Source organism: Streptomyces sp. NPDC042638 (assembly GCF_040647235.1).
GTDB lineage: Bacteria > Actinomycetota > Actinomycetes > Streptomycetales > Streptomycetaceae > Streptomyces > Streptomyces rameus.
Map to the genome: position 1 here is coordinate 1 of NZ_JBEZBT010000013.1, position 55,475 is coordinate 55,475.

Annotated in this window: 51 protein-coding genes and 3 pseudogenes (1 of these 54 running past the window's edge); 21 read left to right on the top strand and 33 right to left on the bottom strand. The window is 72.9% G+C overall.

From position 1 onward, the window contains the following. The first annotated feature begins 90 nt into the window (after window positions 1-90). From AB0B40_RS13430 to AB0B40_RS13440, 3 genes and pseudogenes are all read left to right on the top strand, one after another. Entirely contained in the window at window positions 91-516 is a 426-nt protein-coding gene (locus AB0B40_RS13430; protein WP_345048626.1) for an SsgA family sporulation/cell division regulator, read from the top strand. Window positions 517-520: 4 nt separating this feature from the next. After that, window positions 521-589, top strand: a pseudogene (locus tag AB0B40_RS13435) (DUF2238 domain-containing protein); the annotation flags it as partial. A 267-nt stretch (window positions 590-856) separates the two neighbouring features. After that, entirely contained in the window at window positions 857-1,270 is a 414-nt protein-coding gene (locus AB0B40_RS13440) for a VOC family protein (RefSeq protein WP_345048627.1), read from the top strand. A 27-nt stretch (window positions 1,271-1,297) separates the two neighbouring features. On the opposite strand, the gene AB0B40_RS13445 is transcribed toward AB0B40_RS13440, so the two are convergent. The 6 genes from AB0B40_RS13445 to AB0B40_RS13470 form a co-directional block, all read right to left on the bottom strand. Next, entirely contained in the window at window positions 1,298-1,792 is a 495-nt protein-coding gene (locus tag AB0B40_RS13445) for a DUF6328 family protein (RefSeq protein ID WP_345048629.1), read from the bottom strand. Between the two features lie 53 nt (window positions 1,793-1,845). Then, complete coding sequence (locus AB0B40_RS13450) at window positions 1,846-2,829, bottom strand: aldo/keto reductase (protein WP_345048631.1); 984 nt, start codon at window positions 2,827-2,829, stop codon at window positions 1,846-1,848. An 88-nt stretch (window positions 2,830-2,917) separates the two neighbouring features. Further along, window positions 2,918-3,523 (bottom strand): TetR family transcriptional regulator, encoded by a 606-nt coding sequence (locus AB0B40_RS13455; protein WP_362263946.1) that lies wholly within the window; start codon window positions 3,521-3,523, stop codon window positions 2,918-2,920. Between the two features lie 22 nt (window positions 3,524-3,545). Beyond that, window positions 3,546-5,039: an MFS transporter gene (locus AB0B40_RS13460; protein ID WP_362263947.1), complete on the bottom strand. Its 1,494-nt coding sequence runs from the start codon at window positions 5,037-5,039 to the stop codon at window positions 3,546-3,548. Window positions 5,040-5,136: 97 nt separating this feature from the next. Further along, the gene (locus AB0B40_RS13465) at window positions 5,137-5,958 is read right to left on the bottom strand and encodes a lipase family protein (RefSeq protein ID WP_345048635.1); all 822 of its coding nucleotides are present in this window, start codon (window positions 5,956-5,958) and stop codon (window positions 5,137-5,139) included. Between the two features lie 43 nt (window positions 5,959-6,001). Continuing rightward, complete coding sequence (locus AB0B40_RS13470; protein WP_345048637.1) at window positions 6,002-7,186, bottom strand: FAD-dependent monooxygenase; 1,185 nt, start codon at window positions 7,184-7,186, stop codon at window positions 6,002-6,004. 339 nt (window positions 7,187-7,525) lie between these two features. Here AB0B40_RS13470 and AB0B40_RS13475 point away from each other — a divergent pair, with 339 nt between their 5' ends. Both AB0B40_RS13475 and AB0B40_RS13480 read left to right on the top strand, forming a co-directional pair. After that, complete coding sequence (locus AB0B40_RS13475; protein WP_345048639.1) at window positions 7,526-7,903, top strand: tyrosinase cofactor; 378 nt, start codon at window positions 7,526-7,528, stop codon at window positions 7,901-7,903. Between the two features lie 35 nt (window positions 7,904-7,938). Further along, a complete protein-coding gene (locus AB0B40_RS13480; RefSeq protein WP_345048640.1) occupies window positions 7,939-8,760 on the top strand; it encodes a tyrosinase family protein in 822 nt (273 codons plus the stop codon). On the opposite strand, the gene AB0B40_RS13485 is transcribed toward AB0B40_RS13480, so the two are convergent. The 3 genes from AB0B40_RS13485 to AB0B40_RS13495 form a co-directional block, all read right to left on the bottom strand. Continuing rightward, the gene (locus tag AB0B40_RS13485; protein ID WP_345048642.1) at window positions 8,761-9,456 is read right to left on the bottom strand and encodes a ribonuclease H; all 696 of its coding nucleotides are present in this window, start codon (window positions 9,454-9,456) and stop codon (window positions 8,761-8,763) included. It lies immediately after the preceding gene. A gap of 121 nt (window positions 9,457-9,577) precedes the next feature. Next, a complete protein-coding gene (locus AB0B40_RS13490) occupies window positions 9,578-10,372 on the bottom strand; it encodes a VOC family protein (protein ID WP_345048643.1) in 795 nt (264 codons plus the stop codon). A 192-nt stretch (window positions 10,373-10,564) separates the two neighbouring features. Next, window positions 10,565-11,047: a VOC family protein gene (locus tag AB0B40_RS13495; RefSeq protein ID WP_345048815.1), complete on the bottom strand. Its 483-nt coding sequence runs from the start codon at window positions 11,045-11,047 to the stop codon at window positions 10,565-10,567. Window positions 11,048-11,415: 368 nt separating this feature from the next. Between AB0B40_RS13495 and AB0B40_RS13500 the strand changes: the two genes are divergently transcribed. Next, entirely contained in the window at window positions 11,416-12,306 is an 891-nt protein-coding gene (locus AB0B40_RS13500; RefSeq protein ID WP_345048645.1) for a SigB/SigF/SigG family RNA polymerase sigma factor, read from the top strand. Window positions 12,307-12,396: 90 nt separating this feature from the next. Here AB0B40_RS13500 and AB0B40_RS13505 read toward each other — a convergent pair whose 3' ends face one another. The 3 genes from AB0B40_RS13505 to AB0B40_RS13515 all read right to left on the bottom strand — a co-directional run bounded on the left by AB0B40_RS13505 (window position 12,397) and on the right by AB0B40_RS13515 (window position 14,716). Then, a complete protein-coding gene (locus AB0B40_RS13505) occupies window positions 12,397-12,861 on the bottom strand; it encodes an ATP-binding protein (protein ID WP_362263948.1) in 465 nt (154 codons plus the stop codon). A gap of 256 nt (window positions 12,862-13,117) precedes the next feature. Beyond that, window positions 13,118-13,528: a hypothetical protein gene (locus AB0B40_RS13510; protein WP_362263949.1), complete on the bottom strand. Its 411-nt coding sequence runs from the start codon at window positions 13,526-13,528 to the stop codon at window positions 13,118-13,120. Between the two features lie 234 nt (window positions 13,529-13,762). After that, a complete protein-coding gene (locus AB0B40_RS13515) occupies window positions 13,763-14,716 on the bottom strand; it encodes an AraC family transcriptional regulator (protein ID WP_362263950.1) in 954 nt (317 codons plus the stop codon). Between the two features lie 109 nt (window positions 14,717-14,825). Here AB0B40_RS13515 and AB0B40_RS13520 point away from each other — a divergent pair, with 109 nt between their 5' ends. Further along, window positions 14,826-15,818, top strand: a complete 993-nt coding sequence (locus AB0B40_RS13520; RefSeq protein ID WP_362263999.1) for an oxidoreductase — start codon at window positions 14,826-14,828, stop codon at window positions 15,816-15,818. Window positions 15,819-15,827: 9 nt separating this feature from the next. On the opposite strand, the gene mgrA is transcribed toward AB0B40_RS13520, so the two are convergent. Further along, window positions 15,828-16,820 carry an L-glyceraldehyde 3-phosphate reductase gene (gene mgrA, locus AB0B40_RS13525; RefSeq protein WP_345048652.1) on the bottom strand — a complete coding sequence of 331 codons (993 nt, stop codon included), beginning with the start codon at window positions 16,818-16,820 and terminating at the stop codon, window positions 15,828-15,830. Between the two features lie 111 nt (window positions 16,821-16,931). Between mgrA and AB0B40_RS13530 the strand changes: the two genes are divergently transcribed. From AB0B40_RS13530 to AB0B40_RS13540, 3 genes are all read left to right on the top strand, one after another. Beyond that, window positions 16,932-17,858 (top strand): LysR substrate-binding domain-containing protein, encoded by a 927-nt coding sequence (locus AB0B40_RS13530; protein ID WP_362263951.1) that lies wholly within the window; start codon window positions 16,932-16,934, stop codon window positions 17,856-17,858. A gap of 67 nt (window positions 17,859-17,925) precedes the next feature. Then, window positions 17,926-19,428: a carotenoid oxygenase family protein gene (locus AB0B40_RS13535; protein WP_362263952.1), complete on the top strand. Its 1,503-nt coding sequence runs from the start codon at window positions 17,926-17,928 to the stop codon at window positions 19,426-19,428. A gap of 28 nt (window positions 19,429-19,456) precedes the next feature. Further along, entirely contained in the window at window positions 19,457-19,972 is a 516-nt protein-coding gene (locus AB0B40_RS13540; protein WP_345048657.1) for a DinB family protein, read from the top strand. Here AB0B40_RS13540 and AB0B40_RS13545 read toward each other — a convergent pair. The 6 genes from AB0B40_RS13545 to AB0B40_RS13570 form a co-directional block, all read right to left on the bottom strand. Further along, window positions 19,954-21,033 (bottom strand): adenosine deaminase, encoded by a 1,080-nt coding sequence (locus tag AB0B40_RS13545; protein ID WP_345048659.1) that lies wholly within the window; start codon window positions 21,031-21,033, stop codon window positions 19,954-19,956. The genes AB0B40_RS13540 and AB0B40_RS13545 overlap by 19 nt on opposite strands. A gap of 47 nt (window positions 21,034-21,080) precedes the next feature. Then, entirely contained in the window at window positions 21,081-21,473 is a 393-nt protein-coding gene (locus AB0B40_RS13550) for a VOC family protein (protein WP_345048661.1), read from the bottom strand. A gap of 717 nt (window positions 21,474-22,190) precedes the next feature. Then, window positions 22,191-23,096 carry an aldo/keto reductase gene (locus tag AB0B40_RS13555; protein ID WP_345048663.1) on the bottom strand — a complete coding sequence of 302 codons (906 nt, stop codon included), beginning with the start codon at window positions 23,094-23,096 and terminating at the stop codon, window positions 22,191-22,193. 39 nt (window positions 23,097-23,135) lie between these two features. Beyond that, entirely contained in the window at window positions 23,136-24,458 is a 1,323-nt protein-coding gene (locus AB0B40_RS13560) for an aldehyde dehydrogenase family protein (protein WP_345048665.1), read from the bottom strand. Between the two features lie 148 nt (window positions 24,459-24,606). Next, entirely contained in the window at window positions 24,607-25,821 is a 1,215-nt protein-coding gene (locus tag AB0B40_RS13565; protein ID WP_345048666.1) for an RNA polymerase sigma factor, read from the bottom strand. Window positions 25,822-25,837: 16 nt separating this feature from the next. Then, window positions 25,838-26,188, bottom strand: a complete 351-nt coding sequence (locus AB0B40_RS13570; protein WP_345048667.1) for a YciI family protein — start codon at window positions 26,186-26,188, stop codon at window positions 25,838-25,840. A gap of 189 nt (window positions 26,189-26,377) precedes the next feature. Between AB0B40_RS13570 and AB0B40_RS13575 the strand changes: the two genes are divergently transcribed. Continuing rightward, window positions 26,378-27,526 carry a serine hydrolase domain-containing protein gene (locus AB0B40_RS13575; RefSeq protein ID WP_362263953.1) on the top strand — a complete coding sequence of 383 codons (1,149 nt, stop codon included), beginning with the start codon at window positions 26,378-26,380 and terminating at the stop codon, window positions 27,524-27,526. On the opposite strand, the gene AB0B40_RS13580 is transcribed toward AB0B40_RS13575, so the two are convergent. The 4 genes from AB0B40_RS13580 to AB0B40_RS13595 form a co-directional block, all read right to left on the bottom strand. Beyond that, a complete protein-coding gene (locus AB0B40_RS13580) occupies window positions 27,492-28,109 on the bottom strand; it encodes an HXXEE domain-containing protein (protein WP_362263954.1) in 618 nt (205 codons plus the stop codon). The two genes, AB0B40_RS13575 and AB0B40_RS13580, sit on opposite strands and share 35 nt — an antisense overlap. A 28-nt stretch (window positions 28,110-28,137) precedes the next feature. Next, window positions 28,138-29,280 carry an LLM class flavin-dependent oxidoreductase gene (locus AB0B40_RS13585; protein WP_362264000.1) on the bottom strand — a complete coding sequence of 381 codons (1,143 nt, stop codon included), beginning with the start codon at window positions 29,278-29,280 and terminating at the stop codon, window positions 28,138-28,140. A gap of 228 nt (window positions 29,281-29,508) precedes the next feature. Continuing rightward, the gene (locus AB0B40_RS13590; RefSeq protein WP_361374499.1) at window positions 29,509-29,592 is read right to left on the bottom strand and encodes a putative leader peptide; all 84 of its coding nucleotides are present in this window, start codon (window positions 29,590-29,592) and stop codon (window positions 29,509-29,511) included. A gap of 517 nt (window positions 29,593-30,109) precedes the next feature. Beyond that, window positions 30,110-30,286, bottom strand: a complete 177-nt coding sequence (locus AB0B40_RS13595) for a hypothetical protein (RefSeq protein ID WP_345048672.1) — start codon at window positions 30,284-30,286, stop codon at window positions 30,110-30,112. Between the two features lie 193 nt (window positions 30,287-30,479). Between AB0B40_RS13595 and AB0B40_RS13600 the strand changes: the two genes are divergently transcribed. Both AB0B40_RS13600 and AB0B40_RS13605 read left to right on the top strand, forming a co-directional pair. Then, entirely contained in the window at window positions 30,480-31,991 is a 1,512-nt protein-coding gene (locus AB0B40_RS13600) for an SDR family oxidoreductase (RefSeq protein ID WP_345048673.1), read from the top strand. Window positions 31,992-32,229: 238 nt separating this feature from the next. Next, a complete protein-coding gene (locus AB0B40_RS13605) occupies window positions 32,230-33,606 on the top strand; it encodes a deoxyribodipyrimidine photo-lyase (RefSeq protein WP_345048675.1) in 1,377 nt (458 codons plus the stop codon). 15 nt (window positions 33,607-33,621) lie between these two features. Here the strand turns inward: AB0B40_RS13605 and AB0B40_RS13610 are convergent. Next, window positions 33,622-34,302 (bottom strand): annotated as a pseudogene (locus tag AB0B40_RS13610) (cobalamin B12-binding domain-containing protein); the annotation flags it as partial. A gap of 525 nt (window positions 34,303-34,827) precedes the next feature. Then, a pseudogene (locus AB0B40_RS13615) lies at window positions 34,828-35,094 on the bottom strand (MerR family transcriptional regulator); the annotation flags it as partial. 343 nt (window positions 35,095-35,437) lie between these two features. On the opposite strand from AB0B40_RS13615, the gene AB0B40_RS13620 reads away from it, so the two are divergent. Then, complete coding sequence (locus tag AB0B40_RS13620) at window positions 35,438-35,977, top strand: sigma-70 family RNA polymerase sigma factor (RefSeq protein ID WP_362264001.1); 540 nt, start codon at window positions 35,438-35,440, stop codon at window positions 35,975-35,977. A gap of 89 nt (window positions 35,978-36,066) precedes the next feature. Then, window positions 36,067-36,501, top strand: a complete 435-nt coding sequence (locus AB0B40_RS13625; RefSeq protein ID WP_345048678.1) for an SPW repeat protein — start codon at window positions 36,067-36,069, stop codon at window positions 36,499-36,501. A gap of 112 nt (window positions 36,502-36,613) precedes the next feature. Here AB0B40_RS13625 and AB0B40_RS13630 read toward each other — a convergent pair whose 3' ends face one another. Then, window positions 36,614-38,077 carry an APC family permease gene (locus AB0B40_RS13630; protein WP_362263955.1) on the bottom strand — a complete coding sequence of 488 codons (1,464 nt, stop codon included), beginning with the start codon at window positions 38,075-38,077 and terminating at the stop codon, window positions 36,614-36,616. 114 nt (window positions 38,078-38,191) lie between these two features. Between AB0B40_RS13630 and AB0B40_RS13635 the strand changes: the two genes are divergently transcribed. Together AB0B40_RS13635 and AB0B40_RS13640 are read left to right on the top strand one after the other, a co-directional pair. Further along, window positions 38,192-39,376 carry an ROK family protein gene (locus tag AB0B40_RS13635; protein ID WP_362263956.1) on the top strand — a complete coding sequence of 395 codons (1,185 nt, stop codon included), beginning with the start codon at window positions 38,192-38,194 and terminating at the stop codon, window positions 39,374-39,376. A gap of 106 nt (window positions 39,377-39,482) precedes the next feature. Next, the gene (locus AB0B40_RS13640; protein ID WP_362263957.1) at window positions 39,483-42,203 is read left to right on the top strand and encodes an exo-beta-D-glucosaminidase; all 2,721 of its coding nucleotides are present in this window, start codon (window positions 39,483-39,485) and stop codon (window positions 42,201-42,203) included. Between the two features lie 59 nt (window positions 42,204-42,262). Here AB0B40_RS13640 and AB0B40_RS13645 read toward each other — a convergent pair whose 3' ends face one another. The 3 genes from AB0B40_RS13645 to AB0B40_RS13655 all read right to left on the bottom strand — a co-directional run bounded on the left by AB0B40_RS13645 (window position 42,263) and on the right by AB0B40_RS13655 (window position 45,082). Continuing rightward, window positions 42,263-43,705 carry a hydrolase gene (locus AB0B40_RS13645; RefSeq protein WP_362263958.1) on the bottom strand — a complete coding sequence of 481 codons (1,443 nt, stop codon included), beginning with the start codon at window positions 43,703-43,705 and terminating at the stop codon, window positions 42,263-42,265. A 163-nt stretch (window positions 43,706-43,868) separates the two neighbouring features. Beyond that, window positions 43,869-44,645, bottom strand: coding sequence for a GNAT family N-acetyltransferase (locus tag AB0B40_RS13650; RefSeq protein ID WP_345048685.1), 777 nt, complete (start codon window positions 44,643-44,645; stop codon window positions 43,869-43,871). Between the two features lie 65 nt (window positions 44,646-44,710). Continuing rightward, window positions 44,711-45,082: a MerR family transcriptional regulator gene (locus AB0B40_RS13655; protein ID WP_345048687.1), complete on the bottom strand. Its 372-nt coding sequence runs from the start codon at window positions 45,080-45,082 to the stop codon at window positions 44,711-44,713. Window positions 45,083-45,142: 60 nt separating this feature from the next. Between AB0B40_RS13655 and AB0B40_RS13660 the strand changes: the two genes are divergently transcribed. Next, window positions 45,143-46,429, top strand: coding sequence for an MFS transporter (locus AB0B40_RS13660; RefSeq protein ID WP_345048688.1), 1,287 nt, complete (start codon window positions 45,143-45,145; stop codon window positions 46,427-46,429). Window positions 46,430-46,657: 228 nt separating this feature from the next. On the opposite strand, the gene AB0B40_RS13665 is transcribed toward AB0B40_RS13660, so the two are convergent. Together AB0B40_RS13665 and AB0B40_RS13670 are read right to left on the bottom strand one after the other, a co-directional pair. Beyond that, complete coding sequence (locus AB0B40_RS13665; protein WP_345048689.1) at window positions 46,658-47,512, bottom strand: GNAT family N-acetyltransferase; 855 nt, start codon at window positions 47,510-47,512, stop codon at window positions 46,658-46,660. A gap of 445 nt (window positions 47,513-47,957) precedes the next feature. Then, window positions 47,958-48,656 (bottom strand): chaplin, encoded by a 699-nt coding sequence (locus tag AB0B40_RS13670; RefSeq protein ID WP_345048691.1) that lies wholly within the window; start codon window positions 48,654-48,656, stop codon window positions 47,958-47,960. Window positions 48,657-48,940: 284 nt separating this feature from the next. Between AB0B40_RS13670 and AB0B40_RS13675 the strand changes: the two genes are divergently transcribed. Together AB0B40_RS13675 and AB0B40_RS13680 are read left to right on the top strand one after the other, a co-directional pair. Next, entirely contained in the window at window positions 48,941-50,545 is a 1,605-nt protein-coding gene (locus AB0B40_RS13675; protein ID WP_362263959.1) for an alpha/beta hydrolase, read from the top strand. 150 nt (window positions 50,546-50,695) lie between these two features. Continuing rightward, a complete protein-coding gene (locus tag AB0B40_RS13680; RefSeq protein WP_362263960.1) occupies window positions 50,696-51,220 on the top strand; it encodes a DUF4232 domain-containing protein in 525 nt (174 codons plus the stop codon). A gap of 148 nt (window positions 51,221-51,368) precedes the next feature. Here AB0B40_RS13680 and asnB read toward each other — a convergent pair whose 3' ends face one another. Together asnB and AB0B40_RS13690 are read right to left on the bottom strand one after the other, a co-directional pair. Next, on the bottom strand, window positions 51,369-53,210 hold the full coding sequence (asnB, locus tag AB0B40_RS13685; RefSeq protein ID WP_345048696.1) for an asparagine synthase (glutamine-hydrolyzing): 1,842 nt from the start codon (window positions 53,208-53,210) through the stop codon (window positions 51,369-51,371). Between the two features lie 275 nt (window positions 53,211-53,485). Continuing rightward, window positions 53,486-54,265, bottom strand: a complete 780-nt coding sequence (locus tag AB0B40_RS13690) for an alpha/beta hydrolase (protein WP_345048697.1) — start codon at window positions 54,263-54,265, stop codon at window positions 53,486-53,488. A 171-nt stretch (window positions 54,266-54,436) separates the two neighbouring features. On the opposite strand from AB0B40_RS13690, the gene AB0B40_RS13695 reads away from it, so the two are divergent. Continuing rightward, a protein-coding gene (locus AB0B40_RS13695) for a chemotaxis protein (RefSeq protein WP_345048699.1) crosses the window boundary here: on the top strand, window positions 54,437-55,475 show its 5' portion. 56 nt of this gene lie beyond the right edge of the window; only the first 1,039 of its 1,095 coding nucleotides appear in the window; its start codon is at window positions 54,437-54,439; its stop codon lies beyond the right edge, outside the window.

Consider the following 55,475-nt stretch of genomic DNA (forward strand, 5'->3'; position numbering starts at 1 on the left):
CCTTCCAGACGGACCCGATTCGGAAAGGTTGATCACGACATCACACAGGCCCTAGAGGGCTCTATGCCGATTGTTCCCGGAGGCCCGCGGGTGAACTCGTTCGTGCACAAGACACTGGTGGTGCAGCTCCTCGCGCCCGGCACCGGACGCTGTCCGGTGCTGGTACATCTCGGCTACGACGCCGACGACCCGTTCGCCGTGACCGCCGTCTTCGCCCATGACGGCCATGTGCTGGCCTCCTGGCGGCTGGACCGGGAGATGCTCTTGGCCGGTCTGGCGGGACCGGTGGGCGTCGGTGACGTGCGGCTGCGGCCGGCCGCCACCGGTCTCTGGCACGAACTGCGCATGGAGTTCTTCGGGGACACCCGGCCGGACGGCAGCCGGCACCACGCCGTGGTGTTCGCCTGGGCGCCCGCCGTCGCCGCGTTCCTGCGCGCCACCCACCAGGTCGTCGCGCCGGGGCGGGAGCACATCCCGGTGGACGAGCTGCTGGCGGAGATCCTCTCCGCGGGCTGAGCAGCCGTACGACCGTTTCGGGCACCTGATGCAGGGCTTCGTCCCGGCCCTGCTGGTGCGCGAACTGCTCCGCTGATCGGCGCCGTGCCGCCGTGCCGCTGCTCAGCCGGGTGCACGACCGTCAGCTGCGCTCTCCGGCGGCGCGTTGCGGCCGTACTGAATGATCGGTAACCTTCTTCGGGTGACTGCCGGGTCGGCCATGGGCCATACACGAGTGAGGGTCCCGGCCTCGGCGTGACTCCGAGGCGGGCGAGAGGCCCGCCGCCGTTTCCGAGTTCCTGCCCGGCGCCATGAAGGCGCCCCTGTCCAGCGGATCTCAGACTCGGAGACACACCCACTCATGCAGAGCGTTCAGCAGCACGCCGCGACGACCGTCGTCCGTCTCGACCACACCGCGGTTCTCGCCCGGGACCGGCGGCTGTCGGCCGAATTCCTCGCCGCCGTACTGGGACTGGCCGTCGGTGCCCCGTTCGGACCGTTCCTGCCCGTCGACCTCGGCAACGGCGTGACACTCGACTACTACGAACAGCGCGAGGAGCCGATCCAGTCGCAGCACTACGCCTTCCTGGTGCCCGAGGAGCGGTTCGACTCGATGATCACCCGCCTGGAGGCGCTCGGCGTCACGTACTACGCCGACCCGCACCACAGCGAACCGGGCCGCGTGAACCGCCTGTTCGGGGGGCGCGGCGCGTACTTCGTGGACCCGTCCGGCCACAACATGGAGATCATGACCCGCCCCTACGTCCGCCCCTAGCGACGGCGGCGACGGCCACGGCGACCGCTAGTCCTCCGGCCGGGTCGTGTGCTTGCGGCGGGCCCACAGGGGCAGGCCGTACCAGCACGCGAGGTACCAGGCGACGACGCCGGCCACGAGGTACGGGACATAGCCGTCGTGCGTGGCCACCCGGAGGATCAGCAGCAGGGCCGACGTCATCGTGACCAGCAGCAGGACCAGGCCGACGAACGTCAGCCGGGAGGCCAGCCGCACCGCCTGCGGCTTGACCCGGCGGCCGGCGACCAGGCGGTGCAGGGACACCGGGCCGATGAGGGCGCCGGTGGCACAGGAGCCCAGGACGACGGTCACGATGTAGATCACCTGGTCCGGCGTCGCCAGGCGCTCGTACTTCGGCTGGAAGACGACGGTCAGCAGGAAGCCGAACAGGATCTGTACGCCCGTCTGGGCCACCCGGACTTCCTGGATGAGCTCGCCCCACATCCGGTCGGCGCGCTCTTCCTCGGTCTCGTCGCGCCCCCTGCGCCGCCCATCCTGCGTCATGCGGTGCGTGTAACCGCCCGGCCGTCCGTTCAAACGGCCGGGCGGTCACACGCTCACCAGCGGTGCTCGACCTGATCCCTGATCCGGCGGTCGTACAGCTCGCGGACGGCGGTGAACGTCTCCCGCGGCAGTGGCGGCAGCTTGGCGGCGGCGGCGTTGGCGCGGGCCTGCTCCGGGCTGCGGGCGCCGGGGATCACCGTGGTCACCCCGTCCTGCTCGATGATCCAGCGCAGCGCCAGCTGGGCCGGGGTGTACCCCTGCGGGGCGAGCGCGGCGAACTCGGCGGCGGCCTCGACTCCCGTGCCGTAGTCGACTCCGGAGAACGTCTCGCCCTGGTCGAACGCCTCGCCGTGCCGGTTGAAGGTGCGGTGGTCGTCGGCCGCGAACACGGTGTCCCGCGTGTACTTGCCGGACAGCAGCCCGGAGGCGAGCGGGACGCGCGCGATGATGCCGACGCCGGCCTCGCGGGCGGCGGGCAGCACCTCGTACAGCGGTTTCATCCGGAAGGGGTTGAGGATGATCTGCACGCTCGCCACGTTCGGCCGGGCGATCGCGGTGAGTGCCTGGGCGCAGGTCTCCACGCTCACCCCGTACGCCGCGACACGCTCCTCCTCGACCAGGGTGTCCAGGGCGTCGAACACCGCATCCGAGGAATAGACCGCGGTGGGCGGGCAGTGCAGCTGTACCAGGTCGATGCGGTCGACGCCGAGGTTGCGGCGTGAGCGGTCGTTCCACTCGCGGAAGTTGGCCAGGACGTAGTTCTCGGGGATCTGTTCCACCCGGCGGCCCATCTTGGTGGCCACGAGCACATGCAGATCCGGCCGGCCGCGCAGGAAGGAGGCGATGCTCTCCTCGCTGCGCCCGTCGCCGTACACGTCGGCCGTGTCGAAGAAGGTGACCCCGGCCTCGGCCGCCGCCTCCAGGACGGCCAGGGCCTCCTTTTCGTCCACGTCGCCCCAGTCGGCGCCCAGCTGCCATGTGCCGAGACCGACGACCGACGCCCACTGACCCGACCTGCCGATTACGCGTTCGTCCATGGCGTCAGTCTGTCATCCGGTACGGCGTCCCGCGGAGCCTGCCGTTCCGCCGGGACCGGTGCCTCACCGGGCCCGTTGTGACGCGGCGTCACCCGGTGGGCCGGCCGCCCGGCGTCAGCTGCGCCTGCACGGCGGGCGCGTAGCGGTCGACGACCGTTTCGGCGTCCGTGTCGCGCAGGTGCGGGCCGCGGGCGATGCCGTACATCACGCCGAGGCCGACGAGGGCGGCGACCGCGAGCTCGGCGCGCAGACCGGCGTCGGGGCCGGTGAGCCGGTCGGCGAGGCGTTCGGTCACCTGGGCGCGGAAGTTGGCGCGCAGCACGTCGCCGTGGTCGCCGTGCAGCGGGGCGAAGGCGATGCGCAGCAGTGGGTCGGCGCCCCGCTGGCGCTGGCTGGACAGCACGTGCCGGACCATGTGCCGGCCGAGGTCGTCCAGCGGGGCGTCCAGCAGGTCGTCGGCGTCGGTGTCGAAGGACATCACGCGGGCGAACAGGGCGTCCTTGTTGCCGAAGTACTTCAGGATCAGCGGCGGGCTGACGCCGGCCCGGTCGGCGACGGCCTTGAGGGTGATGTCCGCGTGCGCCTGCCGGGCCAGGAGGAAGCGGGCGGCCTTCAGGATGGCGGCCCTGGTGGCCTCGGCGTCCCGGCGTGCGGGGGCGGGAGCGTGATCGGGTGGCGTGCTCATGGCCCTCATGCCCCCTTCGGCGCCGGGGTGCTCACGCGCCCTCCAGCGCCTCGTCGCGGGCGCCCCGGGTGACGCCCCGGGCCCGCCGCGTGGGGCCGCTGCCGCCGTCGTCCGGGATGGACAGGGCCGCCGCGCAGGCCGCGAGGGCGACGACGCCCGCCACGGTGAAGGCGAGCTGGTAACCGTGCAGGGTGGGTACGGGGACGCCGCCGAGGGGGCTGCTGTGGTGGACGAGGACGGCGGCGACGGCCGCGCTGGAGACGGCCTGGCCGATGGTGCGCATGAGGACGTTGACGCCGTTGGCGGAGGCGGTCTGGGCGGCCGGAACGGCGCGCAGGATCAGGGTCGGCAGCGCGGAGTAGGCGAGGGTGGTGCCGGTCGCCACCACGGTGGCTGCCACGATGATCATCCACAGGTCGCGGCTGTCGGCGATGCGCAGCGCGTACCCGCAGGCGATGACGGCGGCGCCCAGCGCGAGCGTGGTCCGCGGTCCGCGCGCGGCCGAGATACGGGCGGACAGCGGTGAGAACAGCAGCATGGTGACGCCGCCGGGCAGGAGGCACAGCCCGGTGGCGACGATGGACAGGCCGAGGCCGTATCCGGTGGCCTTCGGCGCCTGTACCAGCTGGGCGGTGACCAGGGAGTTGGCGTAGAAGGCGAATCCGGTCAGCAGGGCGGCCACATGGGACAGGCCCACCCGCGGCCGGGTGACCAGCCGCAGATCGACCAGCGGCCGTGCGGTACGCAACTGCTGCCACCACCACAGGGCGAGGACGACGACGGCGCCGAGGAACAGCCCGAGGACGCGCGCGCTCCCCCAGCCCCAGGTGCCGCCCTGGGACACCCCGAGCAGCAGGCAGACCAGTCCGGCGGCGAGGCCGAGGGCGCCGAGGACGTCGAACCGCCCGGGCTCCCGCACCGGGGACTCCTTCACCGCCCACCAGGTCGCCGCGACGCCCGCCGCGCCGAGGGCGCTGGTCAGCCAGAACATGGTGTGCCAGTCGGCGTACTGCACGACCAGCGCGGCGAGCGGCAGGCCGAGCGCGGCACCGATGCCGACGGTGGAACTCATCAGCGCCACGGCCGAACCCCGGCGCTCGGGCGGGAGTTCGTCCCGCAGGATGCTGATGGAGAGCGGGACGACGGAGGCGGCGGCGCCCTGGAGCGCGCGGGCGGCGATGAGCACGCCGATGTCGGAGGAGAGCGCGCACAGCACGGACCCGACGGTCATGAGGGCGAGTGCGGCGATGAGCACCCGGCGCTTGCCGTACATGTCGCCGGCCCGGCCGAGCACGGGGGTGAGGACGGCGCCGGAGAGCAGGGTGGCGGTCACCGTCCAGGAGACGGCGGCGGCCGAGGCGCCGGTGAGCCGGGGCAGGTCGGGGAGCAGGGGGACGACGACGGTCTGCATGACCGCCATGAGGATGCCGCCCGACGCCAGCACCGGGATGGTGAACCGGTCGCGCAGTCGGGGCGCCGGTGTGCCGGTGCCCGGCGGCAGGGCTGTCGGGTCCGGCTGGTCCATCGGCGCTCCTGCGGCAGGCACGGGTTCACGGTGAATAACAATTCACTCTATCGAGTGAATGGCCATTCACCAACCCGGCCGGGAGCGCGGAGGACGCTCAGGCCAGGTTCCGCTCCAGGGCTGCCAGGTAGTTGCCCATGAAGTGGTCGCGGACGCTGTCGGAGGCGGGCGCGAAGGGGTCGGCGGTCAGGCCCCTGGCCCGGTCGCCCAGCGCCGACAGCGTCGGCATGGAGTCGTGCAGCCTGCCCCTGGAGTCGACGTAGCGCAGGGCCCTGACGTGGGTGAAGGCCGGCTCCGGCGGGAGCTGCGGTACGACGTCGTTGTTGTTGACGAAGCGGTACATGCGGCCGCCGAAGCCCTGGTGGAAGGCCTCGGCCAGCAGCCGGTCGCAGGTACGGGGCTGGCCGAAGGTGTAGACGCCGTCCGCGGCCAGGTGCGGCTCCTCCAGGTACAGGCGGGCGCCGGCCAGCATCGCCAGCGCCCCGCCGAGGCTGTGCCCGGTGAAGTAGACGGCCCGGCCGTCGGTGCGCAGTTCGGCGAGCGCGTCGTGGACGGCCGGGTGGATCGAGTCCAGGGCCTGGGCGAAGCCGTGGTGGACGTAGCCGTTGCCGCCGGGGCCGGGGCAGGGCGGGGTGGTGGTGTCGGAGAGCCAGTCCTTGATCTGGGCGGGCTCGGTGCCGCGGAACGCGGTGACGATCATCCGGTCGCTCGCCATGGTGTAGGCCTGGGTGTCCTGCAGCGGGAAGGGCGGAGTGAAGCGGGTGTGGTGGTGCCGCACCTCCCCGAAGCCCCACCGGGCGGCCTGGTCCTCGATGGCGGCCCGGTCCTCGTAGGCCAGTTGGGCGGCACGGGCCAGCCAGTAGGCGCGTTCGAGGCTGTAGCCGGTCGAGGTGTGGTCGAACTGGACGGGTACGGCCATGGAGGTCTCCTTGCTGCGGCCGGCGGGAATCGTCAGACAGGCCCTAGCGTCGGCGGGCCTGCAGGGCGCGGGCCGCGCGGGGGCCGAGCCAGCGCTTGAGCCTGCGCAGGGGCTCCAGTTGTCCGGCCGCCTTGTCGAGGCCGTAGTACAGCTGCGGCGGGACGTATGGCAGCAGCGGCGAGTGACGCTGGCCGAGCAGGGCGAACATCCGGTGCGGCGGCAGGTGGATGTAGCGGGGCAGGTTCTCGTACCACTGGGAGCTGTAGCGGGCCGCGCTCTGGACGGACAGCAGCTCGGCCTGGCGGCGTCGCTCGTATGCGGCGAGGGCCTCGGGCAGGCCGGCGTGTTCGCGCAGCGCGCCGGCGAGGCACATGGCGTCCTCCAGGGCGAGGGTGGTGCCGGCGCCGACGGAGTAGTGGGTGGTGTGGGCCGCGTCGCCGAGCAGGACCAGGTTGCCGTGGTGCCAGGTGCGGTTGGTGAGGGTGCGGAAGTTCTGCCAGCAGGCTCCGGGGCGGGCGATGAGGGGGTGGCCGTCGAGGGCGCCGGCGAAGAGCTTCTCCAGCAGGGCCAGGCCCTCGTCCGTGTCGGCCCGGTCCAGGCCGAGGCCGGTGAAGGTCTGCGGGGAGCACTCGACGACGCAGGTGCTGTGGTCGCCGCTGTAGCCGTAGCCGTAGGCCCAGATCCAGCCGTGGCCGGTCTCGGTGAAGGCGAAGGTGAAGGCGTCGAAGACTTTGGTGGTGCCGAGCCAGATGTAGTGGTTGCGGCCGGAGACGACCCGGGTGCCGAAGTGGCCGGCCCGGTGGGTGCGCAGGGCGCTGTGCACGCCGTCGGCGGCGACGACGAGGTCGGCGTCGGCGGGTGGTTCGGTCAGCTCGCTGCCGAACTCCACGCGGACGCCGAGGGCGCGTGCCCGGTCGGCGAGCAGGCCCAGCAGCCGGTGCCGGCCGATGCCGAAGCCCTCGTCGCCGCGGTGCCGGGTGGTCAGGTCGTTCACCTGGGCGACGCCCTCGCTCCAGCGCACGGAGTGGGCCTCGATGGCGCGCGCGGAGTCGGGGTCGTGCGCCTGGAGCTTGTCGAGGAGGCCGCGCCAGTACGTCACGCCCCAGCCGTAGGTGGAGCCCTCCGGGTCGCGTTCGTGGACGGTGACGTCGTGGGACGGGTCCTGCCGCTTGAGCAGGATGGCGAGGCAGAGGCCGGCGGGCCCGCCTCCGACGCAGACGATCTTCACGCGTACACCCCTGACAGTCACCCGACGTGGTTGATCGGAACCGGAGGGTAGCAGGGGTGGGAGTCCTCCCGATCGCGTCAGTCTGTCGTGGTGACCCGCGCCACCCGGCCGGACGGCAGCCGGGAAGGATCGGCGCGATCCCGAGCGCCCCGGCAAGGAATTCCCCGTTCCGGAGCGGACCGACCCAGAGACACAGCAAGATCATCTTGGTTCAACTCTGTACGACATGTAAGTAATTGTCCGGATCGTAGCCAACCGGTTCCGGCCGATTTCTTCCGCTCCACAAGATCCCGGTAGGCATGCGTGGTCACCACCGGACCACTCTTCAGGAGGACCCGCATGCCCGACATCACCCGGCGCCGCGCGCTCACCACGGCAGCCGCCGTCGCCGCGACGGCCTCGGCCGTCGCCCTCGCCGCACCCGCCGCGACGGCCGCCGCCCGGCACGACCACACCGCGCCCGATTCCTTCGACGAGGTCTACAAGGGCCGCCGAATACAGGGCGGCCCGGCGAGCGGCGGCGGACACCACCACGAACACGGCGGCGGATACGCGGTGTTCGTCGACGGCGTGCAGCTGCACGTGATGCAGAACGCCGACGGCACCTGGATCAGCGTCGTCAGCCACTACGCCCCGGTGGCGACCCCGCGCGCCGCCGCCCGCGCCGCGGTGGACGAGCTGCAGGGCGCGCCGCTGCTGCCGTTCCCGACCAACTGACCGCCCCCGCAAGGACTTACGGAGCACCGCGCACCATGACCGTACGCAAGAACCAGGCCGCCCTGACCGCCGACGAGAAGCGGCGGTTCGTCGCCGCCGTCCTCGAACTCAAGCGCAACGGACGCTACGACGAGTTCGTCCGCACGCACAACGAGTTCATCATGTCGGACACCGACAGCGGCGAGCGGACCGGCCACCGCTCCCCCTCCTTCCTGCCCTGGCACCGCAGATTCCTGCTCGACTTCGAACAGGCGCTGCAGTCCGTGGACTCCTCCGTCGCACTGCCCTACTGGGACTGGAGCACCGACCGGACGGTGCGTGCCTCGCTGTGGGCGCCGGACTTCCTGGGAGGCACCGGACGCAGCTCCGACGGCCGGGTGATGGACGGCCCGTTCGCCGCGTCCACGGGCAACTGGCCGGTCAACGTCCGCGTCGACGGCCGCACGTTCCTGCGCCGCTCGCTCGGCACCGGCGTGCGCGAACTCCCGACGCGCGCCGAGGTCGACTCCGTGCTGTCGATGGCGACGTACGACATGGCGCCGTACAACAGCGCCTCGGACGGCTTCCGCAACCACCTGGAGGGCTGGCGCGGGGTCAACCTGCACAACCGGGTGCACGTCTGGGTCGGCGGGCAGATGGCCACCGGCGTGTCCCCCAACGACCCGGTGTTCTGGCTGCACCACGCCTACATAGACAAGCTGTGGGCGGAGTGGCAGCGTCGGCACCCGGGCGCCGGCTACGTGCCGACGGGCGGCACGCCGGACGTGGTGGACCTGAACGACACGATGAAGCCGTGGAACGACGTGCGCCCGGCGGACCTGCTCGACCACACCGCGCACTACACGTTCGACGTCTGATCAGGCCTCGGCGGTACGGCACTCCGGGTGGCCCCAGCCCTGCGCGTTCTTGGCGATCTTCTCGCCGGCCGCGTAGGACCGGCCGCACAGGCAACGGCCGGGGAACTTCGCGCTGATGGTGCGGGAGGAGGCGGTGCCGCCGGTGCGCGGTGCCTTGCGGCGGGGCGCCCCGGCCGTCTTCGGGGTGTCCGGCGACGGCGGGGGCTGCGCCGAGCCGAGCGCGCTGCCGGCCGGTTCCTGGACGGAGGCCGCCTGGCTGGCCGCGCGGTCGGCGAAGTCGTTCAGCGGGTCGCCGTCGACCTGGTGGGCGGGAACGTACCGGAACTCCACCGACCGGCCGTCGAGGAGTTCGTCGATGCGGACCACCAGGTCCTGGTTGGCTACGGGCTTGCCGGCGGCCGTCTTCCAGCCGTTGCGCTTCCAGCCGGGCAGCCAGGTGGTGACGGCCTTCATCGCGTACTGGGAGTCCATCCGGATCTCCAGCGGCACATCCGGGTCGACGGCCGTGAGCAGTCGTTCCAGGGCCGTCAGTTCGGCCACGTTGTTGGTGGCCCGGCCGAGCGGGCCCGCCTCCCAGCGGGCAGGGGTCCGCTCGTCGTCGTCCGAGACCACCCACGCCCATCCGGCCGGCCCGGGGTTTCCCTTCGAAGCCCCGTCGCACGCGGCCACCACACGTTCACGCATGGGCCCGATCATGCCATGACGGCCGGGAGGGCTCCGTTCCGGGACCGGTCGGGCATCCGTGGCCGTCACACGTCCTGGACGCTCACCCGCCCTCGACGCTCACCCGTCCTCGACCGTCACACTTCCTCGACCGTCACACTTCCTTGATCGTGGGCATGTCGCCCTCGGTGGTCGCGATGTCGATCACCGAGAAGTTCGCGCCCTGCGGGTCGCTGAGCGCCGCGAACCGGCCGAAGGGGCTGCTCATCGGCCCGAAGCGGAGGATCCCGCCGAGCTTGGTCGCCCGGTCCACGGCCGCGTCGCAGTCGTCGACGGTGAAGTAGACGTTGACGTACGACGGCACCTCGGGCGGGAAGTCGTCGGTCATCCGCATCCGGCCGAGGACCGTGTCCTCACCGATGTCGAACATCCGGAAGTCCACCGCGTCGTCGTCGATCTCCTTCATCCGGTACGGGAAGACGGCGGTGAGGAACGCGTCCGTTCGCTCGGGCTCACGGGTGAAGATTTCGGCCCAGCAGTAGGCACCGGGCGTGGCCGCCGCCTCGAAGCCCTCGTGGGTGCCTGCCTGCCACACCCCGAACACCGCCCCGCCGGGCTCCCGGGCCAGGCACATCGTGCCGAAGTCACCGACCTGCATCGGATCCATGAGCACCTCACCGCCGTGCTCGCGGATCCTCTCCCCGGTGGCGGCGGCGTCCGGCGAGGCGAGGTACAGGCACCACTGCGACTGGCCCTCCTGGCCGGGCATGGGCGGGACGACCGCCGCGACGGCCTTGCCGTCCACGTAGGCCTGGGTGTAGTTGCCGTAGGCGGACGACGACTCGCCGAAGGTCCAGCCGAGGACGTCGCCGTAGAACCTCTTCGCTCCCTCGACGTCGCTGAACATCGCATCGGCCCAACAGGGCGTTCCCTCGGGTTGCACGGCCATGGCGGAGCCCTCTCGGTGAGCCGGATCCTCCCGCTCCCTCACGCTATCCACCCCGCGGACCGCCCGCGCGCCGAACGCCGGGGGCCGGAAAACCCGGTCCCGCAGTCGACGAAGGCGGGCCGTCGGCGCCGACGACGCCGAGTGCGCGCGCGGACGGGCACCCCCTGCCTCACGTCTCGGCCACCACCTGGCTCACGCGCCGGCGTACGCCTGCTCCAGCGCGGCGGCGTCCAGCTTGCCCATGGCCATCATGGCCCGGGTGGCGCGCGCGGCCTTCTCCGGGTCGGGGTCGGCGATCATGTCGATGAGCGGCGCGTACACGACCTGCCAGGAGACGCCGTACTTGTCCTTGAGCCAGCCGCAGGGTCCGCCCTCGCCGCCGTTCTCGGTGAGCTTGGTCCAGTAGTGGTCGATCTCCTGCTGGTCGGAGCAGAGGATCTGGAAGGAGACCGCCTCGTTGAACGTGAACTCGGGGCCGCCGTTCAGCGCGACGAACCGCTGGCCGTTGGCCGTGAAGTCCACGGTCAGCACGGAACCGGCCGGACCGGGCCCGGACTCGGTCCACCGGACGACGCGCCCGATGCTGGAGTTCTTGAAGACCGACACGTAGTGATGCGCGGCCTCCTCCGCCTGGCCGTCGAACCAGAGACACGTGGTGAATCCGTCGGTGGTCATGTACGCCTCCCGGGCGTGGAACGGGGCGTGGAACACGGTCATGTGTGTCGACCGCTCCCCGGCGCGAAACTCATCGGCCCCCACGCCGGATCATCCGAACGGGTGAGACGGCTTCCGCCCGGCATCCGGGTCGTGCTGCCCCCCACCCGGGACTCCGCCGGGGTACCCCGGCCGCCCGACCGGCTGTTTCGCGCCATTACCGCGCGGCGGCCGCATGCGCGGCGTCACCGCGGGTACCCGCGCGGTGAGCGCTCCGAGGGGCATAACCCACCGGTTACCGGGTACCCGGAGGAGACGTTACATGCACAGAACTCGGACACTGAAGCCGTTGAGGCACACGTCGTACCGTGACTTCGTGGGGAGAGGCAATGAACACCGCCGTCGGGATCCGGTCGGAAGCAGAGGTCGCCGAACAGACCGAGCGGGACAGGACGGGCGAGGAGTCACTGCCTGGCATCGCGGACCCGACGTCGGTCGCCCCGCGTGACGCGCGGGAGCTGTCCCGTCAGTTCTTCCGCCGGCTCGCCGAGCTGGAAGAGGGCACGGGCGAGTACCAGTACGCACGTAACACGCTTATCGAGATGAACATGTCGCTCGTGCGGTTCGCGGCCGGACGGTTCCGGGGCCGCGGCGACGACATGGAGGACATCGTCCAGACCGGCATGATCGGCCTGATCAAGGCGATCGACCGGTTCGAACTCGCGCGCGAGGTCGAGTTCACCTCCTTCGCGCTGCCGTACATCGTCGGCGAGATCAAGCGGTTCTTCCGGGACACCACCTGGGCCGTGCACGTGCCGCGCAGGCTCCAGGAGCTGCGGGTGGAGCTGGCCAAGGCGCGCGAGGAGCTGTCCAGCCGACTGGACCGCGACCCGTCGGTCGCCGAGCTGGCCACCCTGATGAACATCTCCGAGTCCCAGGTGGTCGAGGCCCAGCTCGCCTCCAACGGCTACAACTCCGCCTCCCTGGACGCCGCGCTCACCGGTGACGGCCGCGAGGACGGCGAGGCGGTCCTCGCCGACTTCATCGGTGTGGAGGAAGAGGGGCTCCAGCTCGTCGAGGACTTCCACGCCCTCGCCCCGCTGATGGCGGAGCTGAGCGACCGGGACCGGGAGATCATCCACCTGAGGTTCGTGGAGGAGGCCACCCAGGCGGAGATCGGGGAGCGGCTCGGATGCTCCCAGATGCACGTGTCCCGGCTGATCAAGCGGATCATCCTCCGGCTGCGGCAGGGCATGCTCGGCGAACTCGGCTGCGCCTGACCCGACACCGGCACGCGACAGCGGCGGGTGCTCCGGGACCGGAGCGCCCGCGGCAGGCAGGCCTTCAGCGGTTCTGTGACAGGCAGGCCTTCAGCGGTTCGGTGAGTGGTTCAGCGCGAAGACGGCCCGCACCCGCTTGCCCACGGGGACCCGCTCCACGGTGACCTCGGAGGCCAGGGCGTGCACGATCTCGAGCCCGTGCCGGCCGACGCGCTCGGGATCCTTCGGGAAACGCCGCGGCAGAGCGGTGCTGCTGTCGTACACGGACACCACGACCGCGGCGGCCGTACCCTCCAGCTCCAGGATGTACGGGCCGTTGCTGTGCTGGTCGGCGTTGGTGACCAGTTCGCTCACCATCAGCAGCAGCTCGCCGTCGGCGCGGCCGTCGGCGACGGCGCACCATTCGGTCCGCAGCTGCTGGAGGAACTGGGAGGCGAAGCCGCGCGCCTCGGCGATGCATCCGGGTTCGCCCGTGTAGTGCGCCGCGCGCCGCAGCGGCTCAACGGGTACGTCGAAACCAGTCGGTATCACTGCCCCGCCCAGGTGCTCGCTCATGCTGTCTCTCTCGGAAAGCCCGGTACGGCCGGTCGATGTTGCACCAGTCCTCGTACCCCGAGTCCGGGCCGCCAGTCCACCGGATACGTTCGCCGACCGCGCAAGTGGTGAGACTCACGGCGACCGGTCGGAGTTGCCCCCAGGCCGCTGCTGGGACTCCTGCGGTCGCTCCTGGGACTCCTGGGGCTGTTCGGACGTCCCCGGCGGCTGCCGATTCGCGCACATGCACGCCCCCGCCTGACGGCCGGGCCGCCGGTCAGGCGACGGGTACGGCGAGGAGCCCTGCGGTCCGCTGCATGCGCAGCGCGTCGACGGACTCGGCGAGCAGCTCGTACTCGGTGGTGTCGTCGCCGGTCGCGATGCGCACCAGCCTGCCCGCGGCCAACTCGTCGGCCACCCGTTCCTGCCGGGCCGGATCACCGCACCAGGCGCGCAGTACGGCCGGCACGTCGGGCACGGTGTCCGCGACCGGGACGAGAGAGTTGGGCGGGAAGTGGCCGGCCTCGGGCCGCGGGTCGAGGCGGTCCGCGATCCAGCTCGCACGGTCGCGCAGCCACCACAGGGCGAGGGCCAGGGTGGGCGCCCGGTAGGTGCCGAGGGGCACTCCGATGCGCTGCCCGCCGCAGGTGCCGTACGCGGTGACATGGCACAGGAACTCGTCGTGCATGCGCACTCCCCCGTCGCGTCGGCCGCCTGCCGGCGGCCCCGCTCTCGGCGCGGATCATGTGCGGTGCGTGATCGGGGCCTCGCTGGAAGTGAAGCCCTCACAGTCGAGTATGTTCACTACTGAATCACTGTCACCATGTCTTTCCGGCCAGTCTCTTGGCATATTCCGGGCTGCCATTGGCCGAAACTCGGCGGGCGCGGCCTGGGCCCCGGAGGGGCGGGAGCGGGTGCGAGGCTACGGTGTCACCTCCCCGCCCGGCTGCGCCGGGGAAGGCCCCCTCGCGGCCTCCCGGTAGCGTCGGGGAGCAACGCCGAGAGCGCGTTTGAAGGCGTTGCTGAAGGCGCTCTCGGAGGTGTAGCCGACGGAGCGGGCGAGCGCCGCGACCGGGGCGGAGTCCTGCCGCAGGGCACGGGCGGCCAGACTCATGCGCCAGTTCTGCAGGTAGGCCAGGGGCGGCACCCCGGCCGCCGCCCGGAACCGGACGGCGAAGGTGGTCCTGGACATCGCGGCGGCCCGGGCCAGCTCCGCCAGCCGCCAGGGGTGGGCCGGGTCGGCGTGCATCAGGCGCAGGGCGGGGGCCAGCCGCTCGTCCGCGAGCGCACGCAGCCAGCCGGCCGGCAGCCCGTCGGCCTCGCTGAGGCAGGCGCGCAGCACCTGGACGAACATCAGCTGGGCGAGGTGGTCGCAGGCGAAGACGGAACCGGCCCGGCCGCCGGCCATCTCGGCGGTCAGCTGCCCGGTGAGCCAGCGCAGCACCGGCGCCTCCGCCGCACCGCCGCGCACGTGGATCAGCCCGGGCAGGGCCCGGCGCAGCAGGTCGCCGCTGTCCCGGCTGAGGTCGATGTGCCCGGAGACGCACACCACCTCGTCGCCCCCGCCGAGCGCCGCCATGCCGGTCCCCGGGTCCACGGCGACGTCCGCCGGGTCGACGGGTTCGAGCCCGGGCTCACTGCACAGCACGTACGACCGCCGCCCGTCCGAGACGACGACGTCACCCTCGGTGAGGGCGACGGGCTCGGCGCCGCCCTCGGCGACGAGCAGACAGCCTCCCCTCACCACGACGTTCACCTTCAGCCTGTCGCGACCGCGCAGCCGGATCGCCCACGGGCCGCCCGCCGTGAAGCCGCCGGAGAACACCCCGCGCGCGTCCGCGACGGCCAGGGCGTCGGAGAGAGGATCGAGGGACATGCTCGGACTATCGCGCAAGTACGGCGCACTCTCAAGCATTCATCGTCCGGATCCGCGGATCTACGGTGGCCTCATGACCGGCATCGACGACGTCGAGGAGACCCCCTTCATGACCACCGCACAGCAGCCCCTGCACTCCGGTTTCGGCGCCGCCTCCACCGCCGAGGAGGTGATCCGGGGCATCGACCTCAGGGGCAGGGTCGCCGTCGTCACCGGCGGTTACTCGGGCATCGGGCTGGAGACGAGCCGCGTCCTGCGGGCGGCGGGCGCCGAGGTCGTCGTACCGGCCCGGGATCCCGAGCGGGCCCGTGCCGCGCTGAAGGGGGCCGGCGGCGTCGGGGTCGAGCCGATGGACCTGATGGACCCGGCTTCCGTCGACGCCTTCGCGGACGGGTTCCTCGCGTCCGGGCGCCCACTGCACATCCTGGTGAACAGCGCGGGGATCATGGCGACCCCGCCGGCCCGGGACGCCCGCGGCCACGAGGCCCAGTTCGCCACGAACCACCTGGGACACTTCCGGCTCGTGTCCCGGCTGTGGCCCGCGCTGGTGGCGGCCCGCGGGGCGCGCGTGGTGTCGGTGTCCTCGCGGGGCATCCGCTTCTCCCCCGTCGTCTTCGACGACCTGCACTTCGAGCGCCGCGCCTACGAGCCGTTCCTCGCCTACGGCCAGTCGAAGACCGCCAACGCGCTCTTCGCGGTGGAACTGGACCGGCGCGGCCGTGCGGCCGACGTGCGGGCGTTCTCCGTGCACCCCGGCATGATCGTGGACACCGGTCTGGCCAGGCACGTCCCCGAGGAGGTCCTCCGGGCGGCCGGTGCCGTGGACGACGACGGCCGCCCGGTGCGGGACCCCGCCCGCCAGCTGAAGACGGTCGAGCAGGGGGCGGCCACGAGCGTCTGGTGCGCCACCAGCCCGCGGCTCGCCGGACTGGGGGGCGTCTACTGCGAGAACTGCGACATCAGTCCGCTGGTGACCGCCGGGACGGAAGCCGCGTGGTGCGCCTCGGGGGCCCTGCCCGGCGTGCTGCCGTACGCGGTCGACCCCTGGGCGGCGGCCCGCCTGTGGGAGGTCAGCGAACGGCTCACCGCCCGGGTGTCCTGATCCCGCGGACTACGGCCTGACGATCGCGTCGATCCGCGCCAGTTCCTCGTCCGCGAAGCCGAGGTTGCGGATCGTGCCGACGCTGTCCTCCAGCTGCCGCGCACTGCTCGCGCCGACCAGGGCGGAGGTGACCCGGCCGCCGCGCAGCACCCAGGCCAGGGCCATCTGGGCGAGGGTCTGGCCGCGCGACCGCGCGATCTCGTTCAGGGCGCGGAGGCGGCCGACGAGGTCCTCGGTGACCGCGTCCGAGTTCAGGAACGGGCTGTCGCTCGCGGCCCGGGAGTCCTCGGGGATGCCGTCGAGGTAGCGGCCGGTGAGCAGGCCCTGCTCCAGCGGGGAGTAGACGATGGAACCGGCCTGGAGTTCGTCCAGCGCGTCGAGCAGCCCCTCGTCCTCGGGGCGCCGGTCCAGCATCGAGTAGCGCGGCTGGTGGATGAGGAGCGGGGTGCCGAGGCCGGCGAGGATACGGGCGGCCTCGCGGGTCTGCTCGGCCGAGTAGTTGGAGACGCCGACGTAGAGCGCCTTGCCCTGCTGCACCGCGGTGTGCAGGGCGCCCATCGTCTCCTCCAGCGGAGTGCCGGGGTCGGGGCGGTGGGAGTAGAAGATGTCGACGTGGTCCAGGCCCATCCGCACCAGGCTCTGGTCGAGCGAGGACAGCAGGTGCTTGCGCGAGCCCCACTCGCCGTACGGGCCGGGCCACATCAGATAGCCGGCCTTGGTGGAGATCACCAGCTCGTCCCGGTAGCGGGCGAAGTCCGCCTTCAGGGCCTCGCCGAAGGCGGACTCGGCGGCGCCGGGCGGCGGGCCGTAGTTGTTGGCGAGGTCGAAGTGGGTCACGCCGAGGTCGAAGGCGCGGCGGAGGATGGCCCGCTGGGTCTCGACGGGCCGGTCGGGGCCGAAGTTGTGCCAGAGGCCGAGCGACAGGGCGGGGAGCTTCAGGCCGCTGCGGCCGCTGCGCCGGTAGGGCATGTCGGTGTAACGGTCGGGGTGTGCGGTGTACAACGCGACTCCAGAGGGGTGGGCACACGGTCTACCGGTTCCACTCTTCCCCCGGTGACGGGCAGCGGTCCAACAGAAGAATCCGATGTGATTCAGCGGCTAGGCTTCTCAATCATGGAACTGCGTCACCTCCAGCACTTCATCGCGGTCGCCGAGGACCAGCACTTCACCCGGGCCGCCGAACGCCTGATGGTGTCCCAGTCGGGCCTGTCGGCGTCCATCCGGGCGCTGGAGCGGGAGCTGCGGGCGCCGTTGTTCGTGCGGACCACCCGCCGGGTGACGCTCACCGAAGCGGGACGGGCGCTGCTGACGGAGGCCGAGCGGATCCTCGCCCAGGTGCGGGCGGCGCACGAGGCCGTCGCGGCGGTGCAGGGTGTGCTGCGCGGCACGCTGTCGCTCGGCACCGAGCAGTGCATCGCCGGGGTGCATGTGGCCCGGCTGCTGGCCGCGTTCCGGGGCCGGCATCCGGACGTGGAGATCCGGCTGCGGCAGACCGGCTCGGGCGCGCTGGCGGAGGAGGTCGCGGCCGGACGGCTCGACCTGGCCTTCGCCTACCGCACCCAGGCCGACACCGATCAGCTGCGGTCGGTGTCGCTGACCAGCGAGCCGATGACGGTGCTGTGCCACCCGAGCCACCGCCTCGCCCCGGCCCCGGCCGTCCTCGGACCGGACGACCTCGCCCGGGAGGTCTTCGTCGACTTCCACCCCGACTGGGGGCCGCGCCGCACCACCGACGCCGCGTTCGCCGCGGCCGGCGTCCGGCGTACGGTCGCGCTGGAGGTCAACGACGTGCACAGCCTGCTCGACCTGGTGGACGAGAACCTCGGGATCGCCGTCGTACCCCGGCACTTCCGGCACAAGCGTCCGTCGCTCACGGCACTGCCGTTGAAGGGCGTGGGCGAGACGGAGTACGAGACCGTGGCCCTGCTGCCGCCGGACCGTGCCACCAGTCCCGCCGCCCGGGCGCTCGTCACGCTCCTGGAAACAGGAGGAGGGACAGGGGGCCTGGCGCCACCCCGGGACGGGTCCCAGGACTCCTGACGCGCGCCGCCCGCCGCCGCAGACTCGGAACCGTCGGTCACGGCGACCGAGGGCGGAGGGACATGACATGGCGGAACACACACGGCGGACCGTGCTGCGCAGCACGGCCGGACTCGCTGCGGCGGGCGCGCTCACCGGCCTGGCCGGCGGCCGGGCGGCGGCCCGCCCCGCGGACGGCGGCCCGACGCGGCACCACCCCTTCCTGGAGGGGGCGTTCGCGCCCGTCACCGAGGAGCTGACGGCCTTCGACCTGCCGGTGACCGGCCGTGTCCCGCGCGAGCTGAACGGCCGTTTCCTGCGCAACGGCCCGAACGTGCTCGGCCTGGAGGACCCCCGGGCCCACCACTGGATGCTCGGCGAGGGCATGGTGCACGGCGTCCGGCTGCGCGACGGCAGGGCCGAGTGGTACCGCAACCGCTGGGTGCGCTCCTCGCAGGTCGCGAAGAAGTTGGGCGAGCCGTACCCGGGGCCGGTGCCTGCCGAGGACTTCGCGTGCAACACGCACGTGATCCCCCACCGGGGGCGCATCCTCGCCCTCCAGGAGAGCGGGCCGCTGCCGTACGAACTCGACGGCGAGCTGAACACCGTGGGCACCTACGACTTCAGGGGCACGCTGGACGGCGCGTTCACCGCGCACACCAAGTTCGACGCGTACGCCGGCGAACTGCACGCCGTCGCCTACCACCCGACCTGGGACCACGTCAGGCACCTGGTCGTGGACCCCGCCGGCCGGGTCGCCCGCACGACCCGCATCCCGGTGCCGGACGCGCCGATGATGCACGACTTCGCCCTGACCGAGCGGCACGTCGTCCTCTTCGACCTGCCGGTCACCTTCGACGCGGCGGCGGCCGGACGCGGCGCCCCGGTGCCGTACGTCTGGAACCGGCACCACCCCACCCGGGTGGGCGTCATGCCGCGCACCGGCGGCCCGGTCCGCTGGTTCGGCATCGATCCGGTCTTCCACTCGCACACCCTCAACGCCTACGACGAGGGCGGGTCCGTGGTGGTCGACCTGATGGCCTACCCGGCGCCCTTCCACGTCGCGCGCCACGGCGTCGGCGGCCCGTACGCGCCCGGCACGGCCAGGCTGGAGCGCTGGACGGTCGACCTGCGCCACGGGCGTGTACGGCAGCGGGTGCTGGACGACCGGCCCCAGGAGTTCCCGCGGGTGAACGAGGCGCTGGTCTCGCGGCGGCACCGCTACGGCTACACGGCGGCGGCCGCCGAGATGACGGCCGCGTACGTCACTCCGGACGGCGGCGACCCGCCCGACGACGCCTTCTCCAACGCGCTGCTCAAGCACGACCTGCTGCGCGGCACCACCGAGGTGCACCGGCTGCCCCGGAGCGCGGCGGCGGGCGAGGCGGTGTTCGTCCCCCGGGACGCGGCCGACCGCCGGGCGGCCGAGGACGACGGCTACGCCATCGCGTACGTCCACGACCCCGACCGCGGCGCGGCCGACCTGTTGATCGTCGCGGCGCGGGACTTCACGGGTGAGCCGGTGGCGCGGGTGCGGCTGCCGGGGCGGGTGCCGCTGGGCTTCCACGGAAGCTGGATTCCGGACGCGTGAGCGGCGGCGGTTTGCGATGGTGGGCGGTATGCACGCAAAGGACATCCTCATCGACGGCTACGGCCGCATCCAGGAAGAAGTCCATGCCGCCCTCGACGGCCTCGGCCCCGACGAACTGCACCACCGGCCGGCCCCCGACGCCAACTCCGTCGCCTGGCTGGTCTGGCACCTCGCCCGGGTGCAGGACGACCACGTCGCCGACGCCTTCGGCCTCGACCAGGTGTGGCTCGCCCAGGACTGGGTGAAGCGCTTCGGCCTCGACCTGCCCCGGCACGACACCGGCTACGGGCACAGCCCGGCCAAGGTCGCGAAGGTCCGCGTCGAGTCGGCCGACCAGCTGACCGGGTACTACGACGCCGTCCACGAGCAGACCCTCGGAGCGCTGCGGTCCCTGGCCGCCAAGGATCTGGAACGCGTCGTGGACGAACGCTGGGACCCCCCGGTGACGCTGGGGGTCCGCCTGGTGAGCGTCCTGTCCGACGACCTTCAGCACGTCGGACAGGCCGCCTACGTCAAGGGGCTGCTTCAGAGCGCTGCCGCGTAGCCCGGCAGGACCACGTCCTCGATGAGGGCCTTGCGCTCGTCGAACGGGACGAACGCGCTCTTCAGGGCGTTCACCGTGACCGTGCGCAGGTCCTCGAGCGTCCAGCCCGCCTCCTCGACCAGCAGGGACATCTCCCGGGTCATCGTCGTCCCCGACACCAGCCGGTTGTCGGTGTTGAGGGTGACCCGGAAGCCGAGGTCCTTCAGGGCCGTGATCGGGTGCTCGGCGATCGAGGTGGCGCAGCCGGTCTGGAGGTTGGAGGTGGGGCACATCTCCAGGGCGATACGGCGGTCGCGCACCCAGGAGGCGAGACGGCCGAGCTTGCCGGCCGCGAGGTCGGGGATGTCCTCGGTCAGACGCACGCCGTGGCCGATGCGCTGGGCGCCGCACACCTGGAGGGCCTGGTGGATGCTGGGCAGGCCGTGCGCCTCGCCGGCGTGGATGGTGAAGGGCACGCTCTCGCGGCGCAGGAGCTCGAAGGCCTCCAGGTGGTCGGCGGGCGGGAAGCCGTCCTCGGCGCCGGCGATGTCGAAGCCCACGACTCCGGCGTCCCGGTAGGCGACGGCCAGTTCGGCTGCCTCGCGGACCCGGTCGAACATCCGCATGCCGCACAGCAGGGTGCCGACGCGGACCGGGGTGCCGGCGGCGGCCGCCTTGGCCATGCCGGCGGCCAGACCCTGCTGGACGGTCTCCACGACCTCGCTCAGGGACAGCCCGCCGTTCGTGTTCAGCTCCGGGGCGTAGCGCACCTCGGCGTAGACGACACCGTCGGCGGCGAGGTCGAGGACGTACTCCTCGGCGGTGCGCAGCAGGCCCTCGCGGGTCTGCATGACGGCGAGGGTGTGTTCGAAGGTGGCGATGTACCGGACCAGATCGCCGGAGTTGGCGGCTTCGAAGTACCAGGCGGCCAGCTCGTCGGGATCGGTGGTGGGCAGCTTGTGACCGACCGCGGCCGCGAGCTCGACGACGGTGGCGGGGCGCAGGCCACCGTCGAGGTGGTCGTGCAGGACGGCCTTGGGCAGCCGTCGGAGGGTCTCGATGTCGATGGGGGACGCGGTCATGGGCGTGCTTCCTCGGCAGGTGGTGCGGTGTGTGGGTGTGCGGTGGTTCAGGCGGCGGGCTGGAGCAGGTCCCAGCGGTTGCCGTACAGGTCCTGGAAGACGGCGACCGTGCCGTACGGCTCGTGGCGCGGCTCCTCCAGGAAGGTCACGCCGGCGGCGGTCATCCGGGCGTGGTCGCGGGCGAAGTCGTCGGTGTGCAGGAAGAAGCCGACCCGCCCGCCGGTCTGGTCGCCGGCCCGGGCCCGCTGCTCCTCGTCCTTGGCGCGGGCCAGGAGCAGGCCGGTGCCGGGTCCGTCGCCGCCGGGTTCGACGACGACCCACCGGGAGCCGTCGGGCCGCGGGGCGTCCTCGGCGAGACGGAACCCCAGGGCCTCGGTGTAGAAGCGGATGGCCTCGTCGTAGTCGTGGACGACGAGGGTGACCAGGGCGACGCGACGCATGGCGACCTTCCGGTGGGGGTGGTTAGCCGGTGAGGTTATACGTAAAACTAATCGCGCGCCAGTCCCGGTTCTACGCGCGTCACAGTGGGCCCCCCGGGGCCCCGGTCCCCGCTCGCCGGTCGTACGCCCGACGCCCGGGGACGGCGGCGCGGAGGGCGGCAGCGGGCGGGGCGGGAGCGGACGGGAGCGGGGCGCCTCGTCCGCGCGTCGGATGCGGGCAGCGCCCGCGTCGTCAGCGCGACGGTCGCGGGCAGGGGCCGCCTCGTCCGCGCGTCGGATGCCGGCGGGGTCCGCGGGGACATGTTCGTCGCCGGGGCCGGGCTGGGCGGCCAAGCGGGTCGGGGCCGTTTCGCCGTCACCGCCCCGGACCGGCTGGCCGTGCGTCCGGGGGACGGGGGTGGACGACGGGACGGCGTGGCGGTGGGGCGGTGGGCGACCTGGACGTCCCGGAGAGGACGAGGAACGGACGGCCCGCCGTCCCTGGCGTCGCCGGTCGGCCACACCCTGCTCGACCGTAACTGCGTTAGGGGCGCGTGCCCTGCCCCGGATGCTCGCCGTCGGCTTCCGCGCCCCGCCAGCCTTCATGCCCGGCACAGTCCGCGGACGGCTGGGGAGGAGCGGCCGTGCCGCGGCCCGGTCAGAATGGTCGGGCGACGGAACCGCGACCCGGTCGCCCGGATCCGCGCCGGCCTCTCCCCCGCCGGCGAGTGACCGCCGTCAGCCCGTCTGCGGGCGTGCCGCGTCGAGCCGCGCCCGCTCCTCCTCGGTGAGGCGCAGCGCACCGGCGGCTATGTTCTCGGTCAGGTGGCCGGGGTCGCCGGTGCCGGGAATGGCGAGGACGTGCGGGCCCTGGTGCAGCGTCCAGGCGATGCGGACCTGGGCCGGACTCGCACCGTGGGCCCGGGCGACGGAGAGCACCGCGTCGTCGTGCACGGCCGTCGCGCCGCGCCCTCCGGCGGCTCCGGCGACGGCGTAGAAGGGCACGAAGGCGATGCCGTGCTCGCCGCACAGCCGCAGCACCTCGTCACCGACGGGATCGGGACGGTCCAGCGCGTACCGGTTCTGGACGCTCACCACGGGAGCGATCTCCAGCGCCTCGGCCAGGTGCCGGGGCTCGGCGTCGGAGATCGCGAGGTGCCGGACGAGCCCCGCCTCGCGCAACTCGGCGAGCGCGCCGAAGTGTTCGGCGATGGAATCCTGGCTCATGCGGCGGAGATAGACGACGTCGAGGTGGTCCCGGCCGAGCTGGCGCAGGTTCTCCTCGACATGTCCGCGCAGCTCGTCGGGCCGGGCCGGGGTGCCCCACTCGCCGTGGTAGTCGCGGTAGGGGCCGACCTTGGCGGCGATGACCAGGTCGTCGGGGTACGGGGACAGCGCGGTGTTGATGAGCTCGTTGGCGGACCGCAGCGACGAGAAGTAGAACGCCGCGGTGTCGATGTGGTTCACACCGAGTTCGACCGCCCTGCGCAGGACGGTGAGTGAGCGTTCCCGGTCGCTCGGGGTACCCAGGTGGAAGGCGGCGCTGCCCGTCAGCCGCATAGCGCCGAAGCCGAGGCGGTGGACGGGCAGGTCGCCGAGTTTCCAGGTGCCGGAGGCATCCGCCGTGATCGTTTCTGCAGTCATCGGCGGAGCATCCCACGGCGCCCGGGGGGCCGGGCAAGCTCAGTTCAGCGGCTTCGCCAGCACCGCCTTGCGGTGGCTGAACGTCTCGATGGAGTAGCGGCCGTGATAGTTGCCCATGCCGCTCTCCCCCACCCCGCCGAACGGCAGGTCGGAGACGGTGAGATGAGCGAGGGGCAGGCCGTACCCGAGGCCGCCCGAGGAGGTCTCGGCGGCGATGCGGTCACGGGTCTCGTCCGACTCGCTGAAGACGTACAGGGCGAGCGGCTTGTCGCGGTCGTTGATGAAGCCGATGGCCTCGTCCAGGCCGGCCACGGTGACGATCGGCAGGATCGGGCCGAAGATCTCCTCCCGCATGACGGGCGAGGCGGGGTCGACGTCCGCGAGGACCGTGGGAGCGATGTACTTGTCCGCCCGGTCACCGACGCCGCCGACGGCGACACGGCCCGAGCCGAGCAGAGCGGACAGCCGGTCGAAGTGCCGCTCGTTGACGATCCGGCCGTACTCCGGCGAGCGCGCGGGGTCGGTGCCGAACAGGCCCTCCACCGCGCGGACCAGCGCGGCCTCCAGGGCGGCCGCGCTGTCCGGGTCGGTCAGCACATAGTCGGGGGCGACGCAGGTCTGGCCGGCGTTGAGGAACTTGCCGCGGGCGAGCCGCTCCGCCACCACGTCCAGGTCGGTGCCGCGGTCCACGAACACCGGGGACTTGCCGCCCAGTTCGAGGGTGACCGGGGTGAGGTGCTCGGCGGCGGCCCGCATGACGATGCGCCCGACGGTGCCGTTCCCGGTGTAGAAGATGTGGTCGAAGCGTTCGGCCAGCAGGGCCGTGGTCTCCGGGACACCGCCCTCCACGACAGCGACCGCGTCCGTGTCCAGGTACGCGGGGATCAGCTCGGCCAGCGCGGAGGAGGTGGCCGGGGCCAGTTCGCTCGGCTTGGCGAGGACCGCGTTGCCCGCGGCCAGCGCGCCGACCATAGGAGCGAGCAGGAGCTGCGCCGGGTAGTTCCAGGGGGCTATGACGAGGACGACGCCAAGCGGGTCGTACTGCGTCCAGGCCGTGGCGTCGGCGCCGAGGTGTGCCGGGACGGGCGCGGGCTCGGGGCGCAGCCAGTCCCTCAGGTGCTCAAGGGTGTGGTCGATCTCGCGGACGGTGAAGTCGATCTCGGTACGGTACGCCTCGGTGCCGCTCTTTCCGAGGTCGGCGTGGAGAGCGGCGGCGAGGTCGGAGCCGCGTTCCGTGAGCATCGCGCGCAGCCGGCGCAGCTGGTCGGTGCGCCACTCGACGGACTTGGTGCGGCCGGTGCCGTAGGTGGCGCGCAGTCGGGCGACGACGTCGGCGGGCTGCTCGGGCAGGGACTGGTTCACGGATGCCTCGCTGGTGATGCACGGGCCGGGTTCGCCCCGGACGGGGAACGGATCAGATGTGGTCAGGTCGAGTCAGTCGGAGTCAGATGTAAATGCCAACCTTTCATGTCCTCAAGTTCATTCCGCGGGCACCCCCGGGTGTCGAGGGTCACATCACCCTGCGTGCCGTCTCCCGCCGCCGGCGTTCCAGGTGTGCCCGCTCGGCCTCGCTCGGTGCCAGTGCGGCGGCCCGGTCGTACTCCGTCACCGCCTCGGCCGGGTGGCCCAGCCGGCGCAGCAGGTCGGCTCGGACGGCGTGCCGTACGTGGTACGCGGGCAGGTCCAGGGTGTCCACCAGCTCCAGGGCCGCACGGGGATCCCCGGCCTCGGCCACGGCGACGGCCCGGTTCAGGGCGACGACCGGAGACGGGGCGGCGGCCATGAGCTGGTCGTACAGGGCGAGGATCTGCCGCCAGTCGGTGGCGGCGGCGGTGCGCGCGTCGCTGTGCACCGCGTTGATGGCGGCCTGGATCTGGTACGGCCCCGGCCGGTTCCGGCGCAGACAGCGGCGGACCAGGTCCTGGCCCTCGGCGGTGAGCGCCCGGTCCCAGCGGGTGCGGTCCTGTTCGGGCAGCGGGACGAGGACGCCGTCCGCGTCCTGCCGGGCGGGCCGCCGGGCCTCCACGAGCAGCATCAGTGCCAGCAGGCCGGTGACCTCTGCTTCGTCCGGCATCAGCTCGGCCAGCAGCCGGCCGAGGCGCAGCGCCTCCGCGCACAGGGCGGCATCGCCCGTGTAGCCCTCGTTGAAGATCAGGTAGACCACCGCGAGGACGGCGGAGAGCCGGTCGGGCAGGTCGGCGTCCCGGGGCAGCCGGTACGGGATTCCCGCGTCCCTGATCTTGGCCTTGGCCCGCACCAGGCGCTGGGCGAGCGTGGGCTCGGGAACCAGGAAGGCGCGGGCGATCTGGGCGGTGCTCAGGCCGCCGAGCAGCCGCAGGGTGAGAGCGACCCGGGCGCGCGGGGCGAGCGCGGGGTGGCAGCAGGTGAAGATCAGCCGGAGCCGGTCGTCGCGCACGGGGCCCTCCTCGGGCGGTGCGTCGGGCTGTGCGTCGGGGGCGTACAGCCGGGCCGCCTCGGCGTGCCGGAAGCCCCGGGAGGACTCCCGGCGCAACCGGTCGACCGCCCGGTTGCGGGCGGTCGTGACGATCCAGCCGGCCGGGCTCGGCGGCACGCCGGTCTCCGGCCATCTGCTCACGGCGGTGGTGAAGGCGTCCTGGACCGCTTCCTCGGCAAGGTCGATGTCGCCGAGGAAGCGGACGAGGACGGAGACCGCGCGGCCGTACTCGGCCCGGAAGACGGCCTCGACGTCGGGGGCCTCGGCCATCGGTGCCGCTCCGCCGTCAGTGCTGGTCCACGAAGGGCCGCACCTCGATGGGCAGGGTGGTGGCCAGGGCGGCCTTGCGTCCCCAGGCCAGGGCCTCGTCCAGGTCGGCGGCCCGGATGAGGCACACTCCGCCCAGGTACTCCTTGCCCTCGGCGTAGGGGCCGTCGGTGACGAGGACGTCACCGTCCTGGGGGCGGAGCAGGGTGGCGGTCTCCGGGCCGTGCAGCCCGCCCGCGAAGACCCAGGCGCCGGCGGCGCGCAGTTCGTCGTTGAACGCTTCGACGTTGCGCATGATCCCGGCGAGGGCTTCGGGGTCGGGCGGTGTGCCGTCGGCCGGCTGGACCACACTGAGAAGGTAGTTCTTCATGACGTCCTCCAAGGCGTCGGGCCCGTGCGGGGCTCTGTGTCACCTCCTACACGAACGGCCCCGCCCCGGATCGACACCGCGCGCCGCGATCGCGGAAAAAATTCCGTCCACGAGACCTGTCGATCGCCGATGATTCCCGGCCCCTGCTGGAGTCTGCCTTGCGTCGGTGATTTTCTGGAAGGCGGCCTCATGACTATCCTGCGCAGTTTGCTCGAAGCCCACGTCAGTGCCGGTACGCTGCCGGGCGCAGTCGGCGTCGTGGCCCGGGGTGCCCAGGTCGAGGTGGTGGCCGTCGGCGCGCAGGACGCCGACGCCGGCACCCCGATGGCGAGGGACTCCATATTCCGGGTCGCCTCGATCACCAAGTCCGTCACCGCCGCCGCGCTGCTGATCCTTGTCGAGGAGGGCAGGATCGCACTGGGCGACCCGATCGAGGGCTGGCTGCCGGAGCTGGGGAAGCCGATGGTCGTACGCACGCCGGCCAGCCCGGTGGACGACGTGGTGCCGAGCGACCGGCCTATCACCGTATGTGACGTGCTGGCTTCCCAGGCCGGGTATGGGTTTCCTTCCGATTTCACGCTACCGGCGGTGCAGGAATTGTTCAGCGTACAAAAGGACGGCCGGATACCGAGTAACTTTCCGCCAGCCGACGAGTGGTTGGCGGCGCTCGGCCGCATTCCGCTGCTGTACCAGCCAGGCGCTGCTTGGCTTTATGACACCTGCTCCGTACTGCAGGGGGTGCTGATTTCGCGGGTCACCGGACAGCCGCTGCCGGAGTTCATGGCGGAGCGGATTTTCACGCCGCTGGGCATGGTCGACACCGGTTTCGAAGTGCCGACCGCCAAGCGGGGACGGTTCTCCAGCTTTTACAAGGCCAGCGACGAGGGCCGCCTGGAGCTCGTGGACGGCCCGGACGGCGAGTGGAGCAGCGTGCCCGCTCTACCGCTCGGCAATGGCGGGTTGGCCTCCACCGCTGACGACTGGCTGGCCTTCTGCCGGATGCTGCTGGCTGGCGGAGTGGCAGCCGATGGCCGCCGGGTGCTGTCGGCCGACTCCGTACGCATGATGACCACCGACCATACGAATCCGGCACAGCGCGACATCGGCCGCCTGTTCCTGGAGGGCCAGGGCTGGGGCTTCGGCGGCTCGGTCGACATCGACCGGACCAACCCATGGAACGCCCCTGGCCGCTACGGCTGGGTTGGCGGCACGGGCACAGCGGCGCACATCGTCCCGGCCACGGGTGCGGTCGCCATCCTGCTGACTCAGGTGGCAGCGACGGGTCCGGCGCCGGCACCGGTGATCAGGGAGTTCTGGCGGTACGCGGCGGGCACCTGACACATCGATCATCGTCATCTCGCGTCTCGCACCAGCAGCCCACCGCATAGCTCGTCGTCGGCGCGAGCGCCGGCACCGAGCGTCCGCCGTGGAGCGGGGGCCGGCGCCGGGTGGGCGCCGAGCACGCCGCCCGCGGGCGGGTGGGCCGCAGCAGCCCGGCGCGGCGCAGCCGGCCGCGGGACCACAGGGTGAAGAGCAGGACGACCAGGGGCGTGGTCGCGGAACCCGGGGTGTATCCGCGGACGGCCGCCGCCTGCGCGAGGTGGACCAGGCCGTGCGCACCGAAGCCGTTCAGTGCGCTCCGGTAGACGGCGGAACGCCCGCCCGTACGCTGGCCGTCGGCCGCCGCCGCGGCGACGACGACCGCCATCGCGGCGACCGCCGTGCCGAACTCTCGCCCGTCCACGGCCTCCAGCCCGCGCCACACCGGCTCGGGCACCCCGGGGAACCGATTGCGCAGCTCCGGCACCTGTGTCCGCACCCAGCGCGGCACCATGGTGACTTCCTCGGCGTCGTGCACCGCCCAGGCGGCCAGCAGACCCCACGTGACGGGCCCGGCGGACTCGTTCCGCTCTCTACGCATGAACAAGCAGTCTGCCGGGGCGGTTTGTTCAACCCGCGAACGGTACCTGGACGGGTGCGGGGACCGCCGTCCGGCCGGGGTGCGCCCACAGTCCCCGCTCGGCGAGCCGGGGCAGCACGCCCTCGCCGAACCAGTAGGCCTCCTCCAGGTGCGGATAGCCGGAGAGGACGAACTCGTCGATGCCGAGGGCGTGGTACTCCCCGATGCGTTCGGCGACCTCCTCGTGACTGCCGACCAGAGCCGTCCCGGCGCCGCCGCGCACCAGGCCGATCCCGGCCCACAGGTTGGGGTGGATCTCCAGGCTCTCCCGGCTGCCGCCATGCAGCGCGAGCATGCGCCGCTGCCCCTCCGACTCGCTTCGGGCGAGGCCCGCCTGTACCGAGCGCACGGTCTCCGGGTCGAACCCGTCGAGCAGCCGGTCGGCCTCCGCCCACGCCTGTGCCGCGGTGTCCCGGGTGATGACGTGCAGCCGGATCCCGAAGCGCACGCTACGGCCGTGCTCCGCTGCGAGTGTGCGGATCCAGGCGATCTTCCCGGCCACCTGCGCGGGTGGTTCGCCCCAGGTGAGGTACACGTCGGCGTACCGGGCCGCGACCTCGCCGGCGGCGGGCGAGGAGCCGCCGAAGTACACCTCGGGGACCGGCTCGGGCAGCCGGCCGAGCCGTGCCGCCTCGACCCGCAGATGCTCCCCGCGCAGGTCGACGCTCTTGCCCTCCCACAACTCCCGCACGACGTGTAGGAATTCACCGGTACGGCGGTACCGGGCGGTCTTGTCGAGGAAGTCGCCGTAGGCCCGCTGCTCGGGGCTCTCGCCGCCGGTGACGACGTTGAGCAGCAGTCGGCCGCCGGTCTGCCGCTGGAAGGTGGACGCCATCTGCGCGGCGAGCGTCGGCGAGACGAAGCCGGGCCGGAAGGCGACCAGGAACTTCAGCCGTTCGGAGTGCTGGCTGACCATGGCGGTGGTCAGCCACGCGTCCTCGCACCACGCGCCGGTCGGGGTGAGCGCGCCGACGAAGCCCAGGTCCTCGGCGGCCCGCGCGATCTGGCTCAGGTAGGCGACCGTCGGCGGCCGGTCCCGGCCGGAGGCGGTCGCCGGGGTGCCGTGACCACCGCCGACGACATGGCGGCTGTCGCCGTTGGTGGGCAGGAACCAGTGGAAGGTGAGGGACACGGGGTCTCCGATCACGTGCTGGAGCAGGACATCCGCGGCCGGCGCCGGACGGTGGTCGGGCGGGGGCGGCGATCACCCCAGGTCCTCGCCGTCGTCAGCGGATGTCACGGATGCCGAGCACGCCGAGCACGCCGAGGACGGATGCTGCCTAAGCCGTACTCGGGGCGGACCGGCAGGGAAACCGAGGCGTGACGGAGGCCCGGGGAGAAGGGGCGGCGGTACGGCGGATCAGGCCGCCGGGCGACAGGAGGCGCTGGAGACGCGTGCGAGGTCGACATGGCGTCGCCGCGTGAGGTCCAGTCGCATCGTCATGCCGTTGATCGTGGCAGCGGCCGGCGACGGCCGTCAAGGAGAACCCGACGGCTCGTCGCCGGGACCGATGGATTTCACGAAAGCGGTGACAGGTAGACCGTCACAGCGGGCGGCGGCGGAAGGCGGCGGGCCCGCGACCGTGACGAAAACCAGTGACCGAAATCCGTGGCGGAAGGCCGTGACGAATGCCGTGACCGAACTCCGCGGCGGGACCCTGGCAAAAGACCGTGCCCAACTGCCGTGGCGGAAAACCGTGACCGAAGACCGTGGCGGGAACCCGGCTCAAGGCCGCGGCGGACGGCCGTGACCGACAGCCGTGGCGGACACTCGTGGCCGAGTGCCGAGGGCCGTGACCCAGGATCGTGGCCGCAGGACGTGGCCGAAACTCGTAACCCAAGGCCATGACCGAAGACCGTGCCCAAGGCCATGACCGGAGAAGGCCGTGACCCAAGGCCGTGACCCAAGGCCCTCGCAGGGCATCCGGCGCGGGCGGGACGGCCGGGCCGGACGGCCGGGTTCAGGCGCGGCCGTCCTCCTCCTGCCCCTCGACCACGACGAGGAACGCGTCCGAGTTCAGGTCCATCACCACGGTCGCCGGTTTCCCCTCGGCACGTCGGGCCGCCGCGTACTCCTCCGCCGGCCATGATCCACGCGGAGCCCCGGCGGGAAAACGCTCCAACACCTTCGCACTCATGACGGCGGCCACCTCCTGCGTCGCGGACCCGAACAGAACGTACGCGTTGTACCGATCCTGCTGCCCCCGATCAGCGCAGACATGTCACCTCCCCCGCGCCCGTTCTTCCGCCGTTCCGGTGACGAACGCATCCGCGGGCCCGCCCCGGCGGGAAGAACTCCCGGGGGGAACCGACGCGAAGGGCCTGCCTGCGATGAACGACGACGACCCGGCGGACGGGCTCCGCTGCCTGGTGACCGGAGCCACGGGATACATCGGCGGCCGGCTGGTGCCCGAGCTGCTGGCCGCCGGGTACCGGGTGCGCTGCCTGGCCCGCTCCCCCGGCAAACTGCGCGACCACCCCTGGGCCGGGGAGGCGGAGGTGGTGCGGGGCGACGTCACCGACGCCGACTCGGTCGCCGCCGCGATGCGGGACGTCGACGTGGCGTACTACCTGGTGCACGCGCTCGGCAGCGGCGGGGACTTCGAGGAGACGGACCGCCGCGCGGCCAGAGTCTTCGGCGAGCAGGCGAAGGCGGCCGGTGTGCGGCGCATCGTGTATCTCGGCGGTCTCGCGCCGGCCGCGGTGCCCGAGGACCAGCTCTCGCCGCACCTCAGGTCCCGCGCCGAGGTCGGCCGCATCCTGCTGGCCTCGGGTGTGCCGACCGCCGCGCTGCGGGCCGCCGTCATCATCGGCTCGGGCTCGGTGTCCTTCGAGATGCTGCGGTACCTCACCGAACGGCTGCCGGTGATGATCACGCCCAGCTGGGTGCGGACCCGGATCCAGCCCATCGCGGTCCGGGACGTCCTGCGTCTGCTCGTCGCCGCCGCGCGGCTGCCGGACGACGTCAACCGCTCCTTCGACATCGGCGGGCCGGACGTCCTGAGCTACCGGGACATGATGATCCGGTACGCGCGGGTCGCCGGGCTCCCCCGGCGGCTCATCGTGCCCGTGCCGGTGCTGACCCCGGGCCTCTCCAGCCTGTGGGTGGGGCTCGTCACGCCCGTACCTGCGTCCATCGCGCGGCCCTTGACGGAATCGCTGCGCCACGAGGTGATCTGCCACGAACACGACATCACCGGGTACGTGCCCGACCCGCCGGGCCATCCGCTCGGTTTCGACGAGGCGGTACGGCTGGCCCTGCGCCGGGTGCGGGAGGCTGCGGTGAGTACGCGCTGGTCGTCCGCGGCGGTGCCCGGCGCACCCAGCGAGCCGTTGGCGACCGACCCCGACTGGGCCGGCGGCAGCCTGTACGTCGACCGGCGCGAGGCGGTCGTGGACGCCCCCGTCCCCGCGCTGTGGCGGGTGATCGAGGGTGTGGGCGGGGAGCACGGCTGGTACTCCTTCCCGCTCGCCTGGAGCCTGCGCGGCTGGCTGGACCGGCTGGTCGGCGGTGTGGGCCTGCGCCGGGGCCGCCGGGACGCCGAGCGGCTGCGGGTGGGCGACTCGCTGGACTTCTGGCGGGTGGAGGAGATCGAGCCCGGGCGCCTGCTTCGGCTGCGGGCGGAGATGCGGCTGCCCGGTCTGGCGTGGCTGGAGATGTACGCCGAGCCGGACGGCGACGGCCGCAGCCGGTACCGCCAGCGGGCTCTGTTCCACCCGCACGGGCTGCTCGGCCACGCCTACTGGTGGGCTGTGTCGCCCTTCCACGCCGTGGTGTTCGGGGGCATGGCCCGCAACATCGCGCGGGCGGCGGCCCGCCGGTCACCCACCCACCCCCACTGAGTCCCGCCCCACGGACCCGCCCACGCCGCGAACACCGGTCACGCCCCCGCCGGGAAACCGGTCCCCTCACGCCGTGACCACCGGTCCGCCCGTGCCGCGAACACCGGTCCGCCCGTGCCCCACGGCGGACGGGCCTGTGCGGGACGCCGGTCCGGGTGAATGCGGGTGTCCCACGCATCCGACGAGCTCGTCCCACCGGAAGTGCTCAGCGCCATGTCCCTCGTCCCGGAGCCGCGTCATGTCCGTCTCGGTCGTCCTGTTCACCGCCGACCTGCGTCTGTACGACCACCCGCCCCTGCGGGCCGCGCTGGAGGGGCACCGCCAGGCCGTCCCGCTGTTCGTCCGCGACCGGGCGGTGGCCGCCGCGGGCTTCGCCGCGCCCAACCGGCTGGCGTTCCTCGCCGACTGCCTGCGGGACCTGGACGCCGGGCTGCGCGAGCGCGGCGGGCATCTGGTGCTGCGCTCCGGCGACGTCGTCGAGGAAGTCTGCGAGGTGGCCGCCGAGGCGGACGCCGACGAGGTGCACATGGCGGCCGACGCGAGCGGCTACGCCCACCGGCGGGAACGGCGGCTGCGGCGCGCCCTGGAGGCCGAGGGGCGACGGCTGTACGTCCATGACTCGGTGACCACGGCGGTGGGCCCGGGCGAGGTGACCCCGGCCTCCTCGGACCACTTCGCCGTGTTCACGCCGTACTTCCGGCAGTGGTCGGGGCGGCGGCTGCGGGACGTTCTCGAGGCGCCCCGCACGGTGCGTGTCCCGCCGGGCGTCGGGTCCGAGGAGCTGCCGTCCCGGGCCGCGCTGCCGGACGTCTCGCCGGGGCTGGCCGAGGGCGGCGAGAGGGCCGGCCGCAAGCGGCTCACCGCCTGGCTCCGCTCCGGCCTCGCCGCCTACGAGGACCGGCACGACGACCTGGCCGGCGACGCCACCTCCCGGCTCTCGCCACACCTGCACTTCGGCACGCTGTCCCCCGTCGAGCTGGTCCACCGGGCGCGGTCGGCGGGCGGTCCGGGAGCGGAGGCGTTCGTACGGCAGGTCGCCTGGCGGGACTTCCACCGCCAGGTACTGGCGGCCCGGCCCACCGTGGCACATGGCGACTACCGCACCAAGCACGACCGCTGGCGTTCCGAGCGCACGGCCCGCGGCGACATCGAGGCGTGGCGGGAGGGCCGTACCGGCTATCCGGTGGTGGACGCGGCGATGCGCCAGCTGCTGCACGAGGGATGGATGCACAACCGGGCCCGTCTGCTCACCGCGAGCTTCCTGGCCAAGACGCTGTACGTCGACTGGCGGATCGGGGCCCGGCACTTCCTGGAGCTGCTGGTCGACGGGGACCTGGCCAACAACCAGCTGAACTGGCAGTGGGTCGCGGGCACCGGCACCGACACCCGCCCCAACCGCGTCCTCAACCCCGTCACCCAGGCCAAGCGGCACGACCCCGACGGCGTGTACGTCCGGCGCTGGGTGCCGGAGCTGGCGGAGGTGACCGGAGCCGCGGTCCACGAGCCGTGGAAGCTGCGGGGGCCGGACCGGGCGCGCATCGACGCGTATCCGGACCCGATCGTCGACCTCGCCGACGGGCTGGCCCGCTTCAAACGCGCCCGCAGCCGGGGCTGAGCGGGCCCGTGCGGGTCAGGGGGGCTCGACGGACGGTGCGGCGGGGTGGGTGGCCGCCAGGATGTCGAGGGCCTCGGACAGGGAGGCCGGGCGCAGCATGCCGCGGGTGGGCCGGCCGGGCCGGCCGGTCCAGCCGGGGCCGCCGAGCAGCACCAGCGGCCTCGCGCGGGCGCCCTTGACGCCCCACTCCATGGCGGTGACGTGCTCGGCCAGCGGCAGGCTCGCGGTGGAGCGGGCCTGCGCCCACAGCACCACGGCGGCCGGGCCCAGCCGCCGTACCGCCGCCAGGAGCGCCTCCGCCGGGACCGCGGCGCCGAACATCCGTGCCGGGACGCCTAGCCGGCTCAGGGCGGCGTTGAGCGCCTCCAGCGGGAGGGTGTGCTGTTCGCCGGGGACGCAGGCCAGCAGTACGGGTCCGGCTCCGGGGGCCCCGGAGGGCGGCGCGGGCTGCCGTGTGTGCCGGCGCAGGGCGGTGGACACGTGCCAGGACAGCAGGTGCTCCACCTCGACGTACCGGTCGCCCGAAGAGGCCCATTTGCGGCCCACGGCGTGCAGCGTCGGCGCCATCACCTCCTGCCAGGCGGTCACGAGGCCGTAGCGGGTCAGGGCGGCCTCCAACCGCTCCTCCAGCGCCACGGCATCGAGCCGGACCGCCGCGCGGGACAGCCCCCGGCCCTCCTGCCGGACATCGCCGAGAGCCGGTACGACGTCGGCGACCGGCCCGGGGACACCGGCCGGCCCGAGGGCACCGGCCGCCCCAACTAGGCCTGCGCGCCCGGAGGCACCGGCCGCCTCCACCAGGCCTGCGCGCCCGGAGGCACCGGCCGCCCCAAGCACGTCGGCCGACCCGAGGCCGCCAGTCGTCTCCAGGACTCCGGCCGCTCCCCGGACGCCCTCCGGCCCCAGCCCGCCCGACCGCCCTGACACGCCCTCCGATCCCCGCACGCCCGACCGCCCTGACGCGCCCTCCTGCCCCAGCAGGCCCGTCAGTGCCGACTCGACCTCCGGCCCCAGCCCACCCGACCGCGCCGCCACGCCCTCCGCTCCCGCCACGCCCGACCGGACCGACACGCCCTCCGGTCCCCGCACGCCCGTCCGTCCCGACTCCCCCTCCTGTCCCGGCACGCCCGCGCGCCCCCGCGCGTCGGCCGGTCCGAGCGGCCGGGCCGGCCCTCCCGGCGCGGGTGGCGGTTCGGCCGGTCGCCCCGGAACGGCCGTACCGGCCCGCTCCCGGGCGGCCCGGGCGGCCTCGGCGGGCGGCACCCCGGACGCGGTCAGCCGGCACATCGTCTCCAGCATCGTCACGTCCTCGGGCGCCCAGCGCCGGTGCCGGCCGCCGGTGCGCGCGGCGGGGCCGATGCCGTAACGGCGGTCCCAGGAGCGGAGGGTGGTGGGCGAGACACCGAGCCGGCGGGCCAGCGCCCCGGTCGTCAGCGCCGGCTCCGTGGCACCGGGCTCCGGCGCCCCCGCGGCGTCACTCGTGTCCATACGACGACGATACGACGCAGAAGCGATGCAAGTTGTGGCGTCACGGTACCGGCTCGCACGATCGAGCTGATCGGGACGACACCCGGCAGGTCCCGGTCCGCCGGAGTGGCGAGGGTCGCCGCGGGTCCGGCGCGGTGGCGAGGGGCCCGCGGATACGGCGGGGACCGCCGTGTCGGCGGGAGTCCGCCGGACCCGTCCCGGCCGGCCCGTCCGACGCGAAGGAGCCGTCGTCATGAGCCCGCACACGACCGCTGTCGCCTCCGGCGCCGCGACCACGGCCGGCCCGGCCACCGTCCCACCGCCGGGGCCCGCCGCCGCGGAGCCGCTCACCGACGAACACCTGATGCGGGCCCTGGCGGCCGGCGACGAGGCCTGTCTCGCCGCCGTCCACCGCCGTTGGTCGCGCATGGTGCACACACTGGCGTGGCGCACGCTGGGTGACGCCGCGGAGGCCGAGGACGTCACGCAGCAGGTCTTCCTCGGCGTCTGGCGCGGATGCCGCGGCTACCGGCCCGAGCGCGGGACCGTGGCCGGGTGGATCGCCGGCATCACCCGGCGCAGGATCGCCGACGCCCTGTCCGCACGGACGCGCCGGGGCGAGCTGGTCGCGGCCGCCGGTGCGGCCCTGCCCGCGGACGAAGCCGCCGCCGGCCGGCCCGAGACGGTCCTGGACCGCGTCTTCCTGGGGCACGCACTGGCCCGGCTCCCCGCGCCCCAGAAGCGCGTGCTGTGCCTGGCCTACTACGAGGACCTCACCCAGACCCAGATCGCGGAGCGCACGGGGTGGCCGCTGGGCACGGTCAAGAGCCATGCGCGCCGGGGCCTGCGCCAGTTGCGCCTCGATCTGGAACAGCAGAGCGGTACGGAGCAGCTCTACACATAAGGGCGAAATAAGAGCAATATGGCCTATGTGGTGCTTACCGCACATCGAACCAGACGCGGTCTGACCCGCGAAGCCGAAGGAGACGACTCATGGCCAACTTGCACAGGGGCGACATATCCAGCCACCCCGATGTCTCCGAAATGCGGGAACGCTACTCCCGCGTGCTCGGCGGCCGTGATGTGGCGCTCGTGGACGGGCCGGTGTTCCTGCTCGGTCTGTACTGTGCCGCCTCACCATGGATCGTGCACTACGCGGCGAGCCAGCCCTCGCTCGCGACCCACAACCTGATCGTGGGCATAGCGATAGGCCTCCTGGCTCTGGGATTCACCCGCGCCCCCGAGCGGATGTACGGCCTCAGCTATGCCATGTGTGCCATGGGCATCTGGATGATCATCGCCCCGTGGGTCGTGGGCCGCGGCCCGGACGCGGGCGTCATCATCAACAACGTCGTCATCGGCGCCTTGGCCCTCGCTCTCGGACTGGTTTGCGCCGGTACGGCGGCGAAGAGCACCCCCAGGCCGTAACGGAGAAGACGAGGAAAGGAAGGAAGAAGCAGCGTGGGCCGGTCCGCCCGGGGCGGACCGGCCCACGCTCGCCCACCACGGCTCACACCGCGCCGAGCGCGGACACCTCGTCTCAGGGGCGTCGTACCGGTGGGCCGGCTTCGATCGGTGCCGTGCCCGCGCCGTACTCCTCGCTGATCTCCTGCGGCCCGAACGGCCACACCTTCTCCAGCCGCGCCCAGACCAGGAAGGCCGCACAGCCGAGGGCCAGCCAGGCGAGGGACCACTCGACGGGACGGCGGCCCGGGGAGTTCTCGTCGGCGTACCCGTAGATCACGCACCAGCCGGTGAAGGCGACGACGCTCGGCAGCGGATAGAGCCACATCCGGTACGGGCGGGGCAGCGTCGGCCGGCGTCGGCGCAGGACGGTCAGCGCGATGATCTGGGCCAGGGCCTGGACGATGACCATCACCGTGGTGAGCAGCTGGATGAGGGTCGCGAGGTCGGTGTGGCGGCCGATCAGGAAGCCCACGGCGGTGATCACGCCCATGGTCGCGAGGCCGAGCATCGGGAACCGGTGTTCCGGGTGGAGCTTCTCGTAGGGGCGGAAGAAGACCCGGTCGCGCGCGGCGTCGTAAGGCACCCGGGAGCCGCCGAGCAGTCCGGTGAAGACGGAGGCGAACGCGGTGACGAGGATCAGCACGGTCACCGTGTCGGCCGCGCCCCTGCCCCAGGTCTCCTCCAGCACCGCCGAGGCCACCGAGGTGGAGGCGATGTCCCGCGGGTCGGTCATCCGGTGCCAGTCGACGACGCCGAGGGTGCCGATCTGCAGCAGCAGGTAGATCACCATGATGCCGAGGATCGAGAAGATGATGGAGCGTGGGAGCGTACGGCCGGGATCCTTGATCTCGGCGCCCATGTAGGCGGTCGTGTTGTAACCGAGGTAGTCGTAGATGCCGATGGTCAGGCCCGCGGCGAAGCCCAGCCAGAAGTGGTCGCTCGTCAGGTCGAAGGCGTGCGCCGGGTAGGTGAAGGCCATGTGGGGGCTGAAGTGGCCGGCCGCGGCGGCGATCACCAGCACCACGGCGGCGATCATCACGGTCCACATCACGGCGGTGATCCGGGCGATGTGCTCGATGCCGCGCCACAGCAGGATCACCACCAGGGCGATGACGCCGAGGCCGACCAGGTCGCCGGCGGTCTGCCCCAGGCCGGGTGCGAGGTAGCCCAGGTACTGCACGAAGCCGACCACGCCCGTGGACATGATCAGCGGGATGAAGAGCATGGCCGTCCACACGAACAGGAACGGCATCAGGCGGCCGGTGCGGTACTGGAAGGCCTGGCGCAGATAGACGTAACTGCCGCCGGAGCCGGGCATGGAGGCGCCCAGCTCGGCCCAGACCAGCCCGTCGCACAGCGCCAGGACCGCACCCGCGACGAAGCCGATGACCGCCTGCGGTCCGCCGAACGCGGCGACCATCAGCGGGATCGTCACGAACGGGCCGATGCCGCACATCTGGCTCATGTTGATCGCGGTGGCCTGGAACAGGCCGACACTGCGGACGAAACCACCCGTGGGTGGCGGACTACCGGACATGGGGACTCCTGACGCGACGCTCCGCGGCACCCGGCGGGGCCGACGTGGCGGATAAAGTTAAGGAGCCTTACTAGAGGCGTCAAGTATGCGTCAGGAATGCACGAGAATGGTGCGATGCCCGCCAGCGATGCCGTAGAGCAGCAGGAACAGCCCTGGAGCCGCCGACGCCTGCGCAGCACCAACGAGCGGCTGCTGCTGGACCGGCTGCGCGGCCTCGGTGCCGCCTCGCGCGCCCAGCTGGCCCGGGAGACGGGCCTGTCCAAGCCGACGGTCTCCAGCGCGCTGGCCTCGCTGGCGGCGGCCGGCCTGGTGCACGAGGTCGGCACACACGCCCCGGAGCGCGGCCGCACCGCCGTGCTGTACGCCCCCGATCCGGCCGCCGGGTACGCGCTCGGCGTGGACATAGGCCGCGGCTGGCTGCGGGTCGCGCTGGCCGATCTGGACGGCACCCTCGTCGCCCGGGCCGACGTGCGCAACCGCGCCCGCACCTCCGCCGCCCTGGCGGACCTGGTCGTGACCACCGCCCGCCAGGTCATGGCGAACTCGGGCGTGGACCCGGCGGCAGTGGTGCACGGGGTGATCGGCACGCCGGGGGTCTACGACGAGAAGCAGCGGCGGGTGCGGTACGCGATGCATCTGCCCGGCTGGGGGCGGGCGGGACTGGTGGACCGCGTGCGCGCGGAGCTGGGCGTACCGCTGGAGGTGCACAACGACGCCAACCTGGCGGCGCTCGGCGAGCACGCCTTCGGCGTCGGGGCGGGCAGCCGGCTCTTCGCCTACATCATGATCGGCACCGGCCTGGGCATGGGGATCGTCAGCGAGGGGCGGCTGTTCACGGGCACGCACGGGCTGGCCGGGGAGATCGGCTTCCTGCCGTGGCACGGCCGGCCCAAGCCCGGGCGGCTGGAGGACGCGGTTTCGGGAGTGGCCGTGGTGGAGGCCGCCCGGGAGTTCGGGATGCGCGGGCAGCTCACGGCGAAGGCCGTCTTCGACGCGGCCCGGCAGGGCCATCCGGACGCCGTGCGGGCGGTGGGGCTGGAGGGCGAGCGGATCGCGCACACCGTGGCGGCTGCCGCCGCCGTGCTCGACCCGGACCTCGTGGTGCTCGGCGGCGGTGTCGGTCACAGCGTCGACCTGCTGTTGCGGCCCGTGCGCGAGCATGTGCGCGCGCTCACCCCGCTGCGCCCCCGGATCGCGCCGAGCCGGCTCGGCGAGGACGCCGTGCTGCTGGGCGCGGTGGCCACCGCGCTGGACACGGCGCGGGACCTGGTGTTCGAACGCCGGACGGCCGGAACCTGACCGTCGCGGTCCCGGGCACGGCCACGGTCGTTGACACGCCTCCGGGCGGACCCTAGCGTGAACCGGATTAGTAAAGTTTCCTAACTTTACGAGCCTGGAGACCCGCGTGTTCCCTCGCCCCGCTCTCGCCCGCCGGTACACCACCACGACCGTCGTCCTCGGGCTGCTCGCCACGCTGACCTCGGGCGCCTGGGCCGAGGACCGGCGGCCGGCCGCACCGCACGGGCACTTCGAGACCACCCGCGTCGCCGACGCCGCCGGCGCGGGCACCCCGCTCTCCGGCTTCGCCGTCCAGTCCACGGCCAAGGTGAGCGACTCCCCCACGGCCGTCTCCTCCCCCGGCTACCCGGCGACCGGCTGGCATCCGGCGGGCCCGCGCTCGACCGTCCTCGCCGCGCTCCTGGCCGACGGCGTCTACGCCGACCCGTTCCGCTCCACGAACCAGCAGAGCATCCGGCGGGCCGACTTCGATGTGCCCTGGTGGTACCGCTCCGACTTCACTGTCGAGGACACCGCCCGGCGCACCTTCCTCGACTTCAGCGGCGTCGTCTCGGCCGCCGACGTCTACGTCAACGGCCGGCGGACGGCTTCGGCCACGGACGTCAGGGGCGCCTACACCCGCCACGAACTGGACATCACCTCGCTGGTCCGGCCGGGCACGAACACGGTCGCCTTCCGGGTCCGGCCCAACGACCCGAACAAGGACCTCACCATGGGCTGGCTCGACTGGCTCCAGCCGCCGCCCGACCGGAACATGGGCATCGTCCGTGACGTCCTGGTCCGCAGGTCCGGTCCGGTCACGCTGCACGACACGCACGTGACGACCGAACTGGCCGTGCCCTCGCTCGCCACCGCCGACCTGACGGTGAAGGCCCAGGCCCGCAACGACACGGGCACGGCGGTCACGGCGGTCGTCGTCGGCAGCATCGGCGGGACGGAGTTCCGCCGGACGGTGTCCCTCGGCGCCCACGAGACGAGGACCGTCACCTTCTCCCCCGCCGACACACCCGGCCTGCACCTCGACGGGCCGAGGGTGTGGTGGCCGGCCGGGATGGGCGGCCAGCCGCTGTACGACCTCGACCTCACCGCCACCGTGGCCGGCACGGCCTCGGACACCGCGCACGAGACCTTCGGCATCCGGGACGTGCGCGCCCCGTTGAACTCCGCCGGCGCCCGCCAGTACCGGATCAACGGCCGCGCCCTGCTGGTCAAGGGCGGCGGCTGGTCCCCGGACGAGTTCCTGCGCTGGGACCGCGCCTATGCCGAGGACCGCCTGAAGTACGCCGTCGACCTGGGTCTGAACACCATCCGCCTGGAAGGCCACCTGGAGCCCGACGAGTTCTTCGACCTGGCCGACCGCCACGGCGTGCTCACCCTGCCGGGCTGGGAGTGCTGCGACAAGTGGGAGGGCGATGTCAATCCCGACGGGTCCGGACAGGCGTGGGACGACGCCGACCACGCCGTGGCGAAGGCCTCCATGGCCGCCGAGGCGGCCCGGCTGCGCGACCACCCGAGCGTGCTGTCCTTCCTGATCGGCAGCGACGCCGCCCCCGACGCGGCGATCGAGAAGGGCTACCTGGACGCGCTGAAGGCGGCCGACTGGACCGCCCCCGTGGTGCCGGCCGCGTCCGACGCCTCCTCCCCGCAGCTGGGCAGGTCGGGCATGAAGATGACGGGCCCCTACGACTGGGTGCCGCCCGGCTACTGGTACGCCAAGCGTGAGGGCGGGGCCACCGGCTTCAACTCCGAGACCAGCGCGGGTCCGAGCATCCCCACCCTGGACACGCTGCGCCGGATGATGACCCCCGCCGAACTGGATTCCCTCTGGAAGGATCCCGACGCGAAGCAGTACCACCGCTCGCCGTCCACCACCTTCGGCACCCTCAAGATCTACGACAAGGCCCTCGCCGGCCGCTACGGTGCCCCCACGAGCCTCACGGACTACGTGCGCAAGGCCCAGCTGGCCCAGTACGAGAACGTGCGCGCCCAGTTCGAGGCGTACGGCCGCAACGCGACCGACGCGGACCGGCCCGCCACCGGGGTGATCCACTGGATGTTCAACAGCGGCTGGACCTCCCTGCACTGGCAGCTGACGGACCGCTACCTGGATCAGAACGGCGCCTACTTCGGCGCCAAGAAGGCGAACGAGCCGCTGCACGTCCAGTACTCCTACGACAACCGCTCGGTCGTCGTGGTGAACAACCGGCCCGGAGGTGTCCAGGGCCTCACCGCGCGGGCCACCCTGTTCAACCCCGACGGCACCCAGAAGTACGACAGGACCGTCACCGGGATGACGGTCGCGGGGGGCGGCGCCCACGGCTCCGCGCTCACCCTGCCGTCCCCGGTGAGCGGACTGGCGCGCACGTACCTGCTCCGGCTGGTGCTGACCGACGCGGCGGGCGAGGAGGTGAGCCGGAACGTGTACTGGCTCTCCACCGGTTCCGACACCCTCGACTGGAACGGCACCACCTGGTACTACACGCCCACGACGAACTACGCCGACCTCAAGGGGCTGGCCTCGATGGCACCGGCGCCGGTTTCGGCGACGGCGGTCACCACCTCGTCGGGCGGTACGTCGACCACGACGGTGACCCTGCGCCGCACCGGGAGCGGGAGGACCCCGGCGCTGCTGACGGACGTCCACCTCGTGGACGCCCAGGGCAGGCCCGTACTGCCGGTGCGCTGGTCGGACAACGAGGTGAGCCTGTGGCCGGGCGAGTCGGTGACGCTGACCGCCACCAGCCGGACGGCCGATCTGCACGGCTCGGCACCGAACGTGCGGGTCTCGGGCTGGAACACGCCGGAGCGGACGGTACCGGCGGCCTGACGGAGGCGGGAGCGGGCCCTGACGGCCCGCTCCCGCTTCCCCCACTCGGCGCTCGCTTCTCAGCTCACGTCGAGCGCGGTGTCGTCCACGACGAACGAGGTCTGGTACTTGGAGCCCTCGGTGCCGGTGAACTTCAGGGTGACGGTCTGTCCGGCGTACCCGCTGAGGTCGAAGGCGCGCCGGGTGTAGCCGGAGGCCGCGTTGAGGTTGGAGTACGTCGCCAGCGTGCCGAGGACCGTGCCGGAGCCGTTGAGGACCTGGACCTTGAGGGTGTCGTAGGCCGTGGCGGTCGTGGTCTCGGCGGTGTCCACGTGCAGGTAGAAGCTGAGCGTGGCCGAGCAGCCGGAGGGGATGGTCACCGGCTGGGAGAGCGTGTCGGTGGTGGCGGTGCCGTTGCCGTCGAGCCAGGCGTAGTACGAGCCCGAACGGGCCTGCTCACCGGTGGAGTTGGTGATCACACCGGTCGTGGCGCTCCAGGCGCCGCCGGACTCGAAGCCGTTGTCGCGCAGGAGCTGGGCGGCGGTGCACGGCGTCGTGCCGCCCCCGCCGCTGCCGCCGGCGCTCGCACCGGCGAGCCACTCGGTGGCGTTGAGCGCGAGGGCCGCGTTGGTCGCGGTGGAGTCGTGCCAGCCGTCGTAGAGGGTGTTGCCTGACTGGCCGGTGCCGTCGTCGATCGGGGAGCTGTCACCCCAGAAGGCCACCCGGCCGCTGCCGAAGGTGCTGGTGGCGAAGAAGGCGCCGGTGTTGCCGGAGTAGCCGGTGCGGTACAGCAGTCCCTTCACGGCGGGGTTGTCGGCGGGCTTGAGGGTGGCGGTCGTACCGCTGGCGATCAGGCTCTTGGTGACGGTGCCGAAGGGGCCGTGCAGCACCGGGTCGGTGCTGTCGCTGATCGCCGGGGGGTGGTCGGAGCTGATGCTCAGCGAGTCGATGGAGAAGCCGAACGGGTCGGTGGAGTCGACACCGTTGTTCGTCATCAGGTCGTTGAAGATCTCGACGGCGTCCTCGCCGTCGTTGTTGCGGTCGGCGCCGGTGTGGTCGGAGATCATGAACAGACCGCCGCCGTTCTTCACGAAGTTCATGATCGCTGTCTTCTCGGCGGTCGTGAACAGCGTGTTGGGCTCCGGCAGGACCAGGGTGTCGAAGTGCGACAGGTCGGTCGCGGACGTCCCGCCGTAGGCGAGAGCGGAGCCCGAGGGCAGGGTCTTCAGGCTGTAGTCGCCGGTCTGCTGAAGCGCCACGCCCCAGGACGACAGAGCGCCGGTCCAGTCCGTCTCGGCGGACGGGGAGGTGTCCTGGCCGAGGGGGTCGGGCTGGCTGGTGGAGATGATCCAGTCGGCGTTGCCCGCCGTCTCGGCGTGGGCGTTGTCGAACAGGACGCGGTGTGGGGTCGCCGCGTGGGCGGGGGCGCCGGTGCCGACCTGCAGGGCGGCACCGGTGAGCAGCAGTCCGAAACCGGCCAGGGCGGTGGTGAGTCTGCGGCGGGATCTCCTGGATCCGAGCATCCGTCGAACCTCCATGAGGGGTGGGGAAGAGGCGGTGCGGGCGCCAAGTCTGCGCGCGTAGAGTCCGCTTGGAGGTTTCCTCCACGCGTCGAATGATTGAAAGGTACATGGCATAGCGGTGAGCTGAACAGAGATTCCGGCCGGCCCCGGGTCCGCCGCTGGGTCAGATCCCGTACAGGTGGGGCGTCGTGGTGCTCAGCGCCTGGAACCCGAGGCGTTCCAGGATCGGCCGGCTCATGGGGGAGGCGTCGACCTGGAGGTAGGGGTAGCCGTGGGCGGCGGCGACGCGGGCCCGGTGGCCGACCAGGGCGCGGTAGAGGCCGCGCCCCCGCCACGCCGCGACGGTGCCGCCGCCCCACAGTCCGGCGAACGACGTGCCGGGCACCAGCTCCATGCGGGCGGCGCTGACGGGTTCGGCGCCGGCGAGTGCGACCACGGCGACGGCCGTGCCGGGATCGGCGGCCAGGCGGGCGAGCAGCCGGTGCCGCAGTGGGGCTCCGTCGGTACCGAATGCCTTCTCGTGCACGTCCACTGCGAGGCCGACGCCGGCCGCGTCGGTCACCTCGACGAGACGGACACCGTCCGGGGGTGCGGTGTCGAGCGCGAGATCGGCGACCTCCCCGACCATCAGCGTCTCCACGGGCTCGGCCCGGAAGCCGGCGGCGAGCAGCCGGGCACCGAGGTCCGCGGGCTCGTCGTGGGCGTGGAGCTTCCACTCGAAGGCCCGGTCCAGGCCGGTGAAGTACGCGATCTGCGCACGGATCGCCCGGTCGGCGCAGGCCGCGTCCAGACCGGACCAGAGCACGCCGTTCCAGCCGAGCGGGTCCGCGATCTGACGCACCACCCCGCCGGTCCGCTCGATCCGGGCGCCGGGCCCGTCGGGCCGGGCTCCCTCGCGCATGTCCCGGTCGTACCGGGCGAGTACGGCTGCGTGATCCACGGGCTCACTTCAGCACGGCCGAACGGGACCGGGCCAACGGATTTACGGCCGGGCCGCCCGGGGAGTCAGCGCTTCTCCGGCCGTACCGCCGCCAGGTAGGCGGTGAGGCGGTCGCGGTTGCGGGCCAGGCAGTCGATGCGGGCCTGGATGCGGTCGACGTGTTCCTGCAGCAGCGCGGCCGTCTCCGGCGGCACGCTCTCGGGTGCCGGCACGAGACGGCTGCTCCCGCAGAGGTAGGGCAGGATCGCGTGGATCATCGCGGTGGTGAGCCCGGAGTCCAGCAGGCCGCGGATCTGCTGGACCTGGGCGACCGCGGACTCGGGGTAGCTGCGGTAGCCGTTCCCGCCGCGTTCCGGGTGGAGCAGGTGCTGTTCCTCGTAGTAGCGCAGCAGGCGCGTCGGAACGCCGGTACGGCGGGACAGTTCACCGATCCGCATGCCGGCCTCCCGGGTCCGCCCTTGACCTTCACACTGATGTGAGGCTTCCACCATGGTCGCATGACCCTGTCCTCCCAGGTCAAGGGCGGTCGCCTGCCATGGTCGGGGCTGCTGGCCCTGTCCTGCGCCGCGTTCACCGCCGTACTGACCGAACTCCTCCCGGCGGGCCTGCTGCCCGAGATGGCACCTCCGTTGGGGGTCGCCGAGTCCCGCGTCGGCTTCCTCGTCACCGCGTACGCCGCCGCCTCCTTCGTGGCCGCGATCCCGGTCACCGCGGCACTGCGCGGCCTGCCCCGGCGGCCGGTGCTGTGCGGTGCGCTGCTGGGGTTCGCCGTCAGCGACACGCTGGTCGCGCTGTCCTCGTCGTACCCGCTCACCGTCGCGGCCCGGCTGCTGGCGGGGGCGACGGGCGGCACGCTCTGGGCGATGCTCGCCGGTTACGCGGCCCGCATGGTGCCCGTCGAGCGGCGCGGCCGGGCCATCGCGGTGGTGCTGGCCGGGATCACCCTGGCGCTGGCGCTGGGGGTGCCCGCCGGCACCGCGCTGGCGGGCGTGGTGGGCTGGCGGGCGGCCTTCGGCGCGCCTGCCCTGCTCGCCGTGCTGCTGGTGGGCTGGGTACGGCTCCGGGTGCCCGGCTTCCCCGGCGAGCCGCGGCACGAGCGCGTGCCGCTGGTGCGGGTCGCGGTACGCCCCGGCATCCGCCCCGTGCTGTCGGTGACGCTGTTCCTGCTGCTGGGGCACCAGGTGATGTACACCTACGTCGGCCCGTTCGCCGCGCATGCCGGGTACGGCCGTACGGACGTGCTGCTCGCGGTGTTCGGCACCGCCACGGTGGGCGGGATCTGGCTCACCGGCGTCCTGATCGACCGGTACCCGCGGCGCACGCTGCTGGCCGCTCTCGCGCTGGTCGCGGGCGTGCTGCTGGTCCTGGGCCTGGCGGCCGGGGCGCGCGGGCCGCTGGTCGCCGCGGTCGCGCTGTGGGGCGTGGCCTTCGGCGGGGCGCCCACGCTGATCCAGACCGCGCTGGTCGACGCGTCGGGGCCCGCGGACGCCGATGCGGCGACCTCGTTGCAGACCACGGTGTACAACGCGGGCATCGCCGCCGGTTCGTTCACCGGCGGCCTGACGCTGGAGTCGCTGGGCGCCGGAGCGCTGCCGTGGACCGCGCTGGTGCCGGTCCTGCTGGCACTCGCGACGGTCTCGGCGGGCCGTCGGCACGCCTTCCCACCCGGCCGACGCTCCGTGGCCCCGGAGGCGAGGGACCCGGCCGGGCCGCCTCCGGTGACCGAGATCCGCCCGGCCGGAGAGCACGCGGCGCGGGGGCGAGCCGATGACGCAAGACGCTGAGCCCGGACATCCGCACCGCCGCGTGCAGCCGACGGCGCGAAGGCACCGGGCACCGGGCACCGGGCACCTGTGACGAGCCCATCGGGTTCGCCCTGGTGTCCGGGGCGGCAGGGTACGGACGCAGGACCGTGACCCGGGCGACGGGCTGCCGGCGGGGGCCGTTGCGGGCATCGGGGGTTCGAGGCGGCCCGTTGGGCGGTCGAGTGGGCCACCTGACTTGTCTGCGGATCAGCCGAGTTCGAGTGTGGTGACGCCGAACACCCGCTCCCTGGCGTACGCGCGAACCGGGCCGGTGTACATGCGGGCGGTCTCGAACGAGGGGCGCAGGCCCGCCGTTTCGGCCAGGGTGACACCGGCCGCGTTGGGCTCGGGCACGTCGATCGCCACCTCGCGGCCGGCCACGCCCGCGGTGAGCGCGGAGAACAGCGCCCGGGCGTCCTCGGCGGTGTCCGCGAAAAGGGGGCCGATGCGCAGGGTGTCGTGGCCGGGGCGGAGCACGCCGTAGCCGGTGAGGCGCCCGCCGTCCTCGCGGACGAGGGCTCGGTGGCCGGGTCCGGTGAGCCACTCGGCGAGGAACCGGGGGCGGTCGGCGGGGTGGCAGGCGCTGTCGTAGGCGGTGAGAGCGGCCAGGTCGGCGGGGCCGGCCGGGCGGACGCCGGCGGGGGTCCCGCTCTCGGGGGCGGTGCCGGTGAACCGGACGGTGCGGTGGGCGAGCCGGAAGCCGGACTGCCGGTAGTTGTCCTGCTGGGCGACGACCCCGTCCAGACCGACGGTCCGGGTGCCGGCGTGGGCCAGGGCGGTCTTCCAGGTGGTGAGGCCGTGTCCGTGGCCGCGCAGGTCCGGGCGGACCAGGTAGCAGCCGAGGAAGGCGAAGTCGGGGCCGTGGTTGACGACGGAGACGGCGGACACCGGCTCCCCGTCGATCCGGCCCAGGAAGAACCCCTCGGGGTCCTGGGCGAAGAACGCGGGCCCGTCGGACAGTCCCGGATTCCAGCCCTCCGCCGCCGCCCACCCGCTGATCACCGGCCAGTCGGCGAGGGTGGCCTGCGAGACGACGAGGTCGTGGGGGGCCGCAGAGGTCATCGGTGCGCTCCGTCTTCCGTCGGGGTCCATGTCGCGGGGCGCGCCCTCGGCCGGGCCGCCCGAAGCATCCTCGCGGATCAACGCGGGCCGCGCCATGGGGAGATCGGCCGATGCACACGGCGCCTGGCGGTATGCGGTTCTCGAGGGAGTTGACGGGACGTCACGAACCCCGCGACCGGCCGGTCGGATTCGGCCCGGTCCCGGTCGGACCCGTCGGCCATCGGCTATCGGCCATCGGCTATCGGCGGAGCCAGGATCTGCCGCCGGAACCGGTGAGCGGAGTCGGGTCACATTGCGGGCCAGGAGACGGACCGGCGGACCGGCGCTCGGCGGCCCCGGACCACGTGCCTCTCCCCCGGCGGAACGGCCCTGGCGGAACGGCCCCGCCGGGCACGGCCCGCTCGGCCCCACCGGGCCATGTCCGGTGGGGCCGGGCAGGGCCGGGTCAGCCGTCGCGGCCGGGACGGAAGCGGCGGTACAGCCCGGCGCCCGCCACCAGCAGCGCGGCACTGCCGGCGACGGCGGGGACCGTGAGGTCCGCGCCCGTGTGCGCGAGTGCGGCCGTCGCCGGACGCACGGCGTGCGAGGCGGCGTGCGGAGCGGCGTGGGACCGGGCGGGGGCCTGGGGCTTCGGAGCCCGGGGTCTCGGGGCCGGGGTGCGCGGGAGCTGCGGCTGGTCGCCGGGGCCGTTGACCGACTGGTTGCCGGTGGCCGGGTTCCCCAGGCCGATCACGTTGACGCTGTTCCCGGTGACGTTCACCGGGAGGTCGACCGGGAGCTGGATGCCGTTGCCCGAGATCACCCCGGGCGAGTCCGCGGCACCGCCGTGGGCGGACGCACCGCCCGGCGTCGCCGGTCCGCTCTTCCCCGCGCCGTCGGCCGTGGCCCCGCCCCTGTTGGCGCAGGCGTTGCCCGCGGCCGGGTTGAGCAGCCCCACCACGTTGACCGTGTTGCCGCAGACGTTCACCGGTACGTGCACCGGGAGCTGGATGCCGTTGCCGGAGACCAGCCCGGGCGAGCCGGCCGCCGTACCGCCGGCGCCGGCTCCGTCGGCCGCGAAGGCGGCGGACACCGGGAGCGCCACAGCCATCGCGCCGGACGCGGCGACGACGGCGATCACACCGTTTCGGGTAGCCCGTCTCATGGGTTTCCTGCCTTCCAGACTTCGTCGCGGGCACTCACCCGCCCCTCGTAGAACGGCGGAGAAGCGATCCGAGTTATGGCTAATCGGTCTTTCACCCCATCGAGCGGCACTGTTATCGAACTGCATGTAAAGCCACTGAATGATCATCAACGGGACACAGCGGGTGCGAAGGATACGACAGCGGGGGCTGTCCCGCTCGCCCGCAGGCGGGTCGTCCGAGGGCCGCTTATGGTGATCCGAAGGCGCCGTCCCCGGTCCGCGACGGGCGCCCTGGGAGGCTATCGATGCTGGCCATGCTGTCCACACGGCCCGCCGTGCGGCGCTGCGCGGGTGCCTCGGCGCTCGCCCTGGCACTGCTCGGAGCCGGGCTGCCCGCGGCTGCCGCCGACCGGCCGCAGCCCGACCTGTCCCGGTTCTACCGGCAGCAGCCGGTCTGGTCCGCCTGCCAGGGCCCGGACATGCCGAAAGACCTGCAGTGCGGGAAGGTCACCGTCCCGCTCGACTACGCGCGGCCCGGCGAAGGCACCATCGACGTGGCGCTGGCCCGCTACCGCGCCACCGGGCCGTCACGGGGCTCGGTGCTGCTGAACTTCGGTGGGCCGGGCGGGGCCGGCATACCCGAGCTGGCCTCCGACGGCAGACAGTTCATGGACCTGACCAACGGCTATGACGTCGTCACCTTCGATCCGCGCGGCGTCGGCCGCTCCTCCCCCGTCAGCTGCGGCGAGGGCACCGACGACGCCTCCGCCGCGATGGGGGAGAACACCGACGCCGCCCATCCGCAGGCACTCTTCGCGCAGTTGCACCGGGCCGCGGACCAGTGCGCCCGCAACTCCGGCCCGGTGCTCCCCCACATCGGCACCGTGAACGCCTCCCGCGACCTGGACGTCATCCGCCAGGCGCTCGGCGACGACAAGCTCAACTACCTCGGCTTCTCCTACGGCACCCGGCTCGGCGCGGTGTACGCGGCGCAGTTCCCGGGCAAGGTCGGCCGGGTCGTCCTCGACGGTGTGGACACGCTCACCGAGTCACTGGCCGAGCAGGGCGTGGCGGGCGCCGAGGGACAGCAGACGGCACTGGACGACTTCCTGGACTGGTGTACGACGGACATCGGCTGTCCGTTCGGTCAGGACCGGCGCGCGGCCGGGGACGAGGTGCTCCGGCTGGTGCGCTCGCTCGACGAGAACCCGGTGCCCACGGGCCTGGGCGGCTCGCTCTCCGGCCAGGACCTGGTGGGCGCCATCGGGCAGGCCCTCTACAGCAAGGAGCTGTGGCCCTCGCTGCAGCGCGCACTGGTCTCGCTGACCGAGGACGGTGACGCCCGGCGCGTCCTGGCCTTCTCCACGGGCGGCATGGGCCTGCCCGGCGACCGGCCCGGCACGGACGGCGGCCTTGTCGACACCGAGGACGTCCCGGCGGACAACCTCGTGGCGGCGCTGATGGCGATCAACTGCGCGGACGACCCCGACCGGCCCACCGCGGCACGGCTCACCAAGGACATGGACGAGCTGCGGTCCGCGTACGACCAGGCCTCGCCGGTCTTCGGCCGCTACCGGCTCACCCAGCTGCTGATGTGTTACGGCCGCCCCAAGGGCACCGACTTCATCCGCGACCGGGTGAGGGACGTGCACTCGGCGAAGATGCTGCTGGTGGGCACGCGCGGTGACCCGGCGACGCCGTACCGGTGGACGGTGGAGACCGCCCGCCGGCTCGGCCCGTCGGCGGTGGTGCTCGACAACAAGGGCGACGGCCACACCGGGTACTCCTCGTCCACGTGCGTGCACCGCGAGGTCAATGACTTCCTGCTCTACGGCACGCTGCCCGCGAGCGGCAGTTCCTGTCCCGCGGACGCGGCCCCCGAGGGCGCCGCCCCGGGCGGCACCGACTGAAGGGTCCGCCTCCCGGCGGCCGGTGACGGAAGCGGCGCATCCGGGTAACAGCCGTGAACCGGGGCAACCTCCCTGGCGTACCGGTCGTCACACTGGGCAGGCGCCTGCCGACCGACGTATCCCGTACGCCCACGACAGGGGGAGATCCTCATGCGCATCCGCGCCGCCATCGCCGTACCCGCCGCCTCGGCCGCAGCGGCGGCCCTGCTGCTGACCGCGCCGCAGAGCCAGGCCGCCACCGGCCACGACCGGTCCGTCCGCTGTGCGGAGCGGTCGCTCTCGGTGCGGGCCAAGGCCGCGGCCGGCGACCCGACCGTACTGCGGGTCGACGTCACCAACCGCGGCGCCCGTGCCTGCGTCGTCGACCGCGTGCCCACGGTGACCTTCGGTGACCTGGACGGGGCCGCGCTGCCCGTGCCCGAGGGCGGCGCCGGCAGCTACCGGCTCGCGGCGGGCGGCACCGCCCACGCCGACGTCCGGACCATCGCCGACCCGGCGGACCCCGAGGCCCGCCGGACGGACTCCGTCACGGTGGCGGCGTCGGCGGCGCACTGGGGCCGTTCGTTCACGGCCGCGCAGCTCGGCACCGGACGGCAGGTGCTCGTCTGGGAGCCGGTGACCACGTGGTGGCAGCCGTCCGCGGCGGCCGCCGACCGAGCCGTCGGTCTCCGCTGACCACCGGCCGCATGCTGGCAGCCGTCCGCGGCGGCCACGGACCGGGCCACCGCTCTCCGCCGACCACCGGCCGCATGGTGGCAGCCGTCCGCGGCGGCCACGGACCGGACCGGCGGTTTCGGCTGAGCCGCCGGCCCGGGCCGGCGGCTCAGCTGAGCACCAGCTCCGGCGAGTAGAGGTCCAGCCACCGGGCGAGGTCGAGGGTGCGTTCCAGGCCGCGCCGGGCCGCGGCGGTGCTGACCGGCTCGGTGCGCTCGGCGGCCTGGCGGACCCGGTCCCGGTCGACGAGGTCGAAGACGGGGTGGGAGGGCCGGGCCAGCACCTCCTTGACCTGCTCCTGGAGCGCGCGGGCGTACTGCGGGTCCTGCGTGGACGGATACGGGCTCTTCACCCGGTCGTACACCGAGCGCGGCAGGACGTCCGCCGCGGCCTCCCGGAGCAGGCTCTTCTCCCGGCCGTCGAAGGACTTCAGGGCCCAGGGCGTGTTGTAGACGTACTCGACCAGGCGGTGGTCGCAGAACGGCACCCGGACCTCCAGGCCGACGGCCATGCTCATCCGGTCCTTGCGGTCCAGCAGCATGCGCACGAAGCGGGTCAGGTGCAGATGGCTGATCTGACGCATCCGGTACTCGAAGTCGCTCTCGCCGGCCAGCCGGTCGATGCCGGCGACCGCGGTGCGGTAACCGTCGGCGACATAGCTCTCCAGATCCAGGGACTTGGCGACGTCGGCGCGCAGCACGTCGGCGTCGTCGCCGAAGTGCCGGCCCATGGTGGTCAGCCAGGGGAAGTTGTCGGCGCGGCGCGCCTCCTCGTCGAAGAACTGCAGGTAGCCGCCGAAGACCTCGTCGGCGGACTCGCCGGAGAGGGCCACCGTGGACTTCTCCCGGATGGCGCGGAAGAGCAGCAGCAGCGAGCTGTCCATGTCGCCGAGGCCGGAGGGCAGGTCGCGGGCCCGGATCACCTGGTCGCGCACGGCGGGGTCGGCGAGCGCGTCGGAGCCGAGCACGATGTCCTGGTGGTCGGTGCCGGCGAGCCGGGCCACGTCGTGCACGAAGGGCGTGTCGGGGGTGCCGCGCAGTTCGTCGGCGACGAAGTGCTCGGTCTGGCCGATGAAGTCGACGGCGAAGCTGCGCACCTTCTCGCCCTGCTCGGCGAGTTGCCGGGCGGCGATCGCGGTCATGGCGGAGGAGTCGAGCCCGCCGGAGAGCAGGGTGCAGCGCGGCACGTCGGCGACCAACTGCCGGCGCACGATGTCGTCGAGGAGCGAGCGTACGGTGCCGATCGTGGTGTCGCGGTCGTCGGTGTGCGGGCGGGTCTCCAGGCGCCAGTACACGCGGGTGGACAGGCCGGAGCGGTCGACGGTGACGACGGTGCCGGGCTCCACCTCGCGCATGCCGTCCCAGACGGCGTGTCCCGGCGTCTTGACCATCACGAACAGCTCGCGCAGACCGTCCGCGGCGACGCGGGGGCGGGCCAGCGGGTTGGTGAGGATCGCCTTGGGCTCGGAGCCGAACAGGACGCCGTCGGCGGTGGGGTAGTAGTAGAACGGCTTGATGCCCATACGGTCGCGGATCATCACCAGCTTGTCGCGCCGGCCGTCCCAGACGGCGAACGCGTACATGCCGTTGAGCCGTTCGGCCACCGCGTCACCCCACTCCACATAGCCGTGCAGCACGACCTCGGTGTCGGAGTCGGTGGTGAACCGGTGGCCCCGGTCGGTCAGTTCGCGGCGCAGCTCGGTGAAGTTGTAGGCCTCGCCGGAGTACACCAGCGCGACGGTGCCCTCGGGGGTGGCCAGGGACATGGGCTGACGGCCGCCGGGGAGGTCGATGATGGCGAGCCGGCGGTGTCCGAGGGCGGCCGGGCCTTCGCTCCAGGTGCCGCGGTCGTCCGGGCCCCGGCAGGCCATCGTCTCGGTCATCGCATGCAATGTGGGGTCCTCGGCCGTCAGATCACGGTCGAAGGAGACCCACCCGGTGATGCCGCACATGCGCTACCTCCTGCCTCAGGCTGCCGACGGACCCGGCCTCACCTGCGTTTTCTCGGTGGGCGGAAGACGACCGGCAAACCAGTTGTATCGAGCACCTATATGACGAGCGTCCGTCAGGCACCCGGCCGAGTCAACGCGGCCGTAACACGGCGGGACCGGCCGACCCATGGTTTCAGCCGTGTTTTGCCTCAGCAAAATACGTGGAGGGGCCTCTTACCGCGGTCGTGGCGACAGGAACCGGCCACGGGCAAAGACTTCCCCAAGCGCATCGCGCCTCATGGCTTCGCAGTCAGAAACGAGTCCAGCGCGCTGGTCAGTTCGGCGGGCTTCTCCAGCGGCAGCTCGTGGCCCGCGTCCAGGATGCGGACGACCGCGTCGGGACAGGCGCCGGCCATCCGGAGCATCTGCCGCACCGGGAGCTGCACGTCGTGGTAGCCGTGCACCATCAGCGTCGGCACGGAGATCTCGCCGGCCCGGTCCAGGACGTCGAAGGCCCGCATAGCGCCGTACAGCGTCATGACGACCTCCCGCGGGGTGGCGGCGGAGGCACGGATGTGGGCCCTGATCTCCTCGCGCGGATAGCCGGGCGCGAAGGCCCGCCGGATGTTGGCGGCCACGAACAGCCGGTACGGCACCAGCATGGAGGCCGCCATGAGCAGACCCCGGCCACGGCTGTAGGTCATCCGGCCGATCGAACCCACCAGCACCATGCGCTCCACGCGCGCGGGGTGCGCGAGGGCGATGGTCTGCGCGATCATCCCGCCCATCGAGTGGCCGACCAGCGCACAGCGCTCCACCCCGATGTGGTCGAGCAGCGCGAGGACGTCCCGCGCCGGCTCCTCGATCGTCCGCGCCCCGGCCCCCGTACTCTCCCCGTGCCCGCGCAGGTCCAGCCGGACCACCCGGCGCCGGGCGGAGAAGTGCGCCGTCTGGTGGTCCCAGCGGCGCCGGTTCGCGGTCCAGCCGTGCACGAAGACCAGGGGTACCTCCGCTGAGTCGCGCGGGCCCTCGTCGTCGTACACCAGCGTCGCTCCGCCGACGTCGAGTTGTGGCATGAGGGCCTCCTGGGGTGCGGCACGGTCCGGTTACTGACGGGTACGGTATCCCGCCGCAGGGTCCCGCGTCGCCGGTGCCCGCCGGACCCCCGGCGGCGAACGGACCGCGCCGTCACCTGGGTCCGGATTACCCCGAATGCCGTAAAGGTGATTCCGCCCTATCGTGCTGTCATGGAGCACGCACTCAGTCCCGTGGCCCTTGCCGAACTGCGGCGCCCGCGCCCTTACCCGGCGGTCTCCGTGCTGACCCCGACGCACCGTCGGGAACGTGGAAGCGGCCAGGACCCGGTCCGGCTGCGCAATGTGGTGACCGAGGCACGCAGACGCCTCGACTCCGACCCCGCCGTCACCCGCGGGCGGCGTGCCGACGTCGTGGCCCAGCTCGACCGGGCCCTGGCCGAGGTGGACCTGACGCACGCCGAGGACGGCCTGGTGATCTTCGCCGCGCCGGGCGAGCACCAGGTGTGGTCGCTGGCCCGGACCGTCCCCGAGCGGGTGGTGCTGTCGGACACCTTCCTCACCCGCAATCTGGTCGCGGCCCAGGCCGCCGAGCGCCGCTTCTGGGTGCTGTCGGTCTCCGCGGACCGCGTCACCCTGTGGAGCGGCGGCGAGGACCGCGTGGCGCAGGACCGCTCGGGCGGCTTCCCGCTGGAGCGCAGACAGGAGAACTTCGACGCGGAGCGCCAGATGCGGATCGGTGACCTGCCGAGCGCCTTCCGTGACGAGGACACCCGCCGGTTCCTGCGCGAGGCGGACGCCGTCATGAACGGGGTCCTGCGCGACGAGCCCCGGCCGCTGTACGTCACCGGTGAGCGCGCCGCGCTGTCTTTGCTGGACGAGGCCGGCACCGTCGCCCGGGCCGCCGTCCACGTCCCGCACGGCGGCCTCGCGCACGCCGGCCCCGACGCCGTCTGGCAGGCGCTGCGGCCGGTGCTGGAGGCGGAGTCCCGCAAAGGAACCACGGCCGTGGTGCGGGAGCTGACCTCGGCGCGCGGCCACCGGACGTTCGCGGCCGGCCTGGACGAGCTGTGGCAGAGCGCGCGCGAGGGCCGGGTCCGGCTGCTGGCCGTGGAGGAGAACTTCCGGGCCACCGTCCGCGACCTCGGCGAGCACCTCGTGCCGGCCGAACCCGGCGATCTGGACGCCCGCGACGACATCGTGGACGAGATCGTCGAGCAGTGTCTGGAGACCGGCGCCGACGTGCGTTTCG

Excerpts from the sequence above, each read along its gene's own strand:
- AB0B40_RS13535 (WP_362263952.1), top strand. The coding sequence starts at position 17,926 with ATGGCGGAACACACACGGCGGACCGTGCTGCGCAGCACGGCCGGACTC.
- AB0B40_RS13445 (WP_345048629.1), bottom strand. The coding sequence starts at position 1,792 with ATGACGCAGGATGGGCGGCGCAGGGGGCGCGACGAGACCGAGGAAGAG.
- AB0B40_RS13455 (WP_362263946.1), bottom strand. The coding sequence starts at position 3,523 with ATGAGGGCCATGAGCACGCCACCCGATCACGCTCCCGCCCCCGCACGC.
- AB0B40_RS13450 (WP_345048631.1), bottom strand. The coding sequence starts at position 2,829 with ATGGACGAACGCGTAATCGGCAGGTCGGGTCAGTGGGCGTCGGTCGTC.
- AB0B40_RS13680 (WP_362263960.1), top strand. The coding sequence starts at position 50,696 with ATGCGCATCCGCGCCGCCATCGCCGTACCCGCCGCCTCGGCCGCAGCG.
- AB0B40_RS13625 (WP_345048678.1), top strand. The coding sequence starts at position 36,067 with ATGGCCAACTTGCACAGGGGCGACATATCCAGCCACCCCGATGTCTCC.
- AB0B40_RS13660 (WP_345048688.1), top strand. The coding sequence starts at position 45,143 with ATGACCCTGTCCTCCCAGGTCAAGGGCGGTCGCCTGCCATGGTCGGGG.
- AB0B40_RS13545 (WP_345048659.1), bottom strand. The coding sequence starts at position 21,033 with ATGACCGCGTCCCCCATCGACATCGAGACCCTCCGACGGCTGCCCAAG.
- AB0B40_RS13675 (WP_362263959.1), top strand. The coding sequence starts at position 48,941 with ATGCTGGCCATGCTGTCCACACGGCCCGCCGTGCGGCGCTGCGCGGGT.
- AB0B40_RS13590 (WP_361374499.1), bottom strand. The coding sequence starts at position 29,592 with ATGACGATGCGACTGGACCTCACGCGGCGACGCCATGTCGACCTCGCA.
- AB0B40_RS13620 (WP_362264001.1), top strand. The coding sequence starts at position 35,438 with ATGCGGGCCCTGGCGGCCGGCGACGAGGCCTGTCTCGCCGCCGTCCAC.
- AB0B40_RS13520 (WP_362263999.1), top strand. The coding sequence starts at position 14,826 with ATGACCACCGCACAGCAGCCCCTGCACTCCGGTTTCGGCGCCGCCTCC.
- AB0B40_RS13630 (WP_362263955.1), bottom strand. The coding sequence starts at position 38,077 with ATGTCCGGTAGTCCGCCACCCACGGGTGGTTTCGTCCGCAGTGTCGGC.
- AB0B40_RS13485 (WP_345048642.1), bottom strand. The coding sequence starts at position 9,456 with ATGATCGGGCCCATGCGTGAACGTGTGGTGGCCGCGTGCGACGGGGCT.
- AB0B40_RS13490 (WP_345048643.1), bottom strand. The coding sequence starts at position 10,372 with ATGGCCGTGCAACCCGAGGGAACGCCCTGTTGGGCCGATGCGATGTTC.
- AB0B40_RS13555 (WP_345048663.1), bottom strand. The coding sequence starts at position 23,096 with ATGACTGCAGAAACGATCACGGCGGATGCCTCCGGCACCTGGAAACTC.
- AB0B40_RS13600 (WP_345048673.1), top strand. The coding sequence starts at position 30,480 with ATGAACGACGACGACCCGGCGGACGGGCTCCGCTGCCTGGTGACCGGA.
- asnB (WP_345048696.1), bottom strand. The coding sequence starts at position 53,210 with ATGTGCGGCATCACCGGGTGGGTCTCCTTCGACCGTGATCTGACGGCC.
- AB0B40_RS13480 (WP_345048640.1), top strand. The coding sequence starts at position 7,939 with ATGACCGTACGCAAGAACCAGGCCGCCCTGACCGCCGACGAGAAGCGG.
- AB0B40_RS13570 (WP_345048667.1), bottom strand. The coding sequence starts at position 26,188 with ATGAAGAACTACCTTCTCAGTGTGGTCCAGCCGGCCGACGGCACACCG.
- AB0B40_RS13515 (WP_362263950.1), bottom strand. The coding sequence starts at position 14,716 with ATGTCCCTCGATCCTCTCTCCGACGCCCTGGCCGTCGCGGACGCGCGC.
- AB0B40_RS13580 (WP_362263954.1), bottom strand. The coding sequence starts at position 28,109 with ATGCGTAGAGAGCGGAACGAGTCCGCCGGGCCCGTCACGTGGGGTCTG.
- AB0B40_RS13690 (WP_345048697.1), bottom strand. The coding sequence starts at position 54,265 with ATGCCACAACTCGACGTCGGCGGAGCGACGCTGGTGTACGACGACGAG.
- AB0B40_RS13530 (WP_362263951.1), top strand. The coding sequence starts at position 16,932 with ATGGAACTGCGTCACCTCCAGCACTTCATCGCGGTCGCCGAGGACCAG.
- AB0B40_RS13575 (WP_362263953.1), top strand. The coding sequence starts at position 26,378 with ATGACTATCCTGCGCAGTTTGCTCGAAGCCCACGTCAGTGCCGGTACG.
- AB0B40_RS13440 (WP_345048627.1), top strand. The coding sequence starts at position 857 with ATGCAGAGCGTTCAGCAGCACGCCGCGACGACCGTCGTCCGTCTCGAC.
- AB0B40_RS13550 (WP_345048661.1), bottom strand. The coding sequence starts at position 21,473 with ATGCGTCGCGTCGCCCTGGTCACCCTCGTCGTCCACGACTACGACGAG.
- AB0B40_RS13460 (WP_362263947.1), bottom strand. The coding sequence starts at position 5,039 with ATGGACCAGCCGGACCCGACAGCCCTGCCGCCGGGCACCGGCACACCG.
- AB0B40_RS13465 (WP_345048635.1), bottom strand. The coding sequence starts at position 5,958 with ATGGCCGTACCCGTCCAGTTCGACCACACCTCGACCGGCTACAGCCTC.
- AB0B40_RS13565 (WP_345048666.1), bottom strand. The coding sequence starts at position 25,821 with ATGGCCGAGGCCCCCGACGTCGAGGCCGTCTTCCGGGCCGAGTACGGC.
- AB0B40_RS13595 (WP_345048672.1), bottom strand. The coding sequence starts at position 30,286 with ATGAGTGCGAAGGTGTTGGAGCGTTTTCCCGCCGGGGCTCCGCGTGGA.
- AB0B40_RS13505 (WP_362263948.1), bottom strand. The coding sequence starts at position 12,861 with ATGAGCGAGCACCTGGGCGGGGCAGTGATACCGACTGGTTTCGACGTA.
- AB0B40_RS13645 (WP_362263958.1), bottom strand. The coding sequence starts at position 43,705 with ATGCTCGGATCCAGGAGATCCCGCCGCAGACTCACCACCGCCCTGGCC.
- AB0B40_RS13665 (WP_345048689.1), bottom strand. The coding sequence starts at position 47,512 with ATGACCTCTGCGGCCCCCCACGACCTCGTCGTCTCGCAGGCCACCCTC.
- AB0B40_RS13540 (WP_345048657.1), top strand. The coding sequence starts at position 19,457 with ATGCACGCAAAGGACATCCTCATCGACGGCTACGGCCGCATCCAGGAA.
- AB0B40_RS13635 (WP_362263956.1), top strand. The coding sequence starts at position 38,192 with ATGCCCGCCAGCGATGCCGTAGAGCAGCAGGAACAGCCCTGGAGCCGC.
- AB0B40_RS13655 (WP_345048687.1), bottom strand. The coding sequence starts at position 45,082 with ATGCGGATCGGTGAACTGTCCCGCCGTACCGGCGTTCCGACGCGCCTG.
- AB0B40_RS13670 (WP_345048691.1), bottom strand. The coding sequence starts at position 48,656 with ATGAGACGGGCTACCCGAAACGGTGTGATCGCCGTCGTCGCCGCGTCC.
- AB0B40_RS13495 (WP_345048815.1), bottom strand. The coding sequence starts at position 11,047 with ATGACCACCGACGGATTCACCACGTGTCTCTGGTTCGACGGCCAGGCG.
- AB0B40_RS13500 (WP_345048645.1), top strand. The coding sequence starts at position 11,416 with ATGAACACCGCCGTCGGGATCCGGTCGGAAGCAGAGGTCGCCGAACAG.
- AB0B40_RS13475 (WP_345048639.1), top strand. The coding sequence starts at position 7,526 with ATGCCCGACATCACCCGGCGCCGCGCGCTCACCACGGCAGCCGCCGTC.
- AB0B40_RS13510 (WP_362263949.1), bottom strand. The coding sequence starts at position 13,528 with ATGCACGACGAGTTCCTGTGCCATGTCACCGCGTACGGCACCTGCGGC.
- AB0B40_RS13605 (WP_345048675.1), top strand. The coding sequence starts at position 32,230 with ATGTCCGTCTCGGTCGTCCTGTTCACCGCCGACCTGCGTCTGTACGAC.